Here is a 57,671-nt window from a genome sequence, read left to right as displayed (position 1 = left end):
GGGCCTGGCGGTCGAGGTCGGTCAGGGCCAGGCGGCAGACGCCGCCCTTGGCGGTGGCACCGAGGCGGGCCAGGTCCATCAGCGATTGCCACAGGCGGTCGCTGTCGATGTGGTGGACGGTGGTCTTGAGGATGTCTTGGACTGGGGTCACAGGTTTCTCCTTCAGGCTTTTTTGTTGTCTGTACCGGCCCTATCGCCGGCAAGCCAGCTCCCACAGGATCACCACAGGTTCGAGTGCGGCGCAGTAGGTGGGAGCTGGCTTGCTGGCGATGGGGCCAGCGTGGTCTCAGGGTAAAGGCTTGGCCAGCCGTGCCGGGCTGCGCGCCGCCCAGCTGGCAAACACGTAATACAACGCCCCGCCCAGCAACGAGCCGGTGAACCAGCCGTAGTCGTAGAACCAGCTGAAACTGCTGTTGCCGATGGCCATCACGGTAAGCGCCACGGGCACCCCGAATGCCGCGAAGCCTGCCCAGTTCCACGCCGGGTACACGTCGTCGCGGTACAGCCCGGCCAGGTCCAGCTTCTGCCGGCGGATCAGGAAGTAGTCCACCACCATGATCCCGGCAATCGGCCCGAGCAGGCTGGAGTAGCCCAGCAACCAGTTGGAGTACACGCTTTCCAGGCTCAGGTCGGACACGATGAGGCCCAGCTTTTTCAGCAGCTCATGGCCCATCAGCGCCAGGCCGATGAAGCCGGTCAGCCACACGGCGCGGCTGCGCCCGATCAGGCGGGGGGCGATGTTCTGGAAGTCGTTGGTCGGCGACACGATGTTCGCCGCGGTATTGGTCGACAGCGTGGCGATCACGATCAACGCCATCGCCAGGGCCACCCAGAACGGGCTGTGGATCTTGCCGATCAGGCTGACCGGGTCGGACACCGTTTCGCCCACCAGTGACGCCGAGGCGGCGGTGAGCACCACGCCCAGCGAGGCAAACAGAAACATGGTCAGTGGCAGGCCGAAGATCTGCCCGAGAATCTGGTCCTTCTGGCTGCGAGCGTAGCGGCTGAAGTCGGGGATGTTCAACGACAATGTGGCCCAGAAGCCGACCATGGCGGTAAGCCCGGCGCAGAAATAACTGACCACGCTGGCCCCTTCCGGGCGCTTGGGCGGCTGCGCCAGCAGTTCGGTCATCGACATGTGCGGCACGGCCCAGAACAGCAAGCCGACGCCCACCGCTACCAGCAACGGTGCCGACAGCGTTTCGAGCCACTTGATCGACTCGGCGCCGCGCAACACCACCCACAGGTTCAGGCACCAGAAAATCATGAAGCCAATCACCTCGCCGGTCCCGCCCAAGGCCCTCCAGCCCTCGAACACCGAGCCGAGAAACAGGTGGATGGCCAGCCCGCCGAACATCGTCTGAATGCCGAACCAGCCGCACGCGACCACCGCACGGATCAGGCATGGCACGTTGGAGCCGAGGATGCCGAACGACGAGCGCAGCAGCACCGGGAACGGGATGCCGTACTTGGTGCCGGGAAAGGCATTGAGTGTAAGCGGCACCAGCACGATGACGTTGGCCAGCAGAATCGCCAGCAGGGCCTCGCCGACACTGAGGCCGAAATAGGCCGTGAGCACACCACCCAGGGTGTAGGTGGGCACGCAAATGGACATGCCCACCCACAGCGCGGTGATGTGCCATTTGTTCCAGGTGCGCTGATGCACCTTGGTCGGTGCGATGTCGTGGTTGTAGCGCGGGCTGTCGAGGACATCACTGCCCTCGGACAGCTCGAACAGGCCATTCTGCTCGACCACTTGCGATCTGCTCTGTTGCATGGGCCCTTCTCCAGATTTCTTGTAGTTGTTTGCTCATCGGGCGGATTCGATGGCCGGAGTACACACGCTGAATGTGCTTGAAAATTTCGACCAAATTCCCATCTTGTCAAGTTAGTCAAAATTCCTGAAAGCCCCGCGCTAGGCGCGTTATTTAAATTTACTTCTTTATTTTCAATAACTTAAAAACCACAAAATTAGTATGAAAATTTTCTTGCTGAATCCAGAATCAGCATCTAGCCTCGAATCTTGTCAGGACTGACAGGATTAATCGCCCTGCCCGCCCTGCACCCGGAAAATTCCAAGAACCGGCCAAGAGACCGGTCAGCCTGCGAGGAAAACGGCATGTCCCTGTTGATCCGTGGCGCCACCGTGGTTACCCACGAAGAAAGCTACTCCGCCGATGTGCTGTGTACCGATGGCCTGATCCGCGCCATTGGTCAAAACCTGGAAGCGCCCACCGACTGCGAGATACTCGACGGCAGCGGGCAGTACCTGATGCCCGGCGGCATCGACCCGCACACCCACATGCAGTTACCCTTCATGGGCACCGTCGCCAGCGAGGACTTTTTCAGTGGCACCGCTGCTGGCCTGGCCGGTGGCACCACGTCGATCATCGACTTCGTCATCCCCAACCCGCAGCAGTCACTGCTGGAGGCCTTCCACACCTGGCGTGGCTGGGCGCAGAAAAGCGCATGCGATTACGGCTTCCACGTCGCCATCACCTGGTGGAGCGAGCAGGTGGCCGAAGAAATGGGCGAGCTGGTGGCCCAGCATGGGGTGAACAGCTTCAAGCACTTCATGGCCTACAAGAACGCGATCATGGCCGCCGACGACACCCTGGTGGCCAGCTTCGAGCGCTGCCTGCAGCTGGGCGCGGTGCCCACCGTGCATGCCGAGAACGGCGAGCTGGTGTATCACCTGCAGAAAAAACTGCTGGCCCAAGGCCTGACCGGTCCCGAGGCACACCCCCTGTCACGCCCCTCGCAGGTGGAAGGCGAAGCGGCCAGCCGCGCCATCCGCATTGCCGAAACCATTGGCACGCCACTGTATGTGGTGCACATTTCCAGCCGTGAAGCGCTGGACGAAATCACCTATGCCCGGGCCAAGGGCCAGCCGGTGTACGGCGAGGTGCTGCCCGGCCACCTGCTGCTGGATGACAGCGTCTACCGCGACCCGGACTGGGCCACCGCCGCCGGTTACGTGATGAGCCCGCCGTTCCGCCCACGCGAGCACCAGGAGGCGCTGTGGCGCGGGCTGCAATCGGGCAACCTGCACACCACCGCCACCGACCACTGCTGCTTCTGCGCCGAGCAGAAGGCCATGGGCCGTGACGACTTCAGCCGCATCCCCAACGGCACCGCCGGCATCGAAGACCGCATGGCGGTGCTGTGGGACGCGGGCGTCAACAGCGGGCGCCTGTCGATGCATGAATTCGTCGCGCTGACCTCCACCAATACGGCAAAAATCTTCAACCTGTTCCCGCGCAAAGGCGCCATTCGCGTTGGCGCCGATGCCGACCTGGTGCTGTGGGACCCGCAGGGCACGCGCACCATCTCGGCCCAGACCCACCATCAGCGGGTGGACTTCAACATCTTCGAAGGCCGCACCGTGCGCGGCGTCCCCAGCCACACCATCAGCCAGGGCAAGGTGCTCTGGGCCGATGGCGACCTGCGCGCCGAGCCGGGCGCGGGGCGGTATGTGCAGCGGCCGGCGTACCCGTCGGTGTATGAGGTACTGGGGCGCAGGGCCGAGCAACAGCGGCCGACGCCTGTGCAGCGTTAAGGCGCCCGGGGCTGCTGCGCAGCCCATCGCCGCGGTTCGTCGCCACGACAAGCCAGCTCCCACCTCGACCGCGCGGCTTTGACGGTCGGTGGAGTACCTGTGGGAGCCGGCTTGCCGGCGATTGGGGCGCAAAGCGCCCCCATTCCAAGCCAACTATAAGAAAGAGAGGCTCCAACCGTGATCGACGCCCTGAACCACTTGCCGCGCCCCCGGGCCGGCGCCGACCAGCTGGCCGAGCGCTTCAGCGACCTGGCCCCACCCCTGACCGCCCGCCAGGCCGCCGTCGAAAGCGCACGCTGCCTGTACTGCTACGACGCCCCTTGCGTCAACGCGTGCCCCAGCGACATCGACATCCCGTCGTTCATCCACCGCATCAGCGACGAAAACCTGCAAGGCGCCGCCGAACGCATCCTCTCCGCCAACATCCTCGGCGGCAGCTGCGCCCGCGTCTGCCCCACCGAAATCCTCTGCGAGCAAGCCTGCGTGCGCAATAACGCCCAGGAATGCGCACCGGTGCTGATCGGCCAGTTGCAGCGCTACGCGCTGGACAACGCCCAGTTCAGCGAACACCCATTCCAGCGCTCGCCGGCCACCGGCAAGCGCATCGCCGTGGTCGGTGCCGGCCCTGCCGGGCTGTCCTGCGCCCATCGCCTGGCCATGCACGGGCATGAGGTGGTGGTGTTCGAGGCCTGCGACAAGGCCGGTGGCCTGAACGAGTACGGCATCGCCCGCTATAAGCTGGTGGATGACTACGCTCAGCGTGAAGTGGAATTCCTGCTGGGGATTGGCGGTATCGAGATCCGCCATGGCCAGCGTCTGGGGGGCAACCTGAGCCTTGGCGAACTGCGCGATCAGTATGACGCGGTGTTCCTCGGCCTGGGCTTGAATGCCGTACGCCAATTGGGCCTGCCAGATGAAGAAGCCCCCGGCCTGCTTGCCGCGACCGACTACATCCGCGAACTGCGCCAGGCCGATGACCTCAGCCAGCTGCCGCTGGCCGACCGCTGCCTGGTGATCGGCGCCGGCAATACAGCGATCGACATGGCCGTGCAGATGAGCCGCCTGGGTGCCCGCGACGTCAACCTGGTGTACCGGCGCGGTATCGCCGACATGGGCGCCACGGGCCACGAGCAGGACATCGCCAAGGCCAACCAGGTGCGCCTGCACACCTGGGCCCGCCCCGACGCCGTGCTGCTGGACGACAGCGGCAAGGTGCGCGGCATGCGCTTTGCCCGCACGGCGCTTGCCGATGGCCGCCTGCGCGACACTGGCGAAACCTTCGAGCTGGGCGCCGATGCCATCTTCAAGGCCATCGGCCAACGCTTTGACGATGCCAGCCTCGCCGACCCGGTAGCCGCGCAACTGGCCCGCGAGGGGGAGCGTATTCGCGTTGATGAAGGGATGCAGACCAGCCTGCCGGGTGTGTATGCCGGGGGCGACTGCACCGCCCTGGGCCAGGACCTTACCGTGCAGGCCGTGCAACACGGCAAGCTGGCCGCCGAAGCCATGCATGCCCAACTCATGCTCAACGTGGAGGCTGCATAAATGGCCGACTTGTCTATCGTATTCGCCGGCATCAAGGCGCCCAACCCGTTCTGGCTGGCCTCCGCACCGCCCACCGACAAGGCCTACAATGTGGTCCGCGCGTTCGAGGCGGGCTGGGGCGGTGTGGTCTGGAAGACCCTGGGCGAAGACCCGGCGGCGGTCAACGTGTCCTCGCGCTACTCGGCGCACTATGGCGCCAACCGTCAGGTGCAGGGCATCAACAATATCGAGCTGATTACCGACCGCTCGCTGGAAATCAACCTGCGTGAAATCACCCAGGTGAAGAAGGACTGGCCTGACCGTGCGCTGATCGTGTCACTGATGGTGCCGTGCGAAGAGCAATCGTGGAAGTTTATCCTGCCACTGGTGGAAGCCACCGGGGCCGATGGCATCGAGCTGAACTTCGGCTGCCCCCACGGCATGCCGGAGCGCGGGATGGGCGCAGCGGTAGGCCAGGTGCCGGAGTACGTGGAAATGGTCACCCGCTGGTGCAAGACGTATTGCTCGCTGCCGGTGATCGTCAAGCTCACGCCGAACATCACCGATATCCGCCAGTCGGCCCGTGCCGCTCACCGTGGCGGGGCCGATGCGGTGTCGTTGATCAACACCATCAACTCGATTACCAGCGTCGACCTGGACCGCATGGTGGCCCACCCCATCGTCGGCGACCAGAGCACCCACGGCGGTTATTGCGGTTCGGCGGTAAAACCGATTGCGCTGAACATGGTGGCAGAAATCGCTCGCGACCCGGAAACCCGCGGTTTGCCGATTTGCGGCATTGGCGGCATCGGCAACTGGCGTGATGCCGCCGAGTTCATGGCCCTGGGCAGTGGCGCCGTACAGGTATGCACAGCGGCGATGCTGCACGGTTTTCGCATTGTCGAAGACATGAAGGACGGCCTGGCACGTTGGATGGACCAGCATGGGCACCCGAATATCGAGGCGTTCCGCGGTCAGGCAGTGGGGCATACCACGGACTGGAAGTACCTGGACATCAACTACAAGTCCGTGGCGCATATCGACCAGGAGGCCTGCATCGGTTGCGGGCGCTGCCACATTGCCTGTGAAGATACTTCGCACCAGGCGATTGCCAGTACCCTCAAGGCGGACGGTACCCACGCCTATAGCGTGATCGAGGAGGAATGCGTGGGCTGCAACCTGTGCCAGATCACCTGCCCGGTGGAGAGCTGCATCGAGATGGTGGCGCAGGATACCGGCAAGCCGTACCTGAACTGGACCCAGGACCCGCGCAACCCCTATCGCGAGGCCAGTTAAGCGTCTTTGCCTTGAATGGCCTCATCGCCGGCAAGCCAGCTCCCACAGGGATCGCAGCAGGGCTGACAGGTGCGATCCCTGTGGGAGCTGGCCTGCCGGCGATGAGCCGCAACGCGACCCCAATCAGAGCCTCAGGGTTCCAAACCGATCCCCCGCAAAATCACACTGGTCACCGTCTGCATCGCACTCTCGAACGCCATGTCCGACAGCGCCTCGCCACCATTAAGCAGCGTCACCTGGTAGCCAAAGTCAGCGTAATGCTGGGTAGCCGCCCAGATCATGTACAGCAACGCTGACGGCTCAACCGGCAGAATGCGGCCCTCCTCCACCCAGCGGCGGATCTTGGCTTCCTTCAGCTTCGCCCAGGGCACCAGGCTCTCATCAAGGTTCACCCCCAGGACCGGCGCGCCGTGCAGCATCTCTTCGGCCCAGATCTTCGAGCCCAGCGGCCGTGAGCGCGAATGGCCCATCTTGGCCCGGATGTAACTGGTCAGCACTACGCGCGGGTCGTCGAAATTCTCGAAACACAATGCATCCTGCTTCCACACATCCAGCAGGTCTTGCAGCACCGCGCGGAACAGCTCGTCCTTGGTGCTGAAATAGTAATGCAGGTTGGAGCGCGGCAACTCGGCCTGCTCGGCGATATCACCCATCGAAGTGGCGCCGTAGCCCTTGTCGGCGAACACCTTTTCCGCGGCTTGCAGAATCTTCTCGACATTGCGCCGGCGGATTTCGATCTTGTGGTTGGCCATCAGGCTTGAGCCGTCCACACCGCCAGTTCATAACCGTCCGGGTCGATGAAGTGGAAACGCCGGCCACCGGGGAAGGCAAAGGCCGCGCGGCTGATCTTCGCACCTGCGGCCTCGACGCGTTTCTGCGTGGCCTCGAGATCGTCGGCGTAGAGGATGATCAACGGCCCACCCGGCCTTACCGGCTCGCCGGTGGTGAAGCCGCCTGTCAGCCGGCCATCGCCGAATTCGCTGTAGGTAGGCCCGTAGTCGGTGAAAGTCCAGCCGAACACGCTGCCATAGAAGGCCTTGCTCCGTGCGATGTCGCTGACATTGAACTCGATGTTGTCGATCTGCCGGTCAGTACCGCGAATGCCCATGTGTGCTCCGTGCCGAAGGGGTTTGACCTAGTCTACTCCGGTCACTTGAGAGTTTTACATCAGGCGGCATGAAACAACCCGGGGGCCTAATGCCAATCAGTTAAGGCTAGAGGGGCTGCTGCGCAGCCCATCGCCGCGGTTCGTCGCCACGACAAGCCAGCTCCCACCCAGACCGCATCGAGTTCAAGCCATGCGCCGTACTTGTGGGAGCCTGGCTTGCCAGCGATGGGCCGCAAAGCGGCCCCAATTGCTTAACTGACTGGCATTCCCCGGTGGCCAGGCTTTATCGCGAACACCGGCAAAGCCGTTGCCCCACACCGCGTCGCATTCTTCGCGGGTAAACCCGCTCCCACAGGGATCGCGCACGCATTGAGATTTGAGGAGGGGCACTACCCGCAACTGGCCCGGTCGCGCACCGGGCACTGGGCGCGGTGCAGGTTCAGCGCGGTATTGATGATGCCGATATGGCTGAACGCCTGGGGGAAGTTGCCAAGCATGCGCCGACCGGCCGGGTCGTACTGCTCGGCCAGCAGGCCAAGATCGTTGCACAGACCGGTCAGGCGCTGGTACAGCGCCTGCGCCTCGGCCTGGCGGCCAAGCAGTACATACACGTCAGCCAGCCAGAACGAACACACCAGGAAAGTGCCCTCGCCTGGGGTCAGGCCATCGCTGCAGCTGTCGCTGTCGTAGCGCATCAGCAGGCCGTTTTTCAGCAGCCGTTGTTCGATCTGCTCCAGCGTGCGCAAAAAACGCGGGTCGTCCGCCGGCAGGAAACCGGTCAGGGCAATCTGCAACAGGCTGGCATCCATTTCAGTCGAGCCGTAGGCCTGGACGAAGAATTTGCCGCTCGCATCCAGCCCCTGTGTACACACTTCGTTGCGGATCTCGTCGGCCACCTGGCGGTAATGCCGCCCGCGCTCACGGTCCTCCTCGGTGGTGTCGGCCAGCCCGGCGGCGCGGTCGAAGGCGACCCAGGCCATGACCTTGGAATGCACGAACTGCTGGCGACCGCCGCGCACCTCCCAGATACCCTCGTCGGGCTTGCGCCAGATGCTTTCCACATACGGCAGGATCAGCCGCGCAATCGCGGCACTGCGTGGCAGCCGGGGCAAGCCGCCCTTGATCGCCTGGGTCATGGCGTCGGCCAGTTCGCCATAGATGTCCAGTTGCATCTGCCCGGACGCGGCATTGCCCACGCGCACCGGCTGTGAATGTTCGTACCCGGCCAGCCATGGCAGGGTGTACTCCTGCAAATCACGCTCGCCAGCCAGGCCGTACATGATCTGCATCTGTTCGGGGTTGCCAGCCACCGAACGCAGCAGCCATTCACGCCAGGCCTGGGCTTCGTCGAAATAGCCAAGGTTCATGAACGCCAGCAGGGTCATGGTAGCGTCGCGCAGCCAGCAAAAGCGGTAGTCCCAGTTGCGCTCGCCACCCACACGCTCGGGCAGCGAGGTGGTGACGGCGGCGACGATGCCGCCGGTGGGGGCATAGGTCATGGCCTTGAGAGTGAGCAGCGAGCGGCGCACCAGCGCGGTATAAGGCCCTACCTCCGGGCAGCGAGCGGCAAAGGCCTGCCATTGGTCGATGGTTTGCGCCAGGGCTTGATCGCTGTCGCAGTCGGGCTGCACCGGCAGGTGCGAGGGCTGGTGGCGCAGGCTGAAGACTTGCCGCTCGCCAGCACCCACGCGAAAGCGCGCGCCAGTGTGATGGTCGCGAGGCTGGGGTGGGACGGTGCTGCACAGGATCAACCGGTCAGGGCCGGCGACGGCGCTGAGGCTCAGTGGCTCCAACCGTTCCACCCACGGCACGCTGCGCCCGTAGTCGAAGCGCATCACCAGGTCCATTTCAAAGTTGGTTTCACCCGAGAGGCCCTCGACGATGCGCACCACCGAATTGGCTTCGCCCAACGGCATGAAGTCGAGCACCCGCGCGCGGCCGGTGGCAGTGACCCAGGTGGTTTCCAGTACCAGGGTGTCGTCCAGGTATTGCCGGCTGCTGTGTTCGACCGGGTCGCAGGGGGCCAGGCGCCAGCGGCCGTTTTCTTCGTTGCCCAGCAGGGCGGCGAATACTGCAGGTGCGTCGAAGCGTGGCAGGCACAGCCAGTCGAGCGAGCCATCGCGGCTGACCAGGGCGGCGCTGCGGCAGTTGCCCAGCAGTGCGTAATCTTCGATATGGGCGGGCATTGGGTCTCCTTTCATTGGTTGCCTGTCCCGGCCTCTTCGCGGGTAAACCCGCTCCCACAGGATCACTACTGGATCTGAAATGCGCAGTACCCGTGGGAGCGGGTTTACCCGCGAAGAGGCCAGCACAGGCACTGCAAAACGCTCATCCCAACCGATGCCATTCGCGCTTGTCCCGCGTCAGCAGCTCATGGCCAGCCTCGGGCCCATCTTGACCGGCCGGATATTCATGCACCTCGCCATCCTTGGCCCAGGCATCAAGAAACGGCTGCACCGCACGCCAGCCGTTCTCGATGTTGTCGGCGCGCTGGAACAGAGTCTGGTCCCCGGTCAGGCAGTCGTAGATCAGTGTTTCGTAGCCAGTCGCCGGGGTCATTTTGAAGAAGTCCTTATAGGCGAAGCCCAGCTCGACATTCTCCATTACCAGCTCTGGCCCAGGGCGCTTGGCCTGCAAGTCGAACCACATGCCTTCATTGGGCTGGATCTGGATTTTCAGGTAGTTGGGCTTGGGCCGTTCCAGCTCCGATTCGCGAAACTGCGCATACGGCGCAGGCTTGAAGCAGATGGCGATCTCGGTGTCACGTACGCTCATGCGCTTGCCGGTGCGCAAATAGAACGGCACGCCGGCCCAGCGCCAATTGTCGATCATCACCTTCAGCGCCACATAGGTCTCGGTCTGGCTATCTTCGGCCACGTTGGCTTCCTGGCGATAACCCGGCAACCGCTTGCGGCCCTGTTTGCCCACGGTGTATTGGCCGCGCACCGAATTCTTGAGCGCCATCTTTGCCGACCAGGGGCGAATTGCACCGATCACCTTGGCCTTTTCCCCACGTACCGCATCGGCACCGAACGCCGCCGGCGGTTCCATGGCGACCATCGCCAGCAACTGGAACAGGTGGTTGGGCACCATGTCACGCAGGGCGCCGGTGTTGTCGTAGAACGCCCCGCGGGTTTCGACGCCAACGGTTTCGGCAGCCGTGATCTGCACATGGTCGATGTAGTGGTTGTTCCAGAACGACTCGAACAGGCCGTTGGAGAAACGGCTGACCAGAATGTTCTGCACCGTCTCCTTGCCCAGGTAATGGTCGATGCGGTAGATCTGCCGCTCGCCCATCACCTTCAACAGGCAGGCATTGAGCGCCTCGGCACTGGCCAGGTCGGTGCCGAACGGTTTTTCCACCACGACACGACGAAAGCCGCCGCCGGACTCGTCCAGCAGGCCGGCCTCACCCAGGCGCTGGGCAACTTCCGGGAAGAACCGCGGCGACGTTGCCAGGTAGAAGATGGCATTGCCATGGCTGGTCTTGTCGATGCGCTTGCCGATGGCCTGGTAAGTGGCCGGGTCCAGGAAGTCGCCGGTCTGGTAGTCCAGGCACTTGGCCAGGCGTGACCACAGTTTCTCATCCAGGCACTTGGCTGCCCCCTCGCCCCCCTTGTCGCGCTCGGCCATGAAACTGTGCAGCCGCCCGGCAAAGTCCTCGGCACTGGCCGGGTTGTGGTCGACGCCGACGATGCGCAGGTTGCGGTCCAGCAAGCCGTCGCGGCTGAGGTTGTAAAGCGCCGGCATCAGCAGGCGCTTTACCAGGTCGCCATTGGCGCCAAACAGGAACAGGGTACAAGCGGGTGCAGCCGGTATGGTCTGTTTAGTCATTCGCCTTTCTTCTCGACGTGGCCACCGAAGCCCAGGCGCATGGCCGAGAGAATCTTGTCACCATAGGTGCCCTGCTGCTGGCGCGAGCGGAACCGCGCGAACAGTGCGCTGGACAGCACCGGCACAGGCACCGCCTGCTCGACGGCAGCGTCGATGGTCCAGCGGCCTTCGCCACTGTCGGACACCGAGCCACTGAACTGCGACAGCTGCGGGTCGGCCGCCAAGGCATCGGCGGTAAGGTCGAGCAGCCACGAAGTGACCACGCTGCCGCGCCGCCATACTTCGGCAATTTCGCCCACATTCAGGTCGAAGCGCTGGTCTTCCGGCAACTCGTTGCCGCCTTTGCTGCGCAACAGGTCGAAGCCTTCGGCGTAGGCCTGCATCAGGCCGTACTCGATGCCGTTGTGCACCATTTTTACGTAATGCCCGGCGCCCGGTGGGCCGGCGTGGATATAGCCATGTTCGGCACGCTGGTGTTCGCCACTGAGGCCATGGGTGCGTGGAATATCACCCACGCCCGGCGCCAGCGCCTTGAACAGCGGTTCCAGGCGCTCGAATACCTCCTTTTCGCCGCCGATCATCATGCAGTAGCCACGGTCCAGGCCCCAGACACCGCCAGACGTGCCCACGTCCAGATAATGCAGGCCGCGCTTGCCCAGTTCGCTGGCGCGGCGCATGTCGTCCTTGTAGAAGGTGTTGCCGCCGTCGATGATCGCGTCGCCCGGTTCGAGCAGATCGGCCAACTGGGCGATGGTCTGTTCGGTGGGCTCACCCGCCGGCAGCATGACCCACACGGCGCGGGGTGCCTTGAGCTTTTGTACCAGCGCACCGAGGTCGTGCGCGCCCTGCGCGCCTTCGCCCTCCAGCCCGGTAATGGCCTCGCGGTTGCGGTCATGCACCACGGTGCGGTGGCCGGCGCGCATCAGGCGCCTTGCGATATTGCCGCCCATGCGGCCCAGCCCGATGATTCCCAGTTGCATGAGCCCATGCTCCCCTTTTAAATGGATGACGACAGTTAAGCTTTTCAGGTTAGTCCAGCATGCCGCCCGAGGGTTCAGCGACGAATGGCGAGACCACGATAAACAAAAAAGTTCCCAAGACCTGTGAAAGAATTCAGAATGCGCCCCGCGTGAAGCGTCTACGCTTTGATTTGTCACCAGCCAAAACCGCGAGGTGTGCTCATGGGTACTCTGATGCCTGCAACCCCAACCCAGACCCTCTATGTCTCCGTGCGCCGTGATGAGCTGCGTAAGCTGAAGGACGAACGTGACCAGCTGCGTCAGCAGGTCGCCCAGTTGAACCTGATGCTGGCGCAACAGCGCGATGGCGATAAAGCTGTCAGCCTCTGAGCTGTACCTTTCTTCAGTGGGGGCTGTATGGCCTCCACCTTGCCTCCCCCCTTTGTAGCGTTTTCAGGTCCGGCTGCCTGCCGTGATCGGTACATGCAACCAAGCGCTTCGTACTTGTCCTACCCCTGTGCGGGCACGGTCTGATAACGTCCATTGCTCACTCCAGCCAGAATCGGCATCGGGCAGGCTGACTTCGCGGCCTGCAGCGCTATTCGGAGCTGACTGCATGAAACGTATCCCCCTTGGCGTTTCCCTGGCCTTGATTGTCCTTGCGAATCCGGCATTCGCCGCCAGTCAACTGGAGTGTCGCAAGCTCGACGAACGCCAGGTCGTGGCGCTGTTCCAGGAGTGGAACAGCCGCCTGCAAACGGGACAGGCCGAAAAAGTGGCCGATTTATACACGGACCAAGCACTCCTGTTGCCTACCTTGTCAGGTACAGCCCGAAAAGATCGAGCCGCCCACATCGATTACTTCAATCGATTCCTGCGCGACCGCCCTGCAGGCACACTGAATGAAACGCATGTTTACGGGGGCTGTGACCAGGCATCGCTGGCTGGCTTGTATACCTTCACCTTCGCTGCCACCGGCCAGCAACAGGCAGCGCGCTTTACCTTCAACTACCGGTATGTCGATGGCCAATGGCTGATAGCTCACCATCACTCCTCGATTCAGCCCGCGAATTAGTCCCGAACCCTGGTGCATTCACACCGTCGAATGCACCAGATCAGCGCACCAGCAGCCCCTGATCGGGGCGTCGCCCTCCCCCGCTCGAACCGCCGCCGGGCCTGGTTAACATCCGGTTACGCTCGCCAACGTTTGCGTCTATTGCGCACCATAACAATAGTGACCAGTGGGTCACCTTTTTAGCTCTTTCTCTCCTACACTCGGTTTTCGGCCCGCGATTTGCTCAATGGAAGAGTGACGAAAATAAGTCGAACTTTAAGGAAAGGCGGCGGGTCAGCAATTAAGTAGGCCAAACCCATGGGACATTCCCAGGCTCGGCCCACCACCCCAATGAATCCCATCGCTTTCGGCCGGAGTGCCGATCGCGTTGTGTTTGCGCGCACGACCCAGGGGCATGGAACGCAATACGCAGTATTCAGAACCAGAGAGAACCAACACGAGATATCGCCACGGGTGCCAGCACCCGGCCAAGCATAGGGACGGAGAAGAAGTATGATCAGTGCCGCTGTCGAGCCTCACGTAGACACCTTTACCTCGGACAACCGCGAACCAGTCACCCCGGATTTCGCTACGACAGGCATGGCACCCGGCGCTCAGCGCCAGCACAACCCCAACAAGCGCAAAGTGCTGTTCGTAACCTCGGAATTCGCCGACCTGGTAAAAACCGGCGGCCTGGGCGATGTCTCCGCCGCCCTGCCTCGTGCCATGGCCCACTTGCATGATGTGCGCGTACTGATCCCCGGTTACCCGCAAGTGATGGAAAGCGACAACCCCATCCATATCGTCGGGGCGCTGGGCGGGCACGCGGCGCTGCCGCCGTGCAAGATCGGGCGCATGGATCTGCCCGACGGCCTGGTCATCTATGTGCTGATCTGCCCAGAGCTGTACCAGCGGCCGGGTACCCCGTATGCCGCCGACAACGGCCGCGACTGGCCGGACAACCACATCCGTTTCGCCCGCCTTGGCCTGGCAGCTGCCGAGATTGCCGCTGGCGAAGGCATGATCCACTGGAAGCCTGAACTGGTCCACGCCCACGACTGGCCCGCAGGGCTGGCGCCCGCCTACATGCACTGGCGCGGGCTGAGCACGCCGACCCTGTTCACCATTCACAACCTGGCCTACCAGGGTGTGTACAGCCGTGGCTGCAGCCCGGAGCTGGCCATCCCGGACCACGCCATGCAGCAGGAAGGCATGGAGTTCTACGGCAAGCTGTCGTTCCTCAAGGCCGGCCTGGCCTACTCCAGCCACATCACCACGGTAAGCGCTACCTATGCGCAGGAAATCACCACGCCCGAATTCGGCTGCGGCCTGGATGGCTTCCTCTCCAGCAAGGCGCAGCAAGGTTTGCTCGGCGGCATCCCCAACGGCATTGACGAGAGCTGGGACGCGGCCACCGACAAGCACCTGCAGCACAACTTCAGCATGAACGACTGGGCAGGCAAGGCACGCAACACCCAGGAAGTGCGCGAGCTGTTCGATCTCGAACCCTCCGAGGGCCCGCTGTTTGCCGTGGTCTCGCGCTTGGTCTACCAGAAAGGCCTGGACCTGACCTTGGGTGTGGCCGACTACATTGTCGAGCAAGGCGGGCAGATTGCGATCATTGGCCGTGGCGAGCCAGAGGAAGAGCAGGCCATGCGCGAGCTCGCGCTGCGCCACCCCGGCCGCATCGGCGTGCGCATCGGTTTCAACGAAACCGACGCCCGGCGCATGTTCGCCGGTAGCGACTTCCTGTTGATGCCGTCGCGCTACGAGCCCTGTGGCCTCAGCCAGATGTATGCGCAGCGCTTCGGCTCACTGCCGGTGGCGCGCAACACCGGCGGGCTGGCCGACACCATCGAAAACGGCGTCACCGGCTTCCTGTTCGACGAATCCACCGTGGAAAGCTACCGGGAAGCCCTCAGCCGTGCCTTTTATATCTACCAGAAGAAGGACCTGCTCAACGCCATGCGTTGCCTGTCGATGACCCAGCCGTTCAACTGGTGCCAAGCCGTGGAACCCTATGCACGGTTGTACGAGGACCTGGTCAAGCAGGCCCACCTGGCGCATTACTGAGAAAGGGGCCGAAGATGCACAGGCATGGCGCACACTTGCTGGACGCCACGTCGGCGCGCTTCGCCCTCTGGGCACCCGATGCGCGCAGCGTGAGCGTAATACTGGAGCAGCAGCCGGCCATTGCGCTGCTGCCCGATGAGGATGGCTGGTACACCGGGATCGGCCCGGCCAGGCCCGGTAGCAACTACCACTTCCTCGTCGACGGAAAACTGCAGGTAGCCGACCCCGCGTCGCGCTACCAACCCGAAGGCGTGCATGGGCCTAGCCAGGTAGTGGACATTGCCAGCTACGCCTGGCAACACAGCTGGCAAGGCCGGCCTTGGCACGAGGCCGTGATTCAGGAACTGCACGTCGGTGTGCTGGGCGGTTACGAAGGCGTGGCCAGCCATTTGCCACGCCTTGCCGCCACAGGTATCACCGCGATCGAGCTGATGCCGGTCGGTCAGTTTCCCGGGGACCGCAACTGGGGCTACGACGGTGTGCTGCCCTTTGCCGCGCAGCATAGCTACGGCAGCCCGCAACAGTTGTGCAGCCTGATCGACCAGGCCCATGGCCATGGCCTGATGGTCATGCTCGATGTGGTGTACAACCACTTCGGCCCGGACGGCAACTTCCTGCACCAGTACGCCAGCCCGTTCTTCCGTGAAGACCGGCAGACGCCCTGGGGCGCGGCCATCGATTTCCGCCGCCCGCAAGTACGCGAGTACTTCATCCAGAACGCCCTGATGTGGCTGTGCGACTACCGCTTCGACGGTTTGCGCCTGGACGCGGTGCACGCCATTGACCAGCCCGATTTTCTCATCGAACTGGCGCAACGTGTGCGGGCGGCGGTCGAACCCGGCCGCCAGGTGTGGCTGGTGCTGGAAAACGAACACAACCAGGCGTTCCTGCTGGAACAAGGCTTTGACGCGCAATGGAACGATGACGGCCACAACGCGCTGCACGTACTGCTGACCGGCGAAACCGAAGGCTATTACGAAGACTACAGGGACAAGCCGATCGACAAGCTGGCCCGCTGCCTGGGCGAAGGGTTCGTGTTCCAGGGCGACATCAATCGCCACGGGCAACCCCGGGGCGAGCCGAGCGGGCACCTGTCGCCCAGTGCTTTTGTGCTGTTCCTGCAAAACCATGACCAGATCGGCAACCGTGCGCTGGGTGAGCGCCTTACCCGGCTGTGCCCGCCAGCGGCATTGCGGGCAGCCACCGGCTTGCTGCTGCTGAGCCCGATGATTCCGCTGCTGTTCATGGCCGACGATGACGGCAGCCGCGCGCCGTTCCTGTTCTTCACCGATTTCCACGACGAGCTGGCCGATGCGGTGCGCGAAGGCCGCCGCGGCGAATTTGCCCATTTCGCAGCATTCGCCGACCCCGAACAGCGCCAGCGCATACCTGACCCGAACGCCCGGTCAACCTTCGACACCTCGCGCCCAGATGGCCACGATGTGCTCGCTGGCTGGCACGGCCTGTACCAACAACTGCTGGCGGTACGGCGCACACAGCTGGTGCCCCGCCTCCCGGGCACCCGAGCCTTGGGCGCTGAGGTGCTGGGCGACAAGGCACTCAGCGCCAGCTGGCGGCTGGGGGATGGCAGCACGCTGCGCATCGACCTCAACCTTGCCGCCCAGGCCCAGCCATTGCCGCAGCCTGCTGCCGGCATGCGCCTGTTCGACAGCAGCAACAACGCCCACCCCGACACCCACCTTTCCCCTTACAGCTGCGTGGTCACCCTGCTGCCCGCCGGCCAGGAGGCGCCATGAGCGAACCCTTGCTACACCAGCTGGCCCAGCGAGCCGGGCTGGCGCGCGACTGGATCGACGCCAACAACCGCCCGCAGCAGGTCAGTGACGAAGTGCTGCGCCAGGTACTGGAAGCGCTCGGCCACCCCGCCGCAGACGATGCCCAACTGCGTGACAGCCTGGCCAATATCGCGCACAGCGATGACGCCGAGCATGTGCCGCCGCTGCTGACGGCGGATGCAGGCAAGCCGCTGGCGCTGCGGCGCTACTTCGCAGCCGGCAGCCCGGTGCAGTGCCGCCTCGAGGACGGTACCGAACTGCAATTGCGCCTCGATGCCGAAAGCCGGTTACCGGGCCAACTGCCGGTGGGTTACCACCAGCTGCAAGTCGAAGGCCATGCATTCACGCTGGCCGTTGCGCCCGCGGGCTGCGTGTCCCTGCACGACCGGGTCAACGAACCGCCCGCACGTTGCTGGGGGCTCTCGGCGCAGTTGTACAGCCTGCGCCGCCCCGGCGATGGCGGTTTCGGCGACTGCATGGCCCTGGAGCAGCTGGCACGCAGCGCCGCCGAACGCGGGGCCGATGCATTGGCCATCAGCCCGATCCACGCGCTTTCGGCATTCGATCAGCAACACTACAGCCCGTACTCGCCGTCGAGCCGGTTGCTGCTCAACACCCTGTACGCCAGCCCCGCTGCGATCCTCGGCGAGCGCGCCATGCGCCTGGCCGTGCAGGCCTGCGGGCTGGAGCAGACGCTGGAACGGCTCGAGCAGGAACCACTGGTGGACTGGCCTCGGGCAGCCGAAGCGCGCCACGGGCTGTTGCAGGCGTTGTACAAGGACTTCAGCCAGGGCGAACACCCGCAGCGCAGCGACTTCGACAGTTTTCGCGAGGCAGCTGGCGAAGCGCTGGAACACCATTGCCGTTTCGAAGTGCTGCAGGCCGAAGCCGTCGACCGGGGCCTGGGTGCCGACTGGCGCAACTGGCCAGAGGCCTGGCGAGACCCCTACCATGCCGAAGTGCAGAGCTTTGCCGCCAGCTACCCGGCCCGCATCGAGTTCCACGCATTCTGTCAGTGGCTGACCGAACGCAGCCTGCAACGCGCCCAGGAAGCGGCGCGCGGCAACGGCATGGCGATCGGCTTGATCGCCGATCTGGCAGTGGGTGCCGATGGTGCCGGCAGCCAGGCCTGGAGCCGCCAGGATGAGTTGCTGGCCAAGCTGACGGTGGGTGCGCCGCCCGACATCCTCAACCGCTCCGGCCAGGCCTGGGGCATCTGCGGGTTTTCGCCGGAAGGCCTCAAACGCAACGGCTACCGCGCCTTCATCGAGATGCTGCGGGCCAACCTGGCACACGCTGGCGGCCTGCGCATCGACCACGTGATGGGCCTGCGTCGGTTGTGGGTGATCCCCCCTGGGGCCAAGCCCAGCGACGGCGCCTACCTGAACTACCCACTGGACGACCTGCTGCGCCTGCTGGCGCTGGAATCGGTGCGCCATGAAGCCATCATCCTGGGCGAAGACCTGGGTACCGTGCCCGAAGGGCTGCGGGAGGCTCTGGCGGAAAAGAACGTGCTGGGCATGCGCGTACTGCCATTCGAGCAAGCGTCGCCTGGCAACTTCACCCCGATTCTGGACTGGCCGGACAACGCGCTGGCCACCACCGGCACCCACGACCTGGCCCCGCTGGGCGGCTGGCTGCAGAACCGCGATATCGACTGGAGCCAGCGTTTGCAGCTGATCGACGCTGCCACCGAACTGCACTGGCGCCATGATCGGCAGAAAGAACACGCCGGCCTGCGCCGCACGCTGGAATCCAACTATGGCCCGCTTGAGGACAACGACGCCGTGATCGACGCCGCCATACGCTATGTTGGCCACACCCGCGCCCCGCTGGTGCTGGTCCCCCTCGAAGACCTGCTGGGCTGCGACGAGCAGCCCAACCTGCCGGGCACCACCAGCGGCCACCCCAACTGGCGCCGACGCTTCGCCCGGCCGGCGCGTGAACTATTGGACGACGAAGACGCCGCACGGCGCCTGGAACTGCTGGCACAGGCCCGCGAGCAGGCGTGGGAGCGTGACCGATGAAGCCGCTGACCGCCACCGTGCGGCTACAGTTTCACAGCGACTTCACACTCGATCACGCCGTACCGCTGGTGCCCTACTTCGCCCAACTGGGCATCAGCCATGTTTACGCATCGCCCATTCTCAAGGCCCGCGCCGGCTCACGCCATGGCTACGACGTGGTCGACCCTACCCGGGTCAACCCGGAACTGGGCGGTGAAGCAGCACTCGAACGGCTGGTGGCCGCCCTGCGCCAGCACGGCATGGGGCTGATCCTCGACACCGTGTCCAACCACATGGCCGTGGGCGGCGCCGACAACCCTTGGTGGCAGAGCCTGCTGGCCTGGGGCAGGCGCAGCCCCTATGCCGAGTTCTTCGACATCCAGTGGCACTCCAGCGACCCGTTGCTGGCCGGTCAGTTGCTGCTGCCATTCCTGGGCAGCGACTACGGCCTGGCGCTGAAGAATGGCGAGCTGCCGCTGCAGTTCGACAAGCACCAGGGGCTGCTGCAGGTCGCCCATTACGAGCACCGCTTCCCGATCTGCCCGATCGACTATGGCTGGATTCTGGCCCTTAGCCCGGACCCTGCGCTGCAGGCCCTGGCCGAGCACTTCACCGCGCTGGAGGCGTCGGCCACGCCGCTGGCCGATGCACTCCCGCTGCAAGCCGAACTGGCGCGCCTGGTGCACGAAGGCGCCGATCTGGAATCGGCCCTGGTGGCCTTCGACAGCCGCAGCGAAAACGGCTTCAAGCGCCTGCACCTGCTGCTGGAGCGCCAGACCTACCGCCTGGCCAGCTGGCGCACGGCCGCCGACGACATCAACTGGCGGCGCTTTTTCGACATCAACGAGCTGGGCGGCCTGCGCGTCGAACGTGCCGTGGTGTTCGAAGCCACCCACGCCAAGCTGTTCGAGCTGATCGAACGCGGCCTGGTGGATGGCCTGCGTATCGACCATATCGACGGCCTGGCCGACCCGCGTGGCTACTGCCGCAAACTGCGCCGCCGGGTCGAGAGACTGCTGGCGCGGCGCCCGCTTAACGCGGCCCTGGAGCACTTCCCGATCTACGTGGAAAAAATCCTCGGCGCCAACGAACACCTGCATCGCGACTGGCTTACCGACGGCACCACCGGCTACGAGTTCATGAACCAGGTGTCGCTGCTGCAACACGACCCCGCAGGCGAAGCGCCGTTGACTGAGCTGTGGGCCAACGTGACAGAGCGCCCCGATTTCCCCGAGGAGGTACGCCTGGCGCGGCACCTGGTGCTCAACGCCAGCCTGGCCGGCGACTGCGAGTCGGTGGCCCAGGCGCTGTTGCAGGTGGCACGCAACGACCTCATGACCCGCGACCTGACCCTGGGTGCGATCCGCCGGGCGCTGCAGGCGCTGGTGGCGCATTACCCGGTGTACCGCACCTACTTCAATGCCTGCGGCCGCCCTGCCCAGGACGAAGCGTTCTTCCAGCAGGCACTGGCCAACGCCCGGCACGACCTCAGCGAAGCCGACTGGCCGTTGCTCGAACAGCTTGAGCAATGGCTGGGTGGGCACGCCTGGCGCCAGCTGCCCCCTGGCCGAGCGCGCAAGCAGTTGCGCCACGCCTGCGTGCGCTTCCAGCAACTGACCGCACCCAGCGCCGCCAAGGCCGTGGAAGACACCGCCTTCTACCGCAGTGCCCGGCTGCTGTCGCGCAACGACGTGGGCTTTGAGGCCGAGCGTTTCAGTGCGCCACTGGAGGCCTTTCACAACGAGGCCCAGCGGCGCCTGCGCGATTTCCCCGACAACCTGCTGGCCACCGCCACCCATGACCACAAGCGCGGCGAGGATACCCGCGCACGCCTGGCCGTACTGAGCGAACGCGGCCCCTGGTTGGCCAGCCGCGTCGAGCACTGGCGCGAGCTTGCCGAGCCACTGCGTGCGCAGCTGGACGATGGCCTGGCGCCAAGCCCCGGCGACGAGTTGATGCTGTTGCAGACCCTGCTGGGCAGCTGGCCCTTGCAGCTTGATCCGCACGACGACCAGGCGCTGCATGCCTACGCCGAGCGGGTCCGCCAGTGGCAACAGAAGGCCCTGCGCGAAGCCAAGCTGCGCAGCAGCTGGAGCGCCCCGAACGAGGCCTATGAAGCGTGCTGTGCCAACTACCTGAACGGCTTGCTGCTCGACCCGCAGAACCTGCAACTGCGCAAGTCCGTGGCGGATGCAGCGCAGTTGCTGGCCTGCCCGGGGGCACTCAATAGCCTGGTGCAGGTTTTGATGCGCATGACCGTGCCCGGCGTGCCAGACCTCTACCAGGGCAACGAGTACTGGGACTTCAGCCTGGTAGACCCGGACAACCGCCGCGCGGTGGACTACGCTGCCAGGCGCAGCACCCTGGCTGACGCCACGCCGCTCGGCGAGCTGTTGGCGCACTGGCACGACGGCCGTATCAAGCAAGCCCTGATTGCCCGCGTGCTGGACTGCCGCCAGTCGCATGCCGAGCTGTTCCGCCGTGGTGCCTACCTGCCGCTGACCGTGCACGGCCGGCATGCCGACAAGGTGGTGGCGTTTGCCCGCCTGGGCGAAGGCGAGCGGGCAGTCATCATCGCGCCACGCCTGGCCAGTACCCTGCTGGGTGCTTCACCCACCCCGCTGATCCCGGCACAGAACTGGGAGGATACCCGGGTAAGTCTGCCGTTTGCCCTGTCCCCTGCCACTTCGACTGGACTTTTCGGCGCGGCGGTGGTCAGCCCTGTTAGAGAGTTGCTGTTAAGCGCCGTGCTGTCGGACTTTCCAGTCAACCTGTTGATTGAACATGTTTAGCATTCAGGAGCGTCGTGATGAGTGTCGATGAAAAACGTGTACGCGAGTTCGCCTACCAGATCTGGGAATCAGAGGGGAAACCGGAGGGCCAGGAAGACCGCCATTGGGACATGGCCCGCAAGCTTGCCGAAGCCGAAGCACTGGCGCCTGAAGGCAAGGGCAAATCGGCAGCCAAAGCCAAGGTAGCGGCCAAGCCGAAGGCCGCGGCGTCTGCCAAGCCCGCGGCTGCGCCCAAGCCACCTGCCGAGCCCAAGGTGGCTGCACTGCCGGGGGTAAAACCGGCAGCAGCGAAAAAACCGCGGGCGGCGAAAAAACCCACTGCGGGATGAGCCGTTACGGCCTCTTCCCGGGTGACCCCGCGAAGAGGCCGCAGGTATCCATCGCTTCCCCTTTCCCGGCCCTATGAGGACTGCCATGAGCCCGCGCACCCCAAAGAAAAACCGCTCCGTTGCACCGTCGCGTCTACGCGAAGGCTTGCCCTATCCCCTGGGTGCCACATGGGATGGACTGGGCGTCAACTTCGCCCTGTTCTCGGCCAACGCCACCAAGGTCGAGCTGTGCCTGTTCGACTCCACCGGCGAGCAGGAACTCGAACGCATCGAGTTGCCCGAATACACCGACGAGATCTACCACGGCTACTTGCCGGACGCGCACCCAGGCCTGGTCTACGGCTACCGCGTCCATGGCCCGTACGAGCCGGAAAACGGCCACCGTTTCAACCCCAACAAGCTGCTGATCGACCCTTATGCCAAGCAGCTGGTCGGTCAGCTGAAATGGTCCGAGGCGCTGTTCGGCTATACCATCGGCCACCCCGACGCCGACCTGTCGTTCGACGAGCGCGACAGCGCGCCCTTCGTGCCCAAGTGCAAGGTGATCGACCCTGCCTTCACCTGGGGCCGTGACCAGCGCGTGCAGATCCCGTGGGAGCGCACCATCGTCTACGAGGCCCATACCAAAGGCATCAGCATGCGCCACCCGGCGGTGCCGGAAAACCTGCGTGGCACCTTCGCCGGCCTGGCCAACGACGAGCTGCTCAAGCACATCAAGGACCTGGGTGTTTCCAGCATCGAACTGCTGCCCATTCATGCCTTCGTCAATGACCAGCACCTGCTGCAGAAAGGCCTGAACAACTACTGGGGCTACAACAGCATCGCCTTCTTCGCGCCGCACCCCAGCTACCTGGCCAGTGGCAAGATTGCCGAATTCAAGGAAATGGTCGCCCACCTGCACGATGCCGGCCTGGAAGTGATCATGGACGTGGTCTACAACCACACCGCCGAGGGCAACGAGCAGGGCCCGACGCTGTCCATGCGCGGCATCGACAACGCTTCGTACTACCGCCTGATGCCCGACAACAAGCGCTATTACATCAACGATTCCGGCACTGGCAACACCCTCGATCTCAGCCACCCGTGCGTGCTGCAACTGGTCACAGACTCGCTGCGTTACTGGGCGGGCGAAATGCATGTGGACGGTTTCCGCTTCGACCTGGCGACTATCCTCGGTCGCTACCACGAGGGCTACAGCGAGCGTCACAGCTTCCTCGTTGCCTGCCGCCAGGACCCGCTGCTACGTCAGGTCAAGCTGATCGCCGAACCGTGGGACTGCGGCCCTGGCGGCTATCAGGTGGGCAACTTTGCCCCAGGCTGGGCAGAATGGAACGATCGCTTTCGCGACACCGTGCGTGCCTTCTGGAAGGGTGACGAAGGCCAGCTGGCCGACTTTGCCGCGCGCATGGCGGCTTCCGGAGACATGTTCAACAACCGCGGTCGCCGGCCCTACTCGTCGGTCAATTTCATCACCGCCCACGATGGCTTCACCTTGCGCGACCTGGTGTCGTACAACGACAAGCACAACGAGGACAACGACGAGAACAACCAGGACGGCACCGACAACAACCTGTCCTGGAACTGTGGCGTCGAAGGCCCCACCGAAGACCCGGGGATCAATGCCCTGCGCATGCGCCAGATGCGCAACTACTTTGCCACCTTGCTGTTCGCCCAGGGCACACCGATGATCGTTGCCGGTGATGAATTCAGCCGCACCCAGCACGGCAACAACAACGCCTATTGCCAGGACAGCGAAATCGGCTGGGTCAACTGGGACCTCGACGAGGAAGGCAAGGAGCTGCTGAGCTTCGTCAAACGCCTCACCCGCTTGCGCCTGGCCTACCCCGTGCTGCGCCGCTCGCGCTTTCTGGTGGGTGACTACAACGAGGCCATCGGGGTCAAGGACGTGACCTGGCTTGCCCCGGATGGCGGCGAGATGAGCGTGGAGCAGTGGGAAGACCCGCACGGGCGTTGCCTGGGCATGCTTATCGATGGTCGCGCGCAGGTCAGTGGCATCGCCCGACCAGGTGCCGAAGCCACCGTGCTGCTGATCGTCAATGCCCACCATGACATCGTGCCGTTCCAGCTGCCCACAGTGCCCGAAGGCGACTACTGGAGCTGCCTGGTCGATACCGATCGGCCGGAGCTGCGCAAGGGGCAGCACCTGCAGTTCGACAGCACCTTCGAGGTCAAGGGGCGGTCGATGTTGCTGATGGTGTTGCAACGCGACGAAGAGTGAACACCAGGGGTCATTGCCGGTCCCATGGAGTATTGGTTGCCTGTACCGGCCCTGTCTGGCGCAGGCAACACACACCAGCTGCGATCGAGGAGTACCCGTGAACCCCGAAGCCGGCAGTCCAGGTTTCGCCAGCATCGACCAGGCTCCGGCCGTGAAGCGCCTGCGGGTGCTGACGGTGAACACCCACAAGGGTTTCACCGCCTTCAACCGGCGCTTCATCCTGCCGGAACTGCGCGAGGCAGTGCGCAGCACCCAGGCCGACATCGTGTTCCTGCAGGAAGTGCTGGGCAGCCATGATCGCCACGCTGCCCGCTACCCTGGCTGGCCGCAGACTTCCCAGTACGAGTTCCTCGCCGACAGCATGTGGAGCGATTTCGCCTACGGCCGCAATGCGGTGTATCCCGACGGCCACCACGGCAACGCGCTGCTGTCCAAATACCCGATCATCGAGCACCGCAACCTCGACGTGTCGATCACCGGCCCCGAGCGCCGCGGCCTGTTGCACTGCATCCTCGACCTGCCCCAGCGCCAGGTGCATGCCATCTGTGTGCACCTGTCGTTGCTGGAAAGCCACCGGCAGAAGCAACTGCAACTGCTGCGCGAATTGCTCGATTCCCTGCCCGTCGACGCCCCGGTGATCATTGCCGGCGATTTCAACGACTGGAAGTCCCACGGCAACCGCACCCTGGGCTTGCAGCGTGACCTGCACGAGGCCTTCGAGCGCCACCACGGCCACCTCGCCCGCACTTACCCTGCCCGCCTGCCACTGCTGCGCCTGGACCGTATCTACCTGCGCAACGCCGAGAGCCATGGGCCGCGGATTCTGGGGCACAAACCTTGGTCGCACCTATCCGACCACCTGCCGTTGGCGGTCGAGGTACGGTTCTAACAATCATTCTTCATAGCCAAGGTAGGGCAAATAGCAAACCCCGCTATACACCCCTTATTTATTCGATTAATCAATGGGTTGAGGCCCACCACGAAACATCCACACAGGCTTCACGCTTTCTTGACGCAAGCCCCAGCGTCTCCTTAGATAAACATTACCTAGCGGAAAACATCCCGCGCCGGGCCTCTAGCTCGCGCCTTTGTGCGCGCTTGCGAAAGCTGGCGTGCGGGTTTGGGTCGCCCCCTGTTTTTGTCGTACAGCTCGTGACAACAGGCTAGGTCCTCGGGCTTTACCCTACAAAAACAAAGGAGATCCGCCATGAAAAGCACCTCGAACCCTGTGCGCTTCGACAGCATTTTCTACGCGGTTTCCACGTCGCTGCTTCTGGCAACCCCGGTGGAAACTTTCGCGTACGAACTGCAAGGTGATCCGAGCTCACCCGGCTTTTTGCAGCAATCAGTGGTGCCGCAACCGTCGCTTGACCCGGTCAGCGCCAGCGGCTTGAGCATCGGCACTTTGAACGCGTTTTCGCAGAAGATGGGCGAACGCCACGGGCAGGCGCCAGCCGACCTGATCGCCAGCCAATGGGCGCAGTTCTTCCCCACCGGTGCACGCAGCGGGGCGCAACCGCCCGCGCAGCTGGAAGCACCCAGCCAGCAACTGATGATCGGCCCGGACCTGTTCGTGCGTGAAACCGCTGCGGGCAATGTGCACCGCGCCGGCATTTTCGTGGGGCACAACAACCTGCAGAGCAGCTTCAACGGCATGCGCCCGCTGCTGGGCGACAAGCAGCGCAATGCCGTCAACCTGAGTGGCGAGAGCCTGGGCGTGTACTGGAGCATGACCCATGAGAAAGGCTGGCACCTGGATGCCGTAGCCATGGGCTCGCGCATCGACGTCAATGGCCGCAACGAGAACGGGCAACGGCTGGACGACAGCGGCCACGCGATGACCTTTTCGGTGGAGGGTGGCATCCCCATCGGTCTGGGTGGCGGCTGGGTGATCGAGCCGCAGGCGCAGTTGATCAACCAGCAGTTCTTCCCCGGCAGCCGGGTGCAGGAAGAGACCCTGCAAGCCTTCGACAGCCAGCCGAGCTGGAGCGGCCGGGTCGGTGCCAAGCTGTCCGCAAGCTACGAAGTGCGCGGCATGCCCATCGAACCCTATGTGCGCACCAACGTATGGTACGACTTCAGCAACGCCGATGAGGTAAAGCTGGACCAGGTCGACAAGATTTCCAGCTCGCGCTACTCCACCACCGTTGAATTGGGTTTGGGGCTGGTGGCGCGGGTGACGCCATCGGTGGCGCTGTTTGTCAGTGCCGACTACAGCAGTGATGTGGATGACAATGATTTGAACGGGCTGATTGGCAGCCTTGGGGTAAGGATGCGGTGGTAAGCATGTCAGGTCTTTCGCAGCGCAAGGCTGCTCCTACCCAGGAAAGCGCAAACCTGTAGGAGCAGCCTTGTGCTGCGAAGGGGCCAGCCCCTGGTAACCGGTCAGGCTGGTTTCATGATCAATACGCCAAGCGGCGGCAGGTTCAGGGCCAGCGACAACGGTTGCCCATGACTGGCCAGCTCGTCACTCTCGACCACCCCCAGGTTGCCCACATTCGACCCGGCATACAGCTCTGCATCACTATTCAGCAACTCCTGCCAGCGCTCGCCGAACGGCACGCCAATGCGATACCCCTCGCGCGGCACCGGCGTGAAGTTGGCCACCACCAGCACCGGCTCGCCACTGCTGCTCCAGCGCAGCCAGGCATAAACGCTGTTCTGCGCATCGTCCCCGATCAGCCACTGGAAGCCCTGCGGCTGGCAATCCTGCTCGTGCAGCGCCGGCACCTCGCGATACAGGCGGTTGAGGTCGCTCACCAGGCGTTGCACACCCTGGTGTTCGGGGTATTGCAGCAAGTACCAGTCCAGTTCACTGTCGTGGTTCCATTCACGCCACTGGCCGAACTCGCAGCCCATGAACAGCAGCTTCTTGCCCGGATGCGCCCACATGAAGGTGAGGTAGGCGCGCAGGTTGGCAAACTTCTGCCAGCGGTCGCCGGGCATCTTGTCGATCAGAGAATGCTTGCCGTGCACCACTTCGTCGTGGGAAATCGGCAGGATGAAGTGCTCGGAATAGGCATAGATCAGCCCGAAGCTCATCTCGTTGTGGTGGTGGTTGCGGTGCACCGGGTCGTTCTGGATGTAATGCAGCGTGTCGTGCATCCAGCCCATGTTCCACTTGTAGGCAAAGCCCAGGCCGCCCTGCTGGGTCGGCTGGCTGACACCGGGCCAGGCAGTGGATTCTTCGGCGATGATCAGTGCGCCCGGGGCTTCATGGGCCGCCACACCGTTCAGGTGACGGATGAAGTCGATGGCTTCCAGGTTCTCGCGCCCGCCGTGGCGGTTGGGCACCCATTCACCGGCCTTGCGCGAATAGTCGCGGTACAGCATCGAGGCCACCGCATCGACACGCAGGCCGTCGATGTGGAAGTGCTTCAGCCAGTGCAGGGCCGAGGCCATCATGAAACCGCGTACCTCGTTGCGGCCGAGATTGTAGATCAGCGTGTTCCAGTCCTGATGGTAGCCTTCCAGCGGGTTGTCGTATTCGTACAGCGCGGTGCCATCGAAGCGCGCCAGGCCGTGCTCGTCGGTAGGGAAATGCGCAGGCACCCAGTCCAGCAGCACGCCAATGCCGCCCTGGTGGCAGGCATCGATGAAGGCAGCGAAATCTTCGGCACTGCCATAGCGTGAGGTGGGCGCGAACATCGACAACGGCTGATAGCCCCAGGAGCCGCCGAACGGGTGCTCCATGATCGGCAGCAGTTCGATATGGGTGAAACCCAGCTCTTGTACATAAGGCACCAGGCGTTCGGCCAGTTCACGCCAGTTGTAGTAGCGCCCCACTTCGCCAGCCTCGTCCAGCTCGCAGCGCCACGACCCTGGGTGCAGCTCGTAGATGGACAACGGCGCGTTGTAGGCATGGCGCTCGGCGCGTTGCGCCATCCATTCGTGGTCTTGCCAGTCGTGGCCAAGCTCACCTGCTACCTTGGACGCGGTACTCGGCGGCAACTCGGTTGCGCGCGCCAGCGGGTCGGCCTTGAGCGGCAGGATGCCGTCCTTGCCCAGCACCTCGAACTTGTAGGTTTCGCCAATGCCCAGGCGCGGGATGAACAGCTCCCAGACCCCGGCACTGTGGCGCAGGCGCATGGGGTGGCGGCGGCCGTCCCAGTTGTTGAAATCACCCACCACCGACACCCGGCGGGCATTCGGTGCCCACACCGAGAAGCACACGCCGTCGATGCCGTCGACCTGGGTCGGCTGGGCGCCGAAGCGCCCGGACAAATCGCGGTGGTTGCCTTCGGCAAACAGGTGCAGGTCCATGTCGCCCAGTTGCGGGCCGAAGCTGTAGGGGTCTTCGGTCACCTGCTCGCCGCCGGCCCAGCCGATCTGCAGCAGGTAGGGCTGTGCCTCATCAAGGTGCGCGCTGAACAGGCCGGGCACGCTGCTCTGCTCCATTTCGGCGAGCACGCGCCCATCATTGCGCGCCAGGATGCGCACACTGAGGGCACTGGGCAGGAAGGCGCGGACCACCTGCCCGCCTGCGCCATCGCCATGGGGGCCGAGCACCGCAAATGGATCGGCGTGTTCGGCGCGGGCCAGGGCGTCGAGGTCCCGTTGCCGAAGGCCACCGTTTTCACGCGTTGTAACGTTCATTCTGACTCTCCCCAGGTACTGATCAGTCCATGCAGGCCATGCAAAGGTACGGCCAGCCAGCTTGGACGGTTTTCGGCTTCGTATGTAATTTCGTAGGCAGCTTTTTCCAGGCAGAACAGCTCCAGCGCGGCACGCTCGCCCTCGGCCTGCTGCCAGGCGTGGGGCATGGCGGCGGTGGCCAGGCCATAGGCTTCGACAAAGGCATGCCGCGACTGGTGCAGGTACTGCCTGGCCACCCGTTGCCGGGCTTGGCGCGCCGGGTCGGAAAGGTCCACCGCAGACGCGCTGCGCAAAATCATGGCAGCAGCATAGTCGAAGGATCGCAGCACGCCGCTGACATCCTTGTAGGGGCTGTGTTTTGCCCGGCGCTCGTCAAGCGGACGGGACGGTTCGCCTTCAAAATCGATGAGGTAGGCATCGCCCTGCACCACCAGCACCTGCCCCAGGTGCAGGTCGCCGTGCACGCGCATCAGCAAGCCACCCTCGGCCTGGCGAGCGAGGTTGGCGATGTGCTGGGCCAGGCCGTCGCGTTGTTGCTGCAGGTCGTCTACCAGTGTCTGGCTATCGGCGTCGAGGTGCTCGCGGTGCTGGGCCAGCAGGTCGAGGGCGTGGGCCAGCTCGGCGCTTATCTGCTGACTCCAGCGCTTGCTATCAGCCGCATCACTGGGGCGAGGCGCGAAAGCCTGGTCGTCGGTTGGTGCGGCCAGCAGCAGATGCATTTCGCCCAGGCGTTGGCCGAGTAAAGCGGCAAAGCCGGTGAGTTCGGCCAGCGCGTCGGTGTGCGCCTCGGCGTCGCTGCGGCTGGGCTCCATCTGGTCGCGGATGGCCCTTTCCAGGGTGTTCTGGGTCCAGGCCCAGGCATCGCCCTGGTTGCTCAGATAACCTTGGGCGATCATCAGCAGGTGCGGCGCTTTCTGTTCGTCCACGCGGCTGACCCAGGCCAGCAACGGCGAGATATTGGCAAAGCCGGCGGCGGTCAGGTAGGCGCTCATTTCCAGCTCCGGGTGCACGCCCGGGTTGACCCTGCGGATCAGCTTTAGCACCACCCGGTCGCCGATCACCACCGAGCTGTTGGACTGTTCGGCACTCAGGTAGCGCACTTCGCTTTCCTCGCTCAAGCCCAGTTCCGCCAGCTGCTCGGTGCTTTCGAAGTGCAACTCGCCCTCGCCCTTGCCACACGGCAGGTGCAGGCCATCCTGGCAGCCGCGCAGCACTGCGCGGATGAAGGGTTCAAGGACGAAAGCGTCGGTGATCAGGCCCACCTGATGGGCGCGGCGCACCCTCGACAAGGCCAGTTGCTGTGGCAGCGCGGTGTTGATCTGGTCCTCGGGGAGCAGACCGAACGGCAGCTGGTAGCGGTTGGCGACGCCGTCACTGAGCACTTCGATTTCGCTGAGCAGCACCGGCGTGGTGGCGGTGCCAAAGCGCACGCCATAGCACAGGCGCACGTCGTCGATCGGTCCTTCCTTGCCGGCAAACCAGCGGCGCTTGGGCAGGTATTGCGGCAGGATGGCGGTTTGCAGCGTATCGCTGGCAGGTGCTTCCAGCAGTTCTTCCATGCGTTTGCGCAGTACCAGCGTATTCAATTCGGGTAACCCCTCGGTGGCCTGGATGTGCCAGCTGGGCATGCGGTCGTGCGACGCCAGCAGGAACCAGTAAAAAGCATAGGGTGGCAAGGTCAGCAGGAACGGCAACTGGCCGATTGGTGGGAAGGCGCTGCCGCCCAGCATCTCCACAGGTACTTTGTCGGCGAATTGTGACAATTCCAGTTCGGCTGCCTGGGCGGCGCGGGACACGTTGGCCACGCACAGGATCACCTCGGTATTGCCATCGGCGTCGGTGTACTCGCGGATATAGGCGAGAACGCGCCGGTTACTGGGGGTAAGGGTACGCAGCGTGCCGCGGCCAAAGGCTTTTTGCTGCTTGCGCACCGCCAGCATGCGCCGGGTCCAGTTCAGCAGCGAGTGCGGGTCATGGCTCTGGGCCTCGACATTCACTGTCTGGTAGCCGTACAGCGGGTCCATGATGGGCGGCAGCACCAGGCGCTGCGGGTCGGCGCGGGAAAATCCACCGTTGCGGTCCGGCGACCACTGCATGGGCGTGCGCACGCCGTCGCGGTCGCCCAGGTAGATGTTGTCGCCCATGCCCAGCTCATCGCCGTAGTACAGGGTGGGCGTGCCGGGCATCGACAGCAGCAGGCTGGTGAGCAGTTCGATGCGCCGTCGATCACGCTGCAGCAGCGGCGCCAGCCGTCGACGGATGCCCAGGTTGATGCGCGCACGGCGGTCTTCGGCGTAATAGTTCCACAGGTAGTCACGCTCGCGGTCGGTGACCATTTCCAGGGTCAGCTCATCGTGGTTGCGCAAGAAAATCGCCCATTGGCAGTTGGCGGGGATTTCCGGTGTCTGACGCAGGATGTCGGTGATCGGGAAGCGGTCTTCCATGGCCAGGGCCATGTACATGCGCGGCATCAGCGGGAAATGGAAGGCCATGTGGCATTCATCGCCCTCGCCTTCGCCGAAGTACGGGCGGGTGTCTTCGGGCCACTGGTTGGCCTCGGCCAGCAGCATGCGGTCGGGGTAGTTGGCGTCGATTTCGGCGCGGATCGCCTTGAGCACGTCGTGTGTTTCGGCGAGGTTTTCGTTGTTGGTGCCGTCACGCTCGATCAGGTAGGGAATGGCATCCAGGCGCAGGCCGTCGACGCCCAGGTCGAGCCAGAAGCGCATCACCCCGATGACCGCCTTGAGCACCTGCGGGTTGTCGAAATTGAGATCGGGCTGGTGCGAGTAGAAGCGGTGCCAGAAATACTGGCCGGCGACCGGGTCCCAGGTCCAGTTGGACTTCTCGGTGTCGAGGAAGATAATGCGCGTGCCGTCGTATTTCTGGTCGTCGTCCGACCACACGTAGAAGTCCCGCGCCTTGCTGCCGGGCTTGGCGTGGCGGGCGCGCTGGAACCACGGGTGCTGGTCGCTGGTGTGGTTGATGACCAGTTCGGTGATTACCCGCAGCCCGCGCTTGTGCGCTTCGGCAATGAAGCGGCGGGCGTCGGCCAGGCTGCCGTAGTCGGCATGCACATCTTTGTATTCGGCAATGTCGTAGCCGTCATCGCGCCGTGGCGAGGGGTAGAACGGCAGCAGCCACAACGTATTCACACCCAGCTCGGCGATGTAGTCGAGCTTGCTGATCAGGCCGGCGAAGTCGCCGATGCCGTCGTTGTTCGAATCGAAGAACGACTTGATGTGCAGCTGGTAGATGACGGCGTCCTTGTACCACAGCGGGTCGTCGATAAAGGCTGCCGGGCGGGAACGCTTGGCCATGAGTGACTCCTTTCATTTCTGCGAAACCGTGTTGCCTGACTTCGGGGCTGCTATGCAGCCCCAGAATATTCAAGCCCTAGCGCGCCTTTTCGATCCGCCAGATACCGAATGGCTGATGCCAGGGTTCGATACGCATGAACTGGGTCTTGCCGTACCAGGACCAGCGGTGGCCATTCATCAAATCCTCGCCGTGGGTTTCAGCATCGTCATCCAGCCCCAGCTCCCACAGGGGCAATTCGAAATGCGCCTCCTGGGCGTTGAACGGGTCGAGGCTGATCGCCACCAGGATGAAGTTGTCACGCTCGGGCGTACGCTTGGCGAAGTACAGGATGTTGTCGTTCCAGCAGTTGAAGAACGCCACACCGAGGTGCGTCTGCAATGCCGGGTTCTGCCGGCGAATGCGGTTGAGCTGGGCAATCTCGGCGATGATGTTGCCGGGCTGGGTGAAGTCGCGCGGACGAATCTCGTACTTCTCCGAGTCCAGATACTCTTCCTTGCCCGGCAACCCGGCGGCTTCGCACAGCTCGAAGCCGGAATACATCCCCCACAGCCCCGACCCCATGGTCGCCAGCGCAGCGCGGATAAGGAACCCGGCGCGGCCCGAGTGCTGCAGGAAGAACGGGTTGATATCCGGCGTATTGACGAAAAAGTTGGGCCGGTAGCACTGGCTCCATGGCGGCTGGTTGAGTTGCTCGAAGAACTCGCGCAGCTCCTCCTTGGTATTGCGCCAGGTGAAGTAGGTGTAGCTCTGCGCGTACCCCACCTTGCCCAGCCGCGCCATCATCGCCGGCTTGGTGAAGGCTTCGGCGAGGAACAGCACGTCCGGGTACTGGCTGCGCACATTGGCGATCAGCCATTGCCAGAACGGCAGCGGCTTGGTGTGCGGGTTGTCGACGCGGAAGGTTTTGACGCCCTCCTCGACCCAGCCGATGATCACATCGCGCAGGGCCAGCCACAGGCTCGGCACTGCGTCGGGGGCGTAGAAGTCGACGTTGACGATGTCCTGGTATTTTTTGGGCGGGTTCTCGGCGTAGCGGATAGTGCCGTCCGGGCGCCAGCTGAACCAGCCCGGATGCTGTTTCAGCCAGGGGTGGTCCTGGGAACACTGGATGGCGAAGTCGAGCGCGATCTCAAGGCCATGCTGCGCGGCCGCCGACACCAGCCGACGGAAGTCCTCGCGGCTGCCCAGTTGCGGGTGAATGGCGTCGTGCCCACCCTCGGCGCTGCCGATGGCATAAGGGCTGCCAGGATCCTCGAGTTGCGCCTGCAAAGCGTTGTTGCGGCCTTTGCGGTGCTGGGTGCCGATAGGGTGAATGGGCGGAAAATACAACACATCGAAACCCATGTCGCGGATCATCGGCAGGCGCTGATGCACATCGTTGAAGGTGCCATGGCGCTCGGGGCTGTCGGTGATCGAGCGCGGAAACAGCTCATACCAGCTGGCAAACTGTGCTGCCGGGCGGTCGACATCCAGCGGGAACTCGGTGCTGCTGGTGAGGTAGCAGCGGTGCCCGGCTTCGCTCATCAACCGGCTGGCCTCGGTGCCCAGCAACAGTGCCACCTGGTCGTCATCGGGCAGCGTCTGCAGCCGCGCCTGCAGCGCCTGCAACTGCTCGCGCAATGCGCCACTGCTCAGTTCAATGCCCTTGCCCAGCAGCCGCCGCCCCTCTTCAAGCTCCAGCTTGATGTCCACCCCCGCCTGGAACTTTTTTTCCAGGTCATGGCAGTAGGTGGCGTAGGGGTCGATCCAGGCGTCGATGCTGAACAGGTGCGGGCCGATTTCGGTAGGCGTGAACTCGGCCAGCCACAGATCATTGCCGGGCGATGTCATGGGCACGCAGTGAATTCGCCGGCTGCCCGCCTGGCGCCAGTTCAACACCACGGCCATGCGGTCGTGGCCGTCGGTGAATACCTTGCTGCTGACCGAAACCGGCTGGTTGCTGATGGCCTTGGCGGCAAACGTGCCGCCGTCGAGTACCGGTTGGGTATCCTCGATTGCGATGCGCGGTGCCAGCAGCGCCTGGGACAGGCTGATGACCTGGTCCGGGTGATCGTTCGCCATGGGCACGCTTTCAAACGGCTCGTTACGTGACATCGACCTTGCTCCCTCAGGCTGGTGGCGGTAAGGGTTCAGAGCCGGGGCACAGGCATGGGGTTCAAAAAAATTGAGCGAACGGCAACTGCCAGCGGTCAGAGCCTGCAGCACCTCTTCATTCACCCACGCGAGGTCAGGCCATGAACATCCCGATTCCACCGGAAACCCCCGATCCGAACATCGACGACCCGAGCCTGCCGCCGCCCGTGCCGGAACAGGACCCGGACGAGCTGCCGATCAAGCCGACCGTGCCGCCGACGGTAGGCGACCCGCCAAGCCAGGAGCCACCGGTGAAGGCTTAAGGGTAGACCAGGATTCTGTGCAGGCAGGACCGGCCTCTTCGCGGGTCAATCGGGGCGATCCGATTGACCCGCGAAGAGGCCGGCTCAGCTAGCACATCATCCAGCTGATACAGCTGAAATCTCCGCCACACTGATCTCGCGCATGCGGAACTTCTGCACCTTGCCGGTCACTGTCATTGGGTACTCGTCGACAAAGCGGATATGCCGCGGCACCTTGAAATGCGCAATGCGTGCCTTGCACCAGCCCTGCAGCTCTTCCACCGTGGCGCTGTGCCCAGGGTGCAGCTTGATCCAGGCGACGATCTCTTCCCCGTAGCGGCTGCACGGAATGCCGATCACCTGCGCGTCGGCCACCGCCGGGTGGGTGTAGAAGAACTCTTCCAGCTCGCGCGGGTAGATGTTCTCGCCACCGCGAATGATCATGTCCTTGTTGCGCCCCACAATACGCACATGCCCGTGCTCATCCATCACCGCCAGGTCGCCCGAATGCATCCAGCCAGCCGGGTCAATGGCATCGGCCGTGGCCTGGGGGTTGTCCCAGTAGCCGAGCATCACGCTGTAGCCACGGGTGCACAACTCGCCGATCTGGCCGCGGGCGACGATGCAACCGTCGGCGTCCACCAGTTTGTTCTCAAGCTGCGGCTGTGTGCGGCCGACGGTGGTCACGCGCAGCTCCAGTTCGTCGTCCGGGCCGGTTTGCAGCGACACCGGGCTGGTTTCGGTCATGCCGTAGGCAATCTGCACTTCGGCCATGTGCATCTGGTCGATGACCCGGCGCATCACCTCGATCGGGCAGGTAGCGCCGGCCATGATGCCGCTGCGCAGGGTCGACAGGTCCATCTGCGCACGGGACGGGTGGTCGAGCATGGCGATGAACATGGTCGGCACGCCATAGAGGATGCTGGCGCGCTCTTCGGCCACGGCGCGCAGGGTGAGCTCGGCATCGAAGGCGTCATTGGGGTAGATCATGGTGCTGCCGTGGGTGATGCAGCCAAGGTTGGCCATGACCATGCCAAAGCAGTGGTAGAGCGGCACCGGGATCACCATGCGGTCTCGCTCGTTCAGACCCAGACTTTCGCCGACCATGAAGCCGTTGTTGAGGATGTTGTAGTGGCTGAGCGTGGCACCCTTGGGCGCGCCGGTGGTGCCGGAGGTGTACTGGATGTTCACCGGCTGGTCGAACTGCAGGCCTTGTTGGCGGGCGCTGCAGGCCTCGATGTCGGTCTGCCCTGCCAGTTCGCCCAGCGCTTGCCAGGGCAGGAAGCCAGCCGGCGGATTGGCGCCCAGGCTGATCACACCGCGCAGGTCGGGCAGGCCTTGGCTCGCCAGCTCGCCGGGCGTGGCGGCGGCCAGCTCTGGGACCAGCTGCTGCACCATGGCGTGATAATCGGAACGCTTGAAGGCATCCGCACACACCAGCCAGCGGCAGCCGGACTGGCGCAGCACATATTCCAGTTCACCTACGCGATACGCCGGGTTGATGTTGACCAGGATGGCACCCACCTTGGCGCTGGCCAGTTGCAGGATGCACCACTGGGCGCAGTTGGGCGACCAGATGCCGACCCTTTCGCCAGTATTCACGCCCAGCGCCATCAGGGCGCGGGCATGCACCTCTACCTGCTCGGCCAACTGCCGCCAGCTGTAGCGCAAGCCTTGATGGCGCGACACCAGCGCCTCGCCGTCGGCGCAGCGGGCCACCGTGGCATCGAACGCCTGGCCGATGGTCTGGGTCAGCAAAGCTTGGTCCTGGCGACCGCGGGTATAGCTGGGTTGACTCATGGGTGTCCCTTCTTGTGGTTGTTCTGGGCACGACTGAAGCAAGCGGGAATACTCTGGCGCAGATTTACGTTTACGTAAAGGTGATGAGTCGATTGACAGTAACCCCATGCAGGTTTACGTTAACGTAAAGGTGATGAACGACACCTGCCCTCAGGCTTGCAGCCGCTCCCACAGGGTCCGGCGCCAGCTCCTTGAGCTACGGTGTAACCCAACTTCAAGAACAACAAAGGTGCCCCCGCATGCATTACCCTTCCCTGAACTTCGCCTTGGGCGAAACCATCGACATGCTCCGCGATCAGGTGCGCACCTTCGCCGCCGCCGAGTTGGCGCCACGGGCCGCGCAAATCGACCACGACAACCTGTTCCCCGCTGACATGTGGCGCAAGTTCGGCGACATGGGCCTGCTGGGTATCACCGTGGCGGAAGAGTACGGCGGTGCCGGCCTGGGTTACCTGGCCCATGTAGTGTCTATGGAAGAAATCAGCCGTGCCTCGGCCTCGGTGGCCTTGTCGTATGGCGCCCACTCCAACCTGTGCGTCAACCAGATCAACCGCAACGGCACCCACGAGCAGAAGCTGAAGTACCTGCCCAAGCTGATCAGCGGCGAGCACATTGGCGCACTGGCCATGAGCGAGCCCAACGCCGGCTCCGACGTGGTGTCGATGAAGCTGCGCGCGGAAAAACGCGGCGACCACTACGTGCTCAACGGCAGCAAGACCTGGATCACCAACGGCCCGGACGCCAACACCTACGTGATCTACGCCAAGACCGACCTGGACAAGGGCGCGCACGGCATTACCGCGTTCATCGTCGAGCGTGACTGGAAAGGCTTCAGCCGCAGCAACAAGTTCGACAAACTGGGCATGCGCGGCTCCAACACCTGCGAGCTGTTCTTCGATGACGTCGAAGTGCCACAGGAAAACATCCTCGGCCAGCTCAACGGTGGCGTGCGCGTGCTGATGAGCGGCCTGGACTACGAGCGCGTGGTGCTGTCCGGTGGCCCGACCGGCATCATGCAAAGCTGCATGGACCTGGTGGTGCCGTACATCCACGACCGCAAGCAGTTCGGCCAGAGCATCGGCGAGTTCCAGCTGATCCAGGGCAAGATCGCCGACATGTACACCCAGCTCAACGCCAGCCGCGCCTACCTGTATGCCGTGGCCCAGGCCTGCGACCGTGGCGAGACCACCCGCAAGGATGCCGCCGGGGTGATCCTCTACACCGCCGAACGCGCCACGCAAATGGCCCTTGAGGCCATCCAGATTCTCGGCGGCAACGGCTACATCAACGAATTCCCGGCGGGCCGCCTGCTGCGCGATGCCAAGCTGTACGAGATCGGTGCCGGCACCAGCGAAATCCGCCGGATGCTGATCGGCCGTGAACTGTTCAACGAAACCCGCTGAGCACAAGGGACGGGCGCACATGGCTACCTTGCATACCCAGATCAACCCGCGTTCGGCGGAATTCGCCGACAACAGCGCGGCCATGCTCGAACAGGTCCAGGCCCTGCGCGGCCTGCTCGCCCAGGTCGCCCAGGGCGGCGGCCCGAAGGCGCAGGAGCGGCACACCTCGCGGGGCAAGCTGCTGCCGCGCGAGCGTATCGACCGCCTGCTGGACCCGGGCTCGCCGTTCCTCGAAATCGGCCAGCTGGCCGCCCATGAGGTGTACGGCGAAGACGTGCCCGCTGCGGGCGTCATCGCCGGCATCGGCCGCGTCGAAGGCGTGGAATGCATGATCGTGGCCAACGACGCCACGGTAAAGGGCGGTTCGTACTACCCACTGACGGTGAAAAAGCACCTGCGTGCGCAGGCCATCGCCCAGCAGAACCGTCTGCCGTGCATCTACCTGGTGGACTCCGGCGGTGCCAACCTGCCACGCCAGGACGAAGTGTTCCCAGACCGCGAGCACTTCGGGCGGATCTTCTTCAACCAGGCCAACATGAGCGCGCAGGGCATCCCGCAGATTGCCGTGGTGATGGGCTCGTGCACCGCTGGCGGTGCCTATGTGCCGGCCATGGCCGATGAAGCGATCATGGTACGCCAGCAGGCGACCATCTTCCTCGCCGGCCCGCCCTTGGTGAAGGCTGCCACCGGTGAAGTGGTGAGCGCCGAGGACCTCGGGGGCGCCGATGTGCATTGCCGCACCAGCGGCGTGGCCGACCATTACGCCGACAACGACGAACACGCCCTGGCCATCGCCCGGCGCAGCGTGGCCAACCTCAACTGGCACAAGCTGGGCAAACTGCAGCGCCTGGCGCCGGTGGCGCCGTTGTATGGCGCCGAAGAGTTGTACGGCGTAGTGCCGGCCGATGCCAAGCAGCCGTTCGACGTGCGCGAGGTCATCGCCAGGCTGGTCGACGGCTCGGTGTTCGATGAATTCAAGGCGCTGTTCGGCACTACCCTGGTGTGCGGCTTCGCCCACTTGCACGGCTACCCGGTGGCGATTCTGGCCAACAACGGCATCCTGTTCGCCGAAGCCGCGCAAAAGGGCGCGCACTTCATCGAACTGGCCTGCCAGCGCGGCATCCCGCTGCTGTTCCTGCAGAACATCACCGGCTTCATGGTCGGTAAAAAGTATGAAGAAGGCGGCATCGCCAAGCACGGTGCCAAGCTGGTCACCGCCGTGGCCTGCGCCCAGGTACCCAAGTTCACGGTGATCATCGGCGGCAGTTTCGGCGCCGGCAACTACGGCATGTGCGGCCGCGCCTACGACCCACGCTTCCTGTGGATGTGGCCCAACGCGCGAATTGGCGTGATGGGCGCCGAGCAGGCGGCCGGGGTACTGGCCCAGGTCAAGCGCGAGCAAAGCGAACGCAGTGGCCAGGCCTTCAGTGCCGAGGACGAAGCCCGGCTCAAGCAGCCGATCCTCGACCAGTACGAACACCAGGGCCACCCCTACTACTCCAGTGCCCGCCTGTGGGACGACGGTGTCATCGACCCGGCACAGACCCGCGACGTGCTCGGCCTGGCGCTGTCTGCCGCGCTGAACGCAGCGATCGAACCCAGCCGCTTCGGCATTTTCCGGATGTGATCATGAGCGATTTCAGCACCCTAGAAGTGATCCGCGACACGCGCGGCTTCGCCACCCTGTGGCTGAGCCGCGAGGACAAGAACAACGCTTTCAACGCGCAGATGATCCGCGAGCTGATCGTGGCCATCGACCGCCTGGCGGAAGATTCCAGCCTGCGCTTTGTGCTGCTGCGCGGCCGTGGCCGGCACTTCAGCGCCGGCGCCGACCTGGCCTGGATGCAGCAGTCGGCGCAGTTGGACTTCAACACCAACCTGGATGACGCCCACGAACTGGGCGAGCTGATGTACGCCCTGCACCGCCTCAAAACACCAACCCTGGCCGTGGTGCAAGGTGCGGCGTTTGGCGGCGCGCTGGGCCTGATCAGTTGCTGCGACATGGCCATCGGCGCCGAAGACGCCCAGCTGTGCCTGTCGGAAGTGCGTATCGGCCTGGCCCCGGCCGTGATCAGCCCGTTCGTGGTCAAAGCCATCGGTGAGCGCGCCGCGCGCCGCTACGCCCTTACCGCCGAACGCTTCAGCGGTGTGCGGGCCCGCGAGCTGGGCCTGCTGGCCGAGGTGTACCCGGCCAGCGAGCTGGACGCACAGGTAGAAGCCTGGGTGAGCAACTTGCTGCTCAACAGCCCGCAGGCGTTGCGCGCCACCAAGGACCTGCTGCGCGAAGTGGACGACGGCGAGCTTAGCCCGGCCCTGCGCCGCTACTGCGAAAACACCATTGCCCGCATCCGCGTCAGCGCCGAAGGCCAGGAGGGCCTGCGCGCCTTCCTGGAAAAACGCCGCCCCGCCTGGCAAACCGATGACAAGAAGGAGCCGCGCCCATGAGCCGCCCCGCTTTGACCACCCTGCTGGTTGCCAACCGCGGCGAAATCGCCTGCCGCGTCATGCGCACCGCCAAGGCCATGGGCCTGACCACCGTCGCCGTGCACAGCGCCACCGACCGTGACGCCCGGCACAGCCGCGAAGCCGATATCCGCGTCGACCTGGGCGGCACCAAGGCCGCCGAAAGCTACCTGCTGGTCGACAAGCTGCTGGCCGCCGCCAAGGCCAGCGGGGCCCAGGCCATTCACCCAGGCTATGGCTTCCTGTCCGAAAACGCCGGCTTTGCCCGCGCCATCGAACAGGCCGGGCTGATCTTCCTTGGCCCACCGGCCAGCGCTATCGATGCCATGGGCAGCAAGTCGGCGGCCAAGGCGTTGATGGAAACCGCCGGGGTGCCGCTGGTGCCGGGTTACCACGGCGAAGCGCAAGACCTGGACACCTTCCGCGCCGCCGCTGAACGCATTGGCTACCCGGTGCTGCTCAAAGCCAGCGCCGGCGGTGGTGGCAAGGGCATGAAGGTGGTCGAGGAAGAAGGCCAGCTGGCCGATGCCCTGGCCTCGGCCCAGCGTGAAGCACAGTCGTCGTTTGGCGATGCGCGCATGCTGGTTGAAAAATACGTGCTCAAGCCACGTCACGTGGAAATCCAGGTGTTCGCCGACCAGCATGGCAACTGCCTGTACCTCAACGAGCGCGACTGCTCGATTCAGCGCCGCCACCAGAAAGTGGTCGAGGAAGCCCCCGCCCCTGGCCTTTCGCCCGAACTGCGGCGAGCGATGGGCGAGGCAGCGGTGCGCGCGGCACAGGCCATCGGCTATGTCGGCGCCGGCACGGTGGAATTCCTGCTCGATGCCCGTGGCGAGTTCTTCTTCATGGAGATGAACACCCGCCTGCAAGTGGAACACCCGGTCACCGAAGCCATTACCGGCCTCGACCTGGTGGCCTGGCAGATTCGCGTGGCCTGCGGTGAAGCCTTGCCGATTACCCAGGACCAGGTGCCGCTGATTGGCCATGCCATCGAAGTGCGCCTGTATGCCGAAGACCCCGCCAATGAATTCCTGCCCGCAACCGGCAAGCTGACGTTGTACCGCGAGTCGGCACCGGGCGAAGGACGGCGAGTGGACAGCGGGGTCAGCGAAGGCGATGTGGTATCGCCGTTCTACGACCCGATGCTGGGCAAGCTGATCGCCTGGGGCGAAGACCGCGAGCAGGCGCGCCTGCGCTTGCTGGCCATGCTCGACGAATTCGCGATTGGCGGGCTGAAGACCAACATTGCCTTCTTGCGGCGTATCCTCGCGCACCCGGCGTTTGCTGCGGCAGAGCTGGACACCGGATTCATTCCACGTCACCAGGCTGTTTTGCTGCCAGCGCCGCAAGCGCTACCGGCAGTGTTCTGGGAAGCGGCGGCCGAGGCTTGGCTGCAGGGCCAGGGCGGGCATCAGCGGGAGGATGATTGCCGTTCCCCGTGGGGCGAGCGCAACGGCCTGCGCCTGGGCCTGCCGGCGCGCAGCAGCCTGCATCTGCTGAGCGGCGGCCAGGATCAGGCCGTTGCCCTGGAGCGCAGCGCTGCGTCCACCTGGCAATTGCTGGGCGAGCAACTGGTGCATGAGCAGGATGGCGTGCGGCGCCAGCATCTGGCGGTTCGCCGGGGTGGCACGCTGTACCTGCGCTGGGAAGGTGAGATGCACGCCATCGAAGCCTTCGACCCGATTGCCGAAGCCGAGGCCAGCCACAGCCATCAGGGCGGCCTGGGTGCGCCCATGAACGGCAGCATCGTGCGGGTATTGGTGGAGCCGGGGCAGGTGGTAGAAGCGGGTACTGCGCTGGTGGTGCTGGAGGCCATGAAGATGGAGCACAGCATTCGTGCCCCGCATAGCGGGACGGTGAAGGCGTTGTTCTGCCAGGAAGGGGATATGGTCAGCGAGGGGACGGTGCTGGTTGAACTGACAGAGTAAAGTAAGCAGGGGCAACTTGCTCAAACGTTGAAGCTTGCACCATCACTGTGGGAGCGGCTTTAGCCGCGAACACCGGCAAAGCCGGTGCCATCCACCGGGGTGGGGCATTCGCGGGTGAACCCGCTCCCACAGGGACAGCGCAATGTTTGAGTTGGCACCGTACTTGTGGGAGCCCGGCTTGCCGGCGATGGGCTGCGCAGCAGCCCCGGGATTCTATAAGGCCGCGTGCATCCGCACGACCACCCCCAGGAACTCACAGCCGTCCTCACATAATACAGTCGGGTAGCGCGTATTCAGCGGTTTGAGCATCTTGTCGCCACCCTCCTCGACCAACTGCCGCAACACTGGCGGCCGACCCGGCTGCCGTGCAATGACCAGCCTGCCTGGCTCTGCCGGCAGGCCGGTATCCACAAGCACACGCATACCCTCAGGCACGCTCTTGCCACTGGCGGCATTCATCGAATCGCTCTCCACTACCAGCCAGAACGCATTACCTGCGGGCATGTAGTCCGTCTGTTCGCGAGCCTTGCTGGTTTCAGGCAAAGGGCCCTGCAAGTCAGACCAACCCAACACCGGGAAGCGGAAACTCGCATAGAGCGGCGCTTCAGGCACAATGTCACGCTCAACCACCATGACTTGGGCCTCCAGAAACACGAGCCCTAGCTTCTCGAGCTTTTCATTGATGGTCTCCAGCGTGGGCCGCCGCGTGCCACGCAGCCAATGGCCCACGCCGCCCTGAGTCATGCCCAGACGCTCGGCCAGTTTTAGCTGGCTGAGTTTGTGATCGCGCTTGTAGCGTTTGAGAAATGAGTTCCAGCTTTCCATAAGGGCACAGTACGGTTCAGGCTTGCGCCACACCTGTAGGAGCGGCCTTGTGTCGCGAAAGGGCTGCACAGCAGCCCCGGCAATCTAGAAGGCCCCATGCACTCGCACGACCACACCTAGAAACTCGCAACCCTCTTCACACAGCAGTGCTGGGTAGTTGCTGTTCAGCGCCTTCAGGTACCACTGGCCGCCTTCCTCGGCCAACTCGCGGAAAATCGCCGGTTTGCCTGGCTGACGAGCGATCACCAGACGCCCTGGCCCAGCCTCTACCCCAGGATCAACCAGCATCCGCATGCCCTGCGGCACACTGCGGCCACTGAGGGCGCTCATCGCGTCATTCTCAACGGTCAGCCAGAACGCCTTGCCCTTGGCCAGATAGTCCGTTTGCTCGTACACAACAGGCTCTTCGACCTTTGCAACATCTGGCTCATCCCAACCCAGTACCGGGTAGCGGAAACACACAATGTATTGCATGAGGTCCAACTCTGCATCGTCGTCATCGACTTCGTAAACGCCTCGCTCCTCGCCAACCCGCCCCTGGACGCGCAACTGCAAGCTGACGTTGTAATGGGGCATACCAATTTCGACGAACGTGCGGTTCATCGACTCGATCTTCGGCTGACGCCGCTTGTTCACCCAATGCCCCACGCTGCCTTGAGACACGCCAACGCGCTCGGCAAGCTGCTCTTGAGTGAGCCCTAGCTCCTCCATCCGGTCACGGACGAGGGCAATCCATTTATCCATATTCATCGCTGGCACGATACGGACTGCCTTCTAGCGCTCAATAAACATTCAGTATTATTTACTCGAAAGCATAAAAATACTCTAGGTATTAGTATCGACCTGACCCCTTTCCCTACTGGCTCTAGCAGGTATCAGGATGAAACCACCGAAAAACGACGAAACAGATCTGGACAGCGAAGCCGCCCGCCGCGCGCTCGACTACTACCTCAATCCCAACCCGCCGCGCCCCACCCTGGACAACAGGATCTGGACCCTGCACGAAGGCGTCACCGGCGACCAGGCCCAGGAACACGCCATCGCCCTGCTGCGCTGCGCCGCCGCCACCGCGCAGGAAACCGCCACCCATCAACAAGGCAGCCAGCGTGAACTGACCTTCGCCTTGATGCACATGATGGATATGGCACGCGCACTGCTGGAGCACAAACGTGCTGTGGACCCGGGTTTGTAAGGAGAAAAGAAGGGAGAAAACGTGATAGCCGCGTAACGGCAAAGGCCCCGATTGCCGGGACAAGGAAGCGCGCCGGTAAAACTTTTTTACCGGATTAGCGAAAATTCATTTGACTGGCAAATGATAACGATTATTATTGCACTCAGCTGATCGCGAGATCCGCTGGATAACCTGGAGCTTAGGTCGCTCTCAGATTATCTCCTCATCAGGCTAATCACGGTTTTTGACCCGGCTTTTTGCCGGGTCTTTTTTTTTGGCTCTTCAGGCTAATGAAGATCGTGATGGCGCGCATGATAGCAAAGGTGTTTCAGGGCGTGAACGCTCGTTACAAAACTTTGCGGAATCAGCACTTGAGAATCAATCTCGTTTAACCTACGCTGATGACGCGTCAAGGAAGATGCCCCCACCCCTCCCCCTTTCAAGCAAGGAGCTGTCCATGAGCCGCCTGCTGCTGCCTCTCGAGCACCCAACCCCGCTTGCCCAGGACGATGCCGATAAGGCATTGCTGCACGCCCTCAAGCGGCTGCCACGGCGCGTGCAGCAAGTATTCCTGCTCAACCGCCTGGACCAGCTGGACTTCGCCATCATCGCCGCCCGCCTCGACCTGCCGCTGGCCAGCATCGAGCGCAACATGGCCCAGGCACTGCAGGCCGGCCGCTCGCGTCGGGACGTGCTGGCCAGTGTTGCCGGGCAATGGTATGTGCGCTTGCAGAGCCCACAGGTAACTGCGTGCGAGCGCATCGACTTTCGCCGCTGGCTGGATGCGGACACGGCGAACTTGCAGGCGTTTCACGACACCGAACTGCGCTGGCGCAGCCTGCTGGCGCCCGCACGGCACCTGGGCCACGACGGCTGGTACCGACAAGGCCGGGCGGCGCTGTCGCTGGGCGGCTGCTCGGTTGCGGTCGGGCTTGGTGTGGCGGCGTTGCTGCTGTTCGGCTTCTGGGCCTGATAAGCAGAAATCCCGTTCGGATTTGCACGCGTGGCTTACGCGAATATTAGGATAGGTCGCGGCTGCTCCGCCGTGGTAGTGCTGTCTTGAAGATGTACAAGCCAATCGGCCGCCGAATCCTCCTATAAAATTGCAGGTTTTTTACCCGATGTCATTCAAGCCGCGACCTCGGCATTTGGATAAAGGAACGCGGGTTAAACGCAGCCCGATAGCTGTCAGCCGTTGTCCGCACTTTCTCAGAAACTCAGCCTGAGCATGTCAGCCAAGCGCCGATCGCCGCCATCGCACGAGCGGCAGCACGCTTTCAGCACTTGCTCCAGGCAACGCACCAGGCACTGCGCAGCCGGGTCCAGCGCCTGGTCGCGCAGGTGGATCACGCTGATGTCACCCGGCTCCAGCGGCTGGTCAAGGCTCAGTGCCCGTGCCCTGCCGCGCAACGGCTCGCACAGCAGCATCGGCTCGGGCGAGTACCCCAACAGGCCGCCGTCTACGATCAGGCTGCTGAGCATCGCGCTGGACTGCGCACAGACGATGCGCCCCGGTTCGATACTCAAACCGTGGCGGCCAAACAGTTGATGTATCAGCGCATGCTGGCCCGCCTGGGTGAAGTTCATCACCCAGTCCTGCTCCAGCAACTGTTCAAGCGAGTGGGCTGCCTGCAAGGGATGGTCGATGCGCGCCACCACCCGCATGGGATAGTGGGCCAATACCCGATGGCTGAACTCCTGCCCCGGCAGGCCACTCGCCGGGCCAAGGGCGAACTGCATCTGACCAATGCGCAACAGTGCCAGGCTGACGGCCTGCAAACCTTCGTACAGTTCCAGCTGGACCGCCGGCATTTGCTGGCGAAACGCTTGCAGGGCCGCACCCAGCAGCGTCTGCCCGAACCAAGGGGTAATCCCCACACAAAGACGGCTTGGCGCCTCCCCGCGCAGGCTGGCCAAGTCACGCTGGGCCTTTTCCAGCTGGCTGGCGATCTGCCGCGCGTGCGGCAGCAGGGTCAGCCCAGCCGGGGTCAGGCGCGCGCCGCCGGCATGCCGGGCCAGCAAGGCCAAGCCTTGCTCCTCTTCCAGTTCACGCAGGGCGCGGGTGATAGCGGCCTGGGACAGATCCAGGGCCCGGGCGGCCGAACGGATGCCACCGTGGTCGGCCACGGCGAGCAAGGCCTGTAGCTGATGCAGCTTCACGAAAAGTCTCCTGCCTGAACACCAAGGGTCGTCATGACAACATTTTTGCGGCTTATGCACCGTCAACACCGGCGCTAGGGTAGAGCACGAGGCCAAGGCCGCCAACGGGCAGCGCAGTGTCGCCTCGCAGACCAGGAAAGAACAATATGCCTATACCCTGCATCGCCCCCGGCATCGCCGCCATCACCCCGGCCATGGTCGAACTGCGCCGGGCTATCCACCGCCAGCCCGAACTGGGCTTCGAAGAATTCGCCACCAGCGCCCGCGTAGCCAGTCACCTGCGCGAATGGGGTTACGAGGTTGATCAAGGCATGGCCGGCACCGCCGTGATTGCCACCCTGCGCAATGGCCAGGGCCCCACGCTCGGCCTGCGCGCGGAGCTGGACGCCTTGCCAATCACAGAACAGAGCGGGCAGCCGTGGGCCAGCAAGGTGCCCGGCAAGATGCATGCGTGCGGCCATGACGGGCATACCGCAATGCTGCTGGCCGCTGCGTGCGAACTGGCCCGGGAGCGCCATTGGCGAGGCACATTGCACCTGTTCTTCCAGCCCGCCGAGGAAGGCCATGGAGGCTCCGGCGCCAAGCGCATGCTGGATGAAGGCGTGTTCGCGCGCTTTCCCTGCGACGCCATCTACGCCCTGCACAACTCGCCCGGCATGCCCGTTGGCCAGTTCGGCGTGCTCGCCGGGCCGCGCATGGCTTCCACCGACAGCGTCACCATCGTTCTCCACGGCAACGGCGGCCACGGCGCGATGCCGGACCGGGCGATCGACCCGATCGTGGTAGGCGCTTCGCTGGTGCTGGCACTGCAGACCATCGTCTCGCGCAACGTACCCCCCAGCGCAACCGCGATCATCACCGTGGGTGCCTTTATTGCAGGCGATGCTGCCAATGTCATACCCGGCCAGGCCGAGCTGCGCCTGAGCGTGCGCGCACTCGATGCCAGCGTCCGCCAGTTGCTGCGCCAGCGCATCCAGGCCTTGGCCGAGCACCATGCGCAGAGCTACGGCGCCAGCGCCGAGGTGAGCTTCGGCGAAGGCTACCCCGTACTGGTCAACACCACGCAGGCCAGCCAGCTGGCCGAACAGGTGATACGTGACTGGCTGGGCGAGGAAGGCCTGGCAGCGGGCCAGAAACCGATCTGCGCCAGTGACGACTTTGCCTTCTGGCTGGAGCAAGCGCCGGGTTGCTACTTGTTGATCGGCAATGGCGAAGGCAGCGGCAGCTGTGAAGTACACAACCCTGGCTACGACTTCAACGACCTGGCACTGCCCCTGGGCGCGACCTTCTGGGTGCGACTGGCGCAGCGCTTCCTGGCCTGACCGCCACCGCAAGAGAGCAACAACGATGACAACAAAAACAACAGACTTCGCCATCGAAACCACCGCCCCACAACCCGGCAAGCGCCGGGCGATCGCCGCGATCTGCGTGGGCAATGCCCTGGAGTTCTACGACTTCCTGGTCTACAGCCTGCTGGCGACGCTCATGGCCAGGCTGTTCTTCCCGTTCAGTGACCACCCGCTGATCCCTTTGATGCTGTCGCTGGCGGTGTTCGGCACCGGCTTTGTCATGCGCCCGCTGGGTGGCCTGGTGATCGGCCTGTATGCCGACCGCGTCGGGCGCAAGGCAGCCATGCGCCTGACCCTGTGGCTGATGGCGATCGGCTCGCTGATGTTTACGCTCGCACCGACCTATGCCCAGGCAGGCTTGATCGGCCCGGCGGTGGTCATTGCCGCAAGGCTGCTGCAAGGCTTTGCAGTCGGCGGGCAGATCGGCACCTCGACCACCATGCTGATGGAATACGCCGACAAGCACTCGCGGGGCTACTACTGCAGCTGGCAGACTTTCAGCCAGAGCCTGGGGATCTGCCTGGGTGCATTGATGGTCACCCTGCTGAGCAGCGTGCTCAGCCCGGCAGCCATGGACAGCTGGGGCTGGCGAGTGATATTCGCCATGGGCATCCTGGCCATCCCGGTCAGCGAGTACATCCGCCATCGCCTCGAAGAAACACTTGCCCACCGCCAGACTACGCGAAGCCACGCCTCGGTCTCGCAAGGCAAGCAGCTGGCCATGCTGATGCAGCACCCACGGCAGATGCTGGCAGGTGTGTTGCTGGTGATCGGCGCGACCGTGCCGATCTACACCATTCAGTTCTATCTGGCCAACCATGCCATTGGAGTGCTGGGCATGCCGCTGTCAAGTGGAACCTGGGCGGCCATCGTCGCCTGCCTGCCGCCGCTGCTGCTATCGGCCCATGCCGGGCGCTTGAGTGACCGTATTGGTCGGCGCAAAGCGATCTTCTGGCCATTGCCGGTGCTACTGGTGGCGATCTATCCGGCCTTCCTGATGCTCAACCAACACCCCAGCCTGGCGGTGTTGCTAACAGTCGTGTGTCTGTTGAGCATCCCGCTGACCTACACCATCGTGCCCAACCTGGCGATCCTGCCGGAGCTGTTCCCCACCCGTATCCGCGCCAGCGGCATGTCACTGGCGTACTGCATCGGCGTGGCCTTGTTCGGCGGCTTCGCCCAGCTGTTCGCCGCCGGGCTGGTCAGCCTTACAGGCAACCTGAATGCACCCGCCTTCTACATCATCGCGGCCATCCTGCTGTCGCTGGTCGGCCTGAAGCTGGCACCGGAAACCGCTGGTAAAGAGCTCGACTGATTACCCGGCTCACGGACGAGCCCTCCCCTTTTTCGGTGCTCGCGGGTTTTCTGCTCGCAGGGCACCACCGCGCCCAGAACAAAAACAACAGGTGAACATTCATGCTCCATCGCCATGCCACACTGCTGTGCACCGCCCTGCTGGCCACCGATGCCATGGCTGACAGCCAGGGCGTGATCGAGGGCAGCCAGCTGGAGCTGCGCAACCGCAACTTCTATTTCAACCGCGACTTGCGCAACCACGCCAGCAACGGCCAGGGCAACAACGCTGCGCGCCCCGCCCAAGCTCGCAAGGGCTACCGCGAGGAATGGGCACACGGGGTGATGCTCGGCCTCACCTCAGGCTTCACCCAAGGCATCTTCGGCCTGGGAGTCGATGCCCACACCCAACTCGGCCTGAAGCTCGACAGCGGCCCTGGACGTACGGGTACCCTGCTGTTGCCGGTCAGCCATGACCGTCAGCGCAACGCCGAGGTGGCGGACCACTACACCCACACTGGCGCCGCGCTGAAAGCCCGGGCGCTTGGCAGTGAACTGAAGTGGGGCGAGATGCGTACCTCGACCCCGGTGTTCACTACCGCCGACAGCCGTCTGCTGCCGGAAATGGCCAGCGGTTTCTATCTGCGCAATGCTGCGGTGCCCGACCTGCTGTTAGAAGCGGGCCACTTCACCGCCTATCGTGATTTCACCTCGAGTAACGCCGACGACAGCCTGCGCACCCGCTACTCCGACGTCGAAGTGCGCAGCCTGGATTTTGCCGGTGCAACCTACCAGGTCAACGACACGCTGGGCGTCAAGCTGTTCCACGCCCGCGCCAAGGACAACTGGCTGCAGAACTACCTCAACATCAACCAGGATGTGGCGTTTTCAACAGGAAGTGGACTCAACCTCGACCTGCAGCTGTACCGCACTGACGACACCGGGCGCGCCCTGTCCGGGGCGGTAGCCAACACCAGCTGGAGCCTGGCAGGCGCCTGGCGTCAGGGTGCCCACCGCATCACCCTGGCCTACCAGCAGATCGACGGCGACACCCCTTTCGACTATGTCGGCGGCCTGTCAATCGACCTGGCCAACTCGGTGCAGATTTCCGACTTCAATGCCCCTGGAATGAAGTCCCGCCAGGTACGCTACGACCTCGATCTGGCGGGCTACGGCATCCCTGGCCTGAACTTCATGACCCGCTACATTACTGGCAGCGAGGCCAACGACCAGCACTGGCGTGCGGGCCAGCACTATGCCGGTGGTGCGCTGTCCAGCTATGGGGCGTATGACGGTGCCAAATGGCACGAGCTGAACCTCGAACTGCGCTACGTGGTGCAGCAAGGTCCGATCCGTGACCTTTCCATACGCACGCGCATGGCCAACTACCGTGGCAACCAGCAAGCGCAAGTCGATCTGCCGGATATCAACGAAGTGCGCGTGATCGTCGAATACCCGTTGAAATTCTGACGCGGGCTTATCAGCTTCAGTACGCCGCCTTCAGGCGAAACTGCCGCCAGTACTCGGCTGGCGGCAGGTGCAGGTACTCCTTGAACAGCCCGGACAACTCGCGCTCGGACGCGCCCACCGCCTTGGCGATATCACCCACACTGCCGGTTTCATACAGACGCTGGCGCCTCAACCCGACAGCATTCACCAGGCGGCGGTCGGCGCATTGCAGCCTCAGGTCCTCATCGTCGCCGAGCGCCTGCATGTGATCGAAACCGCGGTCTGCCATGAGGTAGTGCAGGGACAAAGCCCGACAGCGACATCAAGGTTGAACCCGGGGTCGGCGCCGCGGACCCAGGGCCGCAACGTGCGCCCCGGTACCCATGTCGACCTGGTTGGCAGCGTCAGTGACGAGCCATCGCTGCTAACGACTATTGCGCAGGTCCCCCTAGAAACCAGCGGTAATACGGGTTGTCGCCATCACTGCGGGCCAGCTCCCTGGCTTCGCGCGCCCAGGCTTCGCGGTTGCCGTTGTAGGCATGCAGGCTCAAGCTGTAGAACCGTTGCAACGTGCGCCATTGGTCACCCACCGCCGCTACGAAGGCCGGGCTGGCATCGAGCAACGGCGGGGCCTGGCGCAACGCCAGCAATGCCGGCAGCACGCGGGTGATTTCGCGCGGGCGCACCCACGCCGAGTACTCGATGCGCGGTTGGTCATCGGTGACCGCTGGCGCCGCACCCGCATAAAGCTCCAGTCCTGTCCTGTCGGTGATCCAGGTGGCCAGCAGGGCCTGTGGCGAAGCGATGCCCACCTCGGCCAGGGCCGCTGCCACCCCAGGCAGGGCAAAGCGCTCGGCAATGCGCGGCACGTTCAACGGCATTGGCTGCAGCGAGCCGACCAGCAGCATCTCGTGGAACTCGGTGGTCCACAGCGATGCATGCGGGAATACGTCGATGAAGCTGCGCACCAGCGACTGGCTGTCCTCATCGTTCTGGGTCGGCAACGGCAACCACTGCGCCACCAGCCCGCCGGGCTCCAGGCGGGCTGCCGCCAAGCGGTAGAAGTCGCGGGAGTACAGGTTGACCACCCCTGCTGCCGACGGCGGTGGCGGCTCCAGCGTTACCAGGTCGTAGCGCTCGGTGCTGCGCAGCAACTCGCGACGGCCATCGCGCAGGCGCACGTCCAGGCGCGGGTCCTCGAGCGCAGCGAAATTGCCCTTGAACAGCGGCGCTGCCTGCAGCACTTCGGGCAGCAGTTCGGCCACCACCGGCCGCTCCAGCCCTGGGTAACGGAGCATGGCGCCAACGGTGATGCCAGTGCCGAAACCGATGACCAGCGCCGAGCGCGGTTGCCGGGTATGGATCAACAGCGGCAACAACGCCTGCAAGCGCATGTAGCGCAGCGACGGCATGGCATCGCCGGTATTCGACACGCCCTGGATATACAGCCGGTTGAAGCTGCGGCCTGGCTGGCCCTGGTTGACCACGGCCACCGTCGCGCCTTTGCCTTCGCGGTAGTAGGTGAGCTGGCCATTGCGCGCGCCCGGCAGCAATTCGGCCAGCCGTGACGGCGGCGCAAGCAGGCCGGTGAGCACGGTTACCACGGCCACACCCAGCACGGCCACCGCGTTGCGCCGGCGCACCGCATTCCCCCGCCATACGGCAAGCAGGCCGATCACTGCCGCAATGGCCGCGAGCACGGCAAGGGTGCGCACCAGGCCGACCCCGGGCACCAGCACGAAACCGGTCAGCATTACCCCAGCGATGCCACCCAGGGTATTGAGCGCAAGCACCTGGCCGACATCACGGCCCAGGTGGGCATGGTCTACTGCCAGGCGCATGGCCAGCGGGAAGGCCGCGCCCAATAGCGTGGTCGGCAGCAACACCACGCACACGGCAGCGACGGCGAAACGTGCGCACATGCCGGCCAAGGCATTGCCGGTGACCTGCAGCACCAGCAACTCCACCTGGCTTTGCGCGCTGACCAGCCAGCGCCCAAGACCCGCCACCTGCAGCAGCGCGAGCAGGCCGGCACAGGCGATCAGCAGGCCGAACATGCCCCAAGGGTCACGCAGGCGGTCGGCACGCCGAGCGTACAGCGCACTGCCCGCCACCAAACCGCACAGGTAGGTTGCCAGCACCAGCGCAAAGGCATAGGTGCGGGTGCTCATGAACGGTACGATCGACTGGCTCCAGACCACCTCGTAGCCCAGCGCGACACCGCCCGCCAGGCAATACAGGGCCACCGCCAGCCGTGCCTGCGGGCTGCGCACTGCAGCGCCTGGCAGGGGGCGGGCGAGCGCTGGCTGCCCGGCGCAGCGCACCGCCAACGCGCCAAGCGCCGCCATCAGGTTGAGCGCGGCGGCAGCCATGGCGCTACCGGTCACGCCCAAGGCAGGCAACAGCACGAACGCCGCCAGCAGCGTGCCGCAGATGCCGCCTGCCGTGTTGGCGGCATACAGACGCCCACTGGCGTGTGCCAACTGACCCTCGGCGGGCTTGAGTGCGCGCACCAGTACCGGCAATGTCGCGCCCATGAGCGTTGCCGGCAGCCCGACCAGTACGAAGGGCAGGCACCAGGCCAATACCCCGACCTGGTCCTCCAAGCGGGCAAACAACCCGGCGGAACCGGCCATGGCCAGGGTGGTGGCGACACCCAGCAGTGCCACCAGCAATTCCAGCACTGCGTACAGCCTGATCGGCCGCCGCAGGCGATCGGCCAGGCGGCCAAACACCAGCCCGCCCAGCGCCAAGCCGGCAAAGAATGCGCTGATGCCAGTGGTAACGGCATGCACTTCCACGCCCACCACCAGCGACAGTTGCTTGATCCACAACACCTGGTAAACCAGCGCCGCACCGCCTGAAAGGAATAACAGGCCGGCCGGGATCGCCAGGGCCAGCGGCGCCCGCACAGGTGCGCCGCCATCGATACGCGCAGTAGCGGCCAGCGCCGAAGCTTTTACCGATGAAGTCATTGAGGGACCTTGGCAGGTAAACACCTGCCGTTGCGAAAACAAGGCGCCCGCTGGGTAGCGGGCGCCGGTCAGGCAATCACTGCGACTGCGACTTCATCTTCTCTTCGATCTTCTTGTCCACATCGGACTGGATCTGGTCGATGCTGAAGCTGGCAGGCCGTTGGCTCGGTGGGTAGTCCACGAAGGTCTGCAGGAATTTGGCGGCCTTCTGGGTAACCTGGAAGAACAGGTAGTCGTTTTTGGTCAGCCAATCGTAGTACTGGTCCGACACGATATCGGCGCGCTCGAAGGGGTCCATGCGCAGGTTGAACAGTTTGGGGGCGCGCAGGCAGGTGAATGGCTCGCTCCACACCGCAAATCCACCCGGCGCACGCTGCTCGCAATACACCACCTTCCAGTCGTTGTAGCGCATGGCCACCAGCTCACCGTCATCGTTGAAGTAATAGAACTCGTTGCGCGCGCTCTTGTCGGCCTTGCCTGTCAGGTAGTCCAGCTGGTTGTAGCCATCCAGGTGCACCTTGAAGTTCTTGCCTCCCACATCAGCGCCTTTGAGCAAGCGGTCCTTGATGTCGGGATCACCGGCAACCGCCAGCAGCGTCGGGAACCAGTCGAGCCCGGAGAACATTTGCGTGCTCACCGAGTCGGCCTTGATCTTGCCTGGCCAGCGCACCATCGCCGGGACCCGGTAGGCGCCCTCCCAGTTCGAGTTCTTCTCGTTACGGAAGGGCGTGGTCGCTGCGTCTGGCCAGGACCACTGGTTCGGCCCGTTATCGGTGGTGTAGACGACGATGGTATTGTCGGTGATCTTCAGGTCATCAAGGGCCTTGAGCAGCTTGCCGACGTCGCCGTCATGCTCGAGCATGCCGTCGGCATACTCGTTGCCGACCATACCGCTTTGCCCCTTCATTGCCTCGCGAACATGGGTAAACGCATGCATGCGCGTGGTGTTCATCCAGACGAAGAACGGCTTGTCGGCCTTGGCCTGCTTCTCGATGAAGTTGATCGCCGCCTGGGTGGTTTCGTCGTCGATGGTTTCCATGCGCTTGCTGTTCAGCGCGCCGGTGTCTTCGATCTTGCCGTCGGCGCTGGACTTGATCACCCCGCGCGGGGTGGTCGCCTTGGTGAACTCGGTGTCGTCCTTGGGCCAATACGGCCGCTCCGGTTCTTCCTCGGCATTAAGGTGGTAGAGGTTGCCGAAAAACTCGTCGAAACCGTGATTGGTGGGCAGAAATTCATCGCGGTCGCCCAAGTGGTTCTTGCCGAACTGGCCGGTGGCGTAACCTTGGGCCTTGAGGGCTTGGGCAATAGTCACATCCCGCGCCTGCAGGCCCACCGGCACGCCGGGCATGCCGACCTTGGACAGGCCGGTACGCTTGGCCACCTGCCCGGTGATGAAGGTGGAACGCCCTGCCGTACAGCTGTTTTCAGCGTAATAATCGGTGAACATCATGCCTTCCTTGGCGATGCGGTCGATATTCGGCGTCTGATAGCCGACCACGCCCTTGGCATAGGCACTGATGTTGGTTTGCCCGACGTCGTCGCCGAAGATCACCAATATGTTCGGTTTTTCCGCCGCTGCGGCCATGCCCGCCCCTAAAGCCGCCGATGTGGCGAGGGCGATGGCCGATAACCATGCGCTTCTGGACTTCATGAGTACGCTCTCCGTTAACGTTACTTGCGAACGTCCACGACTACGTGCACTTACCGAATGCTGACTGATTGTTGTGCGCCTGCGGTACCTGAGGGTGAAGCCGTCTCGAACGGGTAGACGCGGCGCCACTCCTTAGCCATGTCGACGACCGTCCAGCCGTTTGCCAGCGCCGCGTCGAGCGCCTTGTCCAGCCGCCCGATGCTGCTCTGCCGATCATATGCCCACTCCCGGCCGGCATCGGTGTGGTGCACCAGGCCGGCGAAGCGCCTGCCCGGTCCTGCGGTTGTCCACTGCAACATCTGCAGGTCACCGTCGGAATTGCCGAACGCCAGGATCGGCCTGCGGCCGATCACCGCATCGATACTGACCGGCTTGCCTGGGCCATCATCGTTGTGGGTCACCTTGGGCAGGCGCTGTATCGTCAACTGGCTATCGGCATCGCGAAACTCGGCCGCCAGGGTGGTGCCGATGACCTGCTCGGGGGGAATGCCATAGACCTTCTCGGCGAACGCCCGCATGAAGGCCACTTCACCGCCGGAGACGATGTAGGTACGAAAGCCCCGACTGCGCAGGTAGGCCAGCAGCTCCAGCATGGGCTGAAAGACCATTTCGGTGTAAAGCCTGCCCGTGGCGGGGTGCCTGGCGCTGCCCAGCCAGCTGCGGCTGCGGGCAATGAAGGCCTCGGTGCTCATCTGCGCATGGGTGGCGGCGACGATCTTCAGCACCCCGTCCATGCCTTGCGCGGCCAACGCCTTGTGATCGTTTTCCAGCACCGCCTTGAACGGCTGCTCGGTTCGCCATTGCGGGTGCTGCGGCGCCAGGCGCTTGACCTCATCCATGGCGAACAGCACCTCGAAGTACAACGGCTGTTCGCTCCAGAGGGTGCCGTCGTTGTCGAATACGGCGATGCGCTCAGCGGTTGGCACATAGTCCTTGCCACCCTGCTCGGTCACCGCCTCGACAAATGCTTCGATGGCCTGGCGCGAGGGCCCATCACGCCAGGACGGCAGCGGATCGTCATCGGCCTGCGCCAGCATCGGCACGATCAGCAGCAGGCAAAACACCGCCTGTACCCAGCCGTAGTGAGCATGTGACGTGCGCATGGAACCTCCTTGCCGTGTGGCGCAAGCCTGCTTGCACCAACCTATGGGTTCAACGGTTTCAACCCATGGCGCCGGGGCTTTATCATGTGGTGCTGCTGAATGTGCATGCGGGTCTGCCGGGGTAGCAACTGCTCAATGTCAACCGTAGGCGAAGCGCGGGTCGCACTGCCGTAACGCGTGCTGAAAAAGGCTAGCAAACGATTTTCGGATGCGCTTGAAAAATGTTCCGCCAGGCAGCTTAGCGTCGTTGCACCAGTTGCGCGTCGAACCCACAGATAAAGGGCATCGAGCCGTGGCGGTTGCTGGCTGCATTGTTGACGCGCCTGTCGCCAGGCGTACTCCGCTGACGCCAGCCAACGTCGTTTACGCTGCGCACGCCAGGCGCGCAGATACTGCAGGACGGTGCCACCCTTGGCCCGCAGCGCCCATCCTGCAACCGCCAACAGCAGCCCGACCGCAGCAAGGCCAAGCGAGTGCCCGGCAATGCTCACCCGCCCGCGCTGGCCGAGCTCGCGCAGATCGTCGCTGATCGAAAACGGCGCCTTGTAGCCACCCTGGGTGGCCTCGAAATCGACAGCCGGCACACTGAGGGTGTGCAGCTCGGCGCTGGTGGCATCGCGCCAATGCAGCTTGACGGCAGGCAGACGGTAATGCCCGGGGGCGCTGACCACGTAGCTTACGGTGTCTTCGCGGACCCCGCCGGTGGTCCCCCCGCGGCCATCGGTCAGTGGCTTGACGCTGGCGGGCGCAACATAGCGCTTGAGCCCATCGACCTGGGCCATCGGTGTGGCAGGCATCAGCATCGCCTCGCTGCCCTGGGCGACAACACGCAGCGTGCGGGTGATGCTGTCGCCCTGGCGTAGCGGGTCGTGCGAAGGCGAAATCTTTTGGGTAAAGGTGACGCCGGTGGCCACCAGCAGCGGGTCGGCCTGTGCGCCGGCAGCGGCGGCCGTCGGCGCACCTTTGACGACGAATTCCAGGGGCTGGCTGCTGAGCGTAACCGGTGCACTGGCCTGCCCGGGGTGGACCGTGAATGCCAGCGCCGGCACCTGGAACCGCCCGCTGGCTTGCGGGGTGATCCGGTAGGTGAAACGCAGGCCGAAGAAAGGTTTGCCCGCTATCTGTTGGTTCAGGTGCTCCGCCTCGCCCGACGGAGGGCTCACCACCGCGCCGGGTAGCGACAGCGTGGCCAGCTGCGGGGCATCGGTGAACCAGGTGTCGACCAGCAAGTCCACCTGCA

The 57,671-nt window shown here is 64.0% G+C and carries 42 protein-coding genes (2 of these 42 running past the window's edge); 23 read left to right on the top strand and 19 right to left on the bottom strand.

Annotation, left to right across the window (positions count from 1 at the left end):
* A protein-coding gene (locus AC5O5I_RS08845; protein ID WP_172287627.1) for a Zn-dependent hydrolase crosses the window boundary here: on the bottom strand, nt 1–151 show its beginning. It extends 1,133 nt beyond the left edge of the window; only the first 151 of its 1,284 coding nucleotides appear in the window; the start codon lies at nt 149–151; its stop codon lies off the left edge, out of view.
* 135 nt (nt 152–286) lie between these two features.
* Nucleotides 287–1,777, bottom strand: coding sequence for an NCS1 family nucleobase:cation symporter-1 (locus AC5O5I_RS08840; RefSeq protein ID WP_172224750.1), 1,491 nt, complete (start codon nt 1,775–1,777; stop codon nt 287–289).
* A gap of 342 nt (nt 1,778–2,119) precedes the next feature.
* On the opposite strand from AC5O5I_RS08840, the gene hydA reads away from it, so the two are divergent.
* From hydA to preA, 3 genes are all read left to right on the top strand, one after another.
* A complete protein-coding gene (hydA, locus tag AC5O5I_RS08835) occupies nt 2,120–3,559 on the top strand; it encodes a dihydropyrimidinase (protein WP_172287624.1) in 1,440 nt (479 codons plus the stop codon).
* A 177-nt stretch (nt 3,560–3,736) separates the two neighbouring features.
* Nucleotides 3,737–5,104 carry an NAD(P)-dependent oxidoreductase gene (locus AC5O5I_RS08830; protein ID WP_494512364.1) on the top strand — a complete coding sequence of 456 codons (1,368 nt, stop codon included), beginning with the start codon at nt 3,737–3,739 and terminating at the stop codon, nt 5,102–5,104.
* Nucleotides 5,105–6,379, top strand: coding sequence for an NAD-dependent dihydropyrimidine dehydrogenase subunit PreA (gene preA, locus AC5O5I_RS08825; RefSeq protein WP_172224759.1), 1,275 nt, complete (start codon nt 5,105–5,107; stop codon nt 6,377–6,379).
* Between the two features lie 131 nt (nt 6,380–6,510).
* Here preA and AC5O5I_RS08820 read toward each other — a convergent pair whose 3' ends face one another.
* From AC5O5I_RS08820 to gnd, 5 genes are all read right to left on the bottom strand, one after another.
* Nucleotides 6,511–7,131 (bottom strand): TetR/AcrR family transcriptional regulator, encoded by a 621-nt coding sequence (locus tag AC5O5I_RS08820; RefSeq protein ID WP_172224762.1) that lies wholly within the window; start codon nt 7,129–7,131, stop codon nt 6,511–6,513.
* Nucleotides 7,131–7,487 (bottom strand): VOC family protein, encoded by a 357-nt coding sequence (locus AC5O5I_RS08815; RefSeq protein ID WP_494512363.1) that lies wholly within the window; start codon nt 7,485–7,487, stop codon nt 7,131–7,133. Before AC5O5I_RS08815 ends, AC5O5I_RS08820 begins: the two co-directional genes overlap by 1 nt.
* 389 nt (nt 7,488–7,876) lie before the next feature.
* The gene (locus tag AC5O5I_RS08810) at nt 7,877–9,673 is read right to left on the bottom strand and encodes a glycoside hydrolase family 15 protein (RefSeq protein WP_172224768.1); all 1,797 of its coding nucleotides are present in this window, start codon (nt 9,671–9,673) and stop codon (nt 7,877–7,879) included.
* 142 nt (nt 9,674–9,815) lie between these two features.
* Nucleotides 9,816–11,321: a glucose-6-phosphate dehydrogenase gene (zwf, locus tag AC5O5I_RS08805; RefSeq protein WP_172224771.1), complete on the bottom strand. Its 1,506-nt coding sequence runs from the start codon at nt 11,319–11,321 to the stop codon at nt 9,816–9,818.
* A complete protein-coding gene (gene gnd, locus AC5O5I_RS08800; RefSeq protein ID WP_494512362.1) occupies nt 11,318–12,301 on the bottom strand; it encodes a phosphogluconate dehydrogenase (NAD(+)-dependent, decarboxylating) in 984 nt (327 codons plus the stop codon). Before gnd ends, zwf begins: the two co-directional genes overlap by 4 nt.
* Nucleotides 12,302–12,502: 201 nt before the next feature.
* Between gnd and AC5O5I_RS08795 the strand changes: the two genes are divergently transcribed.
* From AC5O5I_RS08795 to AC5O5I_RS08750, 10 genes are all read left to right on the top strand, one after another.
* Complete coding sequence (locus tag AC5O5I_RS08795; RefSeq protein ID WP_172224777.1) at nt 12,503–12,670, top strand: DUF6026 family protein; 168 nt, start codon at nt 12,503–12,505, stop codon at nt 12,668–12,670.
* Nucleotides 12,671–12,896: 226 nt separating this feature from the next.
* A complete protein-coding gene (locus tag AC5O5I_RS08790; RefSeq protein ID WP_494512361.1) occupies nt 12,897–13,355 on the top strand; it encodes an SgcJ/EcaC family oxidoreductase in 459 nt (152 codons plus the stop codon).
* A 492-nt stretch (nt 13,356–13,847) separates the two neighbouring features.
* Entirely contained in the window at nt 13,848–15,407 is a 1,560-nt protein-coding gene (gene glgA, locus AC5O5I_RS08785; RefSeq protein ID WP_494512360.1) for a glycogen synthase GlgA, read from the top strand.
* 14 nt (nt 15,408–15,421) lie between these two features.
* Nucleotides 15,422–17,164: a malto-oligosyltrehalose trehalohydrolase gene (treZ, locus tag AC5O5I_RS08780; protein ID WP_494512359.1), complete on the top strand. Its 1,743-nt coding sequence runs from the start codon at nt 15,422–15,424 to the stop codon at nt 17,162–17,164.
* Complete coding sequence (gene malQ, locus AC5O5I_RS08775; protein ID WP_494512358.1) at nt 17,161–19,230, top strand: 4-alpha-glucanotransferase; 2,070 nt, start codon at nt 17,161–17,163, stop codon at nt 19,228–19,230. Before treZ ends, malQ begins: the two co-directional genes overlap by 4 nt.
* Complete coding sequence (locus AC5O5I_RS08770; RefSeq protein ID WP_494512357.1) at nt 19,227–22,001, top strand: malto-oligosyltrehalose synthase; 2,775 nt, start codon at nt 19,227–19,229, stop codon at nt 21,999–22,001. The genes malQ and AC5O5I_RS08770 overlap by 4 nt, the downstream gene beginning before the upstream one ends.
* Before the next feature lie 14 nt (nt 22,002–22,015).
* Nucleotides 22,016–22,330 (top strand): DUF2934 domain-containing protein, encoded by a 315-nt coding sequence (locus tag AC5O5I_RS08765; protein ID WP_172229443.1) that lies wholly within the window; start codon nt 22,016–22,018, stop codon nt 22,328–22,330.
* 85 nt (nt 22,331–22,415) lie between these two features.
* Nucleotides 22,416–24,569: a glycogen debranching protein GlgX gene (gene glgX, locus AC5O5I_RS08760; RefSeq protein WP_172229445.1), complete on the top strand. Its 2,154-nt coding sequence runs from the start codon at nt 22,416–22,418 to the stop codon at nt 24,567–24,569.
* Between the two features lie 97 nt (nt 24,570–24,666).
* Nucleotides 24,667–25,458, top strand: coding sequence for an endonuclease/exonuclease/phosphatase family protein (locus AC5O5I_RS08755; protein WP_172286720.1), 792 nt, complete (start codon nt 24,667–24,669; stop codon nt 25,456–25,458).
* A 318-nt stretch (nt 25,459–25,776) separates the two neighbouring features.
* Complete coding sequence (locus AC5O5I_RS08750) at nt 25,777–26,853, top strand: autotransporter domain-containing protein (protein ID WP_172228156.1); 1,077 nt, start codon at nt 25,777–25,779, stop codon at nt 26,851–26,853.
* Nucleotides 26,854–26,954: 101 nt separating this feature from the next.
* Here the strand turns inward: AC5O5I_RS08750 and glgB are convergent, their stop codons facing one another.
* The 3 genes from glgB to AC5O5I_RS08735 form a co-directional block, all read right to left on the bottom strand.
* Entirely contained in the window at nt 26,955–29,165 is a 2,211-nt protein-coding gene (gene glgB, locus AC5O5I_RS08745) for a 1,4-alpha-glucan branching protein GlgB (RefSeq protein ID WP_172228158.1), read from the bottom strand.
* A complete protein-coding gene (gene treS / locus AC5O5I_RS08740) occupies nt 29,162–32,482 on the bottom strand; it encodes a maltose alpha-D-glucosyltransferase (RefSeq protein ID WP_172228160.1) in 3,321 nt (1,106 codons plus the stop codon). Before treS ends, glgB begins: the two co-directional genes overlap by 4 nt.
* 76 nt (nt 32,483–32,558) lie before the next feature.
* Nucleotides 32,559–34,577 carry an alpha-1,4-glucan--maltose-1-phosphate maltosyltransferase gene (locus AC5O5I_RS08735; RefSeq protein WP_494512356.1) on the bottom strand — a complete coding sequence of 673 codons (2,019 nt, stop codon included), beginning with the start codon at nt 34,575–34,577 and terminating at the stop codon, nt 32,559–32,561.
* Between the two features lie 140 nt (nt 34,578–34,717).
* Between AC5O5I_RS08735 and AC5O5I_RS08730 the strand changes: the two genes are divergently transcribed.
* Complete coding sequence (locus tag AC5O5I_RS08730) at nt 34,718–34,879, top strand: hypothetical protein (RefSeq protein ID WP_172228164.1); 162 nt, start codon at nt 34,718–34,720, stop codon at nt 34,877–34,879.
* A gap of 96 nt (nt 34,880–34,975) precedes the next feature.
* On the opposite strand, the gene AC5O5I_RS08725 is transcribed toward AC5O5I_RS08730, so the two are convergent.
* Nucleotides 34,976–36,658 (bottom strand): AMP-binding protein, encoded by a 1,683-nt coding sequence (locus tag AC5O5I_RS08725; RefSeq protein ID WP_494512355.1) that lies wholly within the window; start codon nt 36,656–36,658, stop codon nt 34,976–34,978.
* Nucleotides 36,659–36,897: 239 nt separating this feature from the next.
* Here AC5O5I_RS08725 and AC5O5I_RS08720 point away from each other — a divergent pair, with 239 nt between their 5' ends.
* Genes AC5O5I_RS08720 through AC5O5I_RS08705 form a run of 4 tightly spaced genes read left to right on the top strand, consistent with a single transcriptional unit; the run spans nt 36,898 to nt 42,455 of the window.
* Nucleotides 36,898–38,061 carry an isovaleryl-CoA dehydrogenase gene (locus AC5O5I_RS08720; RefSeq protein ID WP_172286725.1) on the top strand — a complete coding sequence of 388 codons (1,164 nt, stop codon included), beginning with the start codon at nt 36,898–36,900 and terminating at the stop codon, nt 38,059–38,061.
* A 19-nt stretch (nt 38,062–38,080) separates the two neighbouring features.
* Nucleotides 38,081–39,688, top strand: a complete 1,608-nt coding sequence (locus tag AC5O5I_RS08715; protein ID WP_172286726.1) for a carboxyl transferase domain-containing protein — start codon at nt 38,081–38,083, stop codon at nt 39,686–39,688.
* A gap of 2 nt (nt 39,689–39,690) precedes the next feature.
* Nucleotides 39,691–40,506 carry a gamma-carboxygeranoyl-CoA hydratase gene (locus AC5O5I_RS08710; protein WP_172286727.1) on the top strand — a complete coding sequence of 272 codons (816 nt, stop codon included), beginning with the start codon at nt 39,691–39,693 and terminating at the stop codon, nt 40,504–40,506.
* Nucleotides 40,503–42,455 (top strand): acetyl/propionyl/methylcrotonyl-CoA carboxylase subunit alpha, encoded by a 1,953-nt coding sequence (locus tag AC5O5I_RS08705; RefSeq protein WP_494512354.1) that lies wholly within the window; start codon nt 40,503–40,505, stop codon nt 42,453–42,455. The genes AC5O5I_RS08710 and AC5O5I_RS08705 overlap by 4 nt, the downstream gene beginning before the upstream one ends.
* A gap of 213 nt (nt 42,456–42,668) precedes the next feature.
* Here AC5O5I_RS08705 and AC5O5I_RS08700 read toward each other — a convergent pair whose 3' ends face one another.
* Nucleotides 42,669–43,280 (bottom strand): LexA family protein, encoded by a 612-nt coding sequence (locus AC5O5I_RS08700; RefSeq protein WP_172222178.1) that lies wholly within the window; start codon nt 43,278–43,280, stop codon nt 42,669–42,671.
* Nucleotides 43,281–43,364: 84 nt separating this feature from the next.
* Nucleotides 43,365–44,030, bottom strand: a complete 666-nt coding sequence (locus AC5O5I_RS08695) for a LexA family transcriptional regulator (protein WP_172222192.1) — start codon at nt 44,028–44,030, stop codon at nt 43,365–43,367.
* Between the two features lie 130 nt (nt 44,031–44,160).
* On the opposite strand from AC5O5I_RS08695, the gene AC5O5I_RS08690 reads away from it, so the two are divergent.
* Both AC5O5I_RS08690 and AC5O5I_RS08685 read left to right on the top strand, forming a co-directional pair.
* Nucleotides 44,161–44,472 carry a DUF6124 family protein gene (locus tag AC5O5I_RS08690; protein WP_172222175.1) on the top strand — a complete coding sequence of 104 codons (312 nt, stop codon included), beginning with the start codon at nt 44,161–44,163 and terminating at the stop codon, nt 44,470–44,472.
* Between the two features lie 436 nt (nt 44,473–44,908).
* Complete coding sequence (locus tag AC5O5I_RS08685) at nt 44,909–45,424, top strand: DUF4880 domain-containing protein (protein ID WP_172222170.1); 516 nt, start codon at nt 44,909–44,911, stop codon at nt 45,422–45,424.
* A 236-nt stretch (nt 45,425–45,660) separates the two neighbouring features.
* Here the strand turns inward: AC5O5I_RS08685 and AC5O5I_RS08680 are convergent, their stop codons facing one another.
* On the bottom strand, nt 45,661–46,611 hold the full coding sequence (locus AC5O5I_RS08680; protein WP_494512353.1) for a LysR family transcriptional regulator: 951 nt from the start codon (nt 46,609–46,611) through the stop codon (nt 45,661–45,663).
* A 146-nt stretch (nt 46,612–46,757) separates the two neighbouring features.
* Here AC5O5I_RS08680 and AC5O5I_RS08675 point away from each other — a divergent pair, with 146 nt between their 5' ends.
* The 3 genes from AC5O5I_RS08675 (at nt 46,758) to AC5O5I_RS08665 (ending at nt 50,723) form a co-directional block, all read left to right on the top strand.
* Nucleotides 46,758–47,933 (top strand): M20 aminoacylase family protein, encoded by a 1,176-nt coding sequence (locus AC5O5I_RS08675; RefSeq protein ID WP_494512352.1) that lies wholly within the window; start codon nt 46,758–46,760, stop codon nt 47,931–47,933.
* A 25-nt stretch (nt 47,934–47,958) separates the two neighbouring features.
* A complete protein-coding gene (locus AC5O5I_RS08670; RefSeq protein WP_494512351.1) occupies nt 47,959–49,275 on the top strand; it encodes an MFS transporter in 1,317 nt (438 codons plus the stop codon).
* A 101-nt stretch (nt 49,276–49,376) separates the two neighbouring features.
* Nucleotides 49,377–50,723 (top strand): OprD family outer membrane porin, encoded by a 1,347-nt coding sequence (locus AC5O5I_RS08665; RefSeq protein ID WP_172222154.1) that lies wholly within the window; start codon nt 49,377–49,379, stop codon nt 50,721–50,723.
* Between the two features lie 16 nt (nt 50,724–50,739).
* Here the strand turns inward: AC5O5I_RS08665 and AC5O5I_RS08660 are convergent, their stop codons facing one another.
* The 5 genes from AC5O5I_RS08660 to AC5O5I_RS08640 all read right to left on the bottom strand — a co-directional run.
* Entirely contained in the window at nt 50,740–50,991 is a 252-nt protein-coding gene (locus AC5O5I_RS08660) for a hypothetical protein (RefSeq protein WP_494512350.1), read from the bottom strand.
* A 142-nt stretch (nt 50,992–51,133) separates the two neighbouring features.
* A complete protein-coding gene (locus AC5O5I_RS08655) occupies nt 51,134–53,677 on the bottom strand; it encodes a spermidine synthase (protein ID WP_494512349.1) in 2,544 nt (847 codons plus the stop codon).
* A 76-nt stretch (nt 53,678–53,753) separates the two neighbouring features.
* On the bottom strand, nt 53,754–55,328 hold the full coding sequence (locus tag AC5O5I_RS08650; RefSeq protein ID WP_172288242.1) for an arylsulfatase: 1,575 nt from the start codon (nt 55,326–55,328) through the stop codon (nt 53,754–53,756).
* A 50-nt stretch (nt 55,329–55,378) separates the two neighbouring features.
* Nucleotides 55,379–56,431, bottom strand: a complete 1,053-nt coding sequence (locus AC5O5I_RS08645; RefSeq protein WP_494512348.1) for an HAD family hydrolase — start codon at nt 56,429–56,431, stop codon at nt 55,379–55,381.
* Between the two features lie 41 nt (nt 56,432–56,472).
* Nucleotides 56,473–57,671: the 3' portion of a hypothetical protein gene (locus AC5O5I_RS08640; protein WP_494512347.1), read on the bottom strand. 133 nt of this gene lie beyond the right edge of the window; 1,199 of the gene's 1,332 nt are visible here — the last part of the coding sequence; the start codon falls outside the window, past its right edge; it ends in the stop codon at nt 56,473–56,475.

The sequence above is a fragment of the Pseudomonas sp. 9_2_1 genome, from assembly GCF_059295275.1.
The sequence above is the reverse complement of the archived record's forward strand: the minus strand, read 5'-3'. Positions and strand labels throughout refer to the sequence as shown.

Bases quoted from the DNA above. Each gene is read 5' to 3' on its own strand.
- AC5O5I_RS08840 (WP_172224750.1), bottom strand. From the start codon at position 1,777: ATGCAACAGAGCAGATCGCAAGTGGTCGAGCAGAATGGCCTGTTCGAG.
- hydA (WP_172287624.1), top strand. From the start codon at position 2,120: ATGTCCCTGTTGATCCGTGGCGCCACCGTGGTTACCCACGAAGAAAGC.
- preA (WP_172224759.1), top strand. From the start codon at position 5,105: ATGGCCGACTTGTCTATCGTATTCGCCGGCATCAAGGCGCCCAACCCG.
- AC5O5I_RS08820 (WP_172224762.1), bottom strand. From the start codon at position 7,131: ATGGCCAACCACAAGATCGAAATCCGCCGGCGCAATGTCGAGAAGATT.
- AC5O5I_RS08815 (WP_494512363.1), bottom strand. From the start codon at position 7,487: ATGGGCATTCGCGGTACTGACCGGCAGATCGACAACATCGAGTTCAAT.
- AC5O5I_RS08810 (WP_172224768.1), bottom strand. From the start codon at position 9,673: ATGCCCGCCCATATCGAAGATTACGCACTGCTGGGCAACTGCCGCAGC.
- zwf (WP_172224771.1), bottom strand. From the start codon at position 11,321: ATGACTAAACAGACCATACCGGCTGCACCCGCTTGTACCCTGTTCCTG.
- gnd (WP_494512362.1), bottom strand. From the start codon at position 12,301: ATGCAACTGGGAATCATCGGGCTGGGCCGCATGGGCGGCAATATCGCA.
- AC5O5I_RS08795 (WP_172224777.1), top strand. From the start codon at position 12,503: ATGGGTACTCTGATGCCTGCAACCCCAACCCAGACCCTCTATGTCTCC.
- AC5O5I_RS08790 (WP_494512361.1), top strand. From the start codon at position 12,897: ATGAAACGTATCCCCCTTGGCGTTTCCCTGGCCTTGATTGTCCTTGCG.
- glgA (WP_494512360.1), top strand. From the start codon at position 13,848: ATGATCAGTGCCGCTGTCGAGCCTCACGTAGACACCTTTACCTCGGAC.
- treZ (WP_494512359.1), top strand. From the start codon at position 15,422: ATGCACAGGCATGGCGCACACTTGCTGGACGCCACGTCGGCGCGCTTC.
- malQ (WP_494512358.1), top strand. From the start codon at position 17,161: ATGAGCGAACCCTTGCTACACCAGCTGGCCCAGCGAGCCGGGCTGGCG.
- AC5O5I_RS08770 (WP_494512357.1), top strand. From the start codon at position 19,227: ATGAAGCCGCTGACCGCCACCGTGCGGCTACAGTTTCACAGCGACTTC.
- glgX (WP_172229445.1), top strand. From the start codon at position 22,416: ATGAGCCCGCGCACCCCAAAGAAAAACCGCTCCGTTGCACCGTCGCGT.
- AC5O5I_RS08750 (WP_172228156.1), top strand. From the start codon at position 25,777: ATGAAAAGCACCTCGAACCCTGTGCGCTTCGACAGCATTTTCTACGCG.
- glgB (WP_172228158.1), bottom strand. From the start codon at position 29,165: ATGAACGTTACAACGCGTGAAAACGGTGGCCTTCGGCAACGGGACCTC.
- treS (WP_172228160.1), bottom strand. From the start codon at position 32,482: ATGGCCAAGCGTTCCCGCCCGGCAGCCTTTATCGACGACCCGCTGTGG.
- AC5O5I_RS08735 (WP_494512356.1), bottom strand. From the start codon at position 34,577: ATGTCACGTAACGAGCCGTTTGAAAGCGTGCCCATGGCGAACGATCAC.
- AC5O5I_RS08730 (WP_172228164.1), top strand. From the start codon at position 34,718: ATGAACATCCCGATTCCACCGGAAACCCCCGATCCGAACATCGACGAC.
- AC5O5I_RS08725 (WP_494512355.1), bottom strand. From the start codon at position 36,658: ATGAGTCAACCCAGCTATACCCGCGGTCGCCAGGACCAAGCTTTGCTG.
- AC5O5I_RS08720 (WP_172286725.1), top strand. From the start codon at position 36,898: ATGCATTACCCTTCCCTGAACTTCGCCTTGGGCGAAACCATCGACATG.
- AC5O5I_RS08715 (WP_172286726.1), top strand. From the start codon at position 38,081: ATGGCTACCTTGCATACCCAGATCAACCCGCGTTCGGCGGAATTCGCC.
- AC5O5I_RS08710 (WP_172286727.1), top strand. From the start codon at position 39,691: ATGAGCGATTTCAGCACCCTAGAAGTGATCCGCGACACGCGCGGCTTC.
- AC5O5I_RS08705 (WP_494512354.1), top strand. From the start codon at position 40,503: ATGAGCCGCCCCGCTTTGACCACCCTGCTGGTTGCCAACCGCGGCGAA.
- AC5O5I_RS08700 (WP_172222178.1), bottom strand. From the start codon at position 43,280: ATGGAAAGCTGGAACTCATTTCTCAAACGCTACAAGCGCGATCACAAA.
- AC5O5I_RS08695 (WP_172222192.1), bottom strand. From the start codon at position 44,030: ATGAATATGGATAAATGGATTGCCCTCGTCCGTGACCGGATGGAGGAG.
- AC5O5I_RS08690 (WP_172222175.1), top strand. From the start codon at position 44,161: ATGAAACCACCGAAAAACGACGAAACAGATCTGGACAGCGAAGCCGCC.
- AC5O5I_RS08685 (WP_172222170.1), top strand. From the start codon at position 44,909: ATGAGCCGCCTGCTGCTGCCTCTCGAGCACCCAACCCCGCTTGCCCAG.
- AC5O5I_RS08675 (WP_494512352.1), top strand. From the start codon at position 46,758: ATGCCTATACCCTGCATCGCCCCCGGCATCGCCGCCATCACCCCGGCC.
- AC5O5I_RS08670 (WP_494512351.1), top strand. From the start codon at position 47,959: ATGACAACAAAAACAACAGACTTCGCCATCGAAACCACCGCCCCACAA.
- AC5O5I_RS08665 (WP_172222154.1), top strand. From the start codon at position 49,377: ATGCTCCATCGCCATGCCACACTGCTGTGCACCGCCCTGCTGGCCACC.
- AC5O5I_RS08660 (WP_494512350.1), bottom strand. From the start codon at position 50,991: ATGGCAGACCGCGGTTTCGATCACATGCAGGCGCTCGGCGACGATGAG.
- AC5O5I_RS08655 (WP_494512349.1), bottom strand. From the start codon at position 53,677: ATGACTTCATCGGTAAAAGCTTCGGCGCTGGCCGCTACTGCGCGTATC.
- AC5O5I_RS08650 (WP_172288242.1), bottom strand. From the start codon at position 55,328: ATGAAGTCCAGAAGCGCATGGTTATCGGCCATCGCCCTCGCCACATCG.
- AC5O5I_RS08645 (WP_494512348.1), bottom strand. From the start codon at position 56,431: ATGCGCACGTCACATGCTCACTACGGCTGGGTACAGGCGGTGTTTTGC.